Source organism: Halotalea alkalilenta DSM 17697, assembly GCF_000621205.1.
Classification (GTDB): Bacteria; Pseudomonadota; Gammaproteobacteria; order Pseudomonadales; family Halomonadaceae; genus Halotalea; species Halotalea alkalilenta.
Genome location: NZ_KK211229.1, coordinates 19,807 through 76,027, shown reverse-complemented (window position 1 = coordinate 76,027; position 56,221 = coordinate 19,807). Strand labels below are relative to the sequence as shown.

Genomic DNA, 56,221 nt, shown 5'->3' with positions numbered 1-56,221 from the left:
GGCGAACAGGATCGCCGCGCTCTCGGCGTCGTAGAAGCCGGTGTGGTCGGTCGGCCTGAAGCGCATCTGGAAGCTCTTCAGCACCCGCAGGGTCTGATCGTCCATGCGCCCGGTCTGCTCGAGCCGATAGCCATAGCGCGCAAGGCCCTGCTGGAGCGCACGCACGCTGGGAACACGACCGTTGGAGAACTGGTTCAGGTAGCGGGCCACCGTGGCGCGCTCGGGCCAGGCGCCAACGCCCGCCTGGGCGAGGCGCTGCCAGGGGAAGAACGGCCCCGGATCGAGCTTGCGCCCGGGTGAGATATCGGAGTGGGCGACCACATTGGTGGGCTCGATGTCGTAGCGCTGGACGATGTCCTTGGCCAGCGCGATCACCAGTTGGATCTGCGACTCCGAGAACGGCGACCAGCTCAGCCCGCTCGGGGTCTGGGTGAAGCCGGGATTGACGATCTCGATGCCGATCGAGGTGTCGTTGAGCCCTTCCCGGTCCCCCCAGGCGCTGACACCGGCATGCCACGCCCGCATCGACTCGTCAGCGAGCTGCAGCACCACCGGCTGCTGCTGGAACTCGCCGGGCTGGTCGAGCACCAGGTAGTGGGTCCCCACCTGGCTGCCGGTGAGGGCGCGCAGCGCAGCGGCGTCGTCGCCGCCGGTATAGTGGATCACCAGATAGCGAACCCGCTGGTTGACCCCGGCACTGCGCACCGAGTGGTCGACGCGATAGCCGCTGCGTCGTTCGAGAGCACGGCCCTGTTCGGCGGAGTAGCGCCGCGCAGGTGCCCGGTCCTGGATCACCGGGGTCTCGAAATCGGGCACCTCGACCACCGGGGTCGGCGCCTGGGGAGGCGAAGGAGGCGTCGGAGCAGGAGGTGCACCGGCGCAGCCGGCGAGCAGCAGGGCGAATGCGAGGGACAGGAAACGCTTCGGCATGGCGGGACGAATCTCGCAGCAGGTCAAGGAAAAGCACGACACCAGGACACTTCCCCACCGACGGACGACGGAGAGCGTACAGCGGATGTGGGCCAGCGTTCAGGGTGGAGAGCACGGGGCGACAAGTCGATGCCCGTGCTGATCATAGTGCCTGCGCGAAGGGCAGGACAGCGCTGGCGAAGAATGTCTCAGCGTCCTTTCAACGCTGCTCGAGTCCTTCGCCGAGCGCCGGGGGTTTCCTATCCCTCGATTCCGTCATGCAAGCCCCTCGACAAGCTCGGAATGCGCGGAAGCTTGTCGAACCAAGCCCTCGCACGCTCAGCGCGGGCTGATCTTCGCGCCTTGCAGCGAAACGCCGGCCTGGATTCCCGCGTTGTTCATCACGAATCCGATGATCGGCTGCTGCATGGTGTTGGTATTGATGTTGCCACTCGCACCGACGTCGGCCACCGCCACGCTGGCATCGGCCCCGACGGTCCAGCCGTTGCTGCTGGTGAAGTCACGCAGTGCCTGATCGGTCATGAACAGGTAGATGATCGCCCGCGACTGGGCGCCGGCCTGGAACCCGATCGAGCCGGCAGTGGTGGTGTAGTAGCCCGAGGTCTGGTTGCCGATCAGCAAGGCGCCGTCGCCGTGCTCGGCACCGACCACGAAGCTGGCACCGATCACCCCAGGAAACACCAGCACCCCCTTGGCCCTGGAGACCAGCTCGCGAGCCTCGGGCGAGGCCCGATAGAGCCGCTCGAGGGCCTGCTGGACGTCGTTGTCGATCTGTCGCTGCTGGGTCATCGCATCGCTGCGATCCTGGGGCGTGGTGGTGGTGCAACCGGCCAGCGCGCCGCCCGCAAGCAGCGCGGCGAGCGTGAGCGCACCGGTACGACGCAGCCAATGTTCCTTGTTTCGCATCTTTTCTTCTCCCTGAAAATGGACGCTGAGACCTCGCGCCGGTACCGCCTGGGCCGCGCAGCTCTCCGATGCGCGACGAACCAAGAACTTATAGTTCGTTAATCTTTGACCCGCAAAGATCGCCCCTCGGCATTCAGGGCCGCATAGCTTCTCTGCCACATCACCGCACCGGCGGCCACCGCACCGGGCATCACCACCAGGTTCAGCAGCGGAATCCATACCGTCAGGCTCACCGCAGCGCCGAAACCGAGCGTTCGCCACCAGCCCGCAGCCAGCAGCCCGCGCATGCGTGGAAAGCTCACCCCGTGGTTGTCCATCGCATAGTCGAGATACTGGATCGCCATGCACCAGGCCGAGAACAGCATCCAGAGAAACGGCGTGAACAGATTGAGCCCCGGCACGAAGCCGGCGGCGAACAGCAGCGCCATGCGCGGCAGGATGTAGGTGAGCTTGTGCAGTTCTCGCTTGAAGCTGTCGATGGCCTGGCGTCCGAGACTGCGTGAATCCTCGCTGCCGCCGCCGAGCCGCCGCTCCACGGCTTCGGCGAGAAAACCATAGAAGGGCGAGGCGATCAGGTTGACCATCAGGGTGAAGGTGAAAAACGCAGGGATCAGCAGCGCGATCGCGAGCAGCGGGACGATCAACCAGTCGAGCCAGCCGAGCCAGCTGGGCACCAGCGCCATCCATTGATCCATCCACGAGGAGAAACCGCGCACCAGCAAAGTGATGGTGATCGCGTAGAGCACCAGGTTGATGAGCACCGGCACGATCACGTAGCGGCGAAGTCCCGCAGAGAGCACCAGACGGATACCGAGGCGCAGGGCATTCAAGCCTTCGAGCATGGGGCACTCCAAAAAACGACGCGGCGCCGGAAAGGCGCCGCGTCGTCGTCGAGAAGAGAAGTGTTCAACCAATATCGTCGAGATCCTTCTCGTCGAGATCGCGCAGATGAGTGTGGCGCAGGTCGAGGCCCTTGACCAGATAGATCACCGATTCGGCGAGGTTGTCGGCATGGTCGCCGATCCGCTCGAGCGCACGCAGCACCCAGAGCACGTCGAGTACTCCGGAGATCGAGGCCGGGTCCTCCATCATGAAGGTGACCAGCGAACGCAGCGCGCTCTTGTACTCATTGTCGACCTCGGTGTCGGCGCGACGCACTTCGAGCGCGAGCTTGGTATCGAAGCGGGCGAAAGCGGTCAGCGCGTTGCGCACCATGTCCCGCACCATCGCGCCGACCCGGCGGATTTCGACGAAACCGCGGTCATTGTGCTGCCCCCCCATCAACGCCAGGGCGTGGCGAGCGATCTTGTCCGCTTCGTCACCCATTCGCTCGAGGTCGGAGGCGGCACGGATCACCGCCAGCACCAAGCGCAGGTCGGAGGCGGCGGGCTGGCGGCGGGCGAGGATATGGGTGCACTCGTCATCGAGCTGCAGCTGCATCTCGTTGACTTCATGGTCGAAGCGGCGCACGTCCTCGGCGAGCTCGCCATTGCCGTCGAGCAGTGCGGTGAGCGCGTCGAGGATCTGTTTCTCGACCAGGCCGCCCATCGCCATCAGATGGGTCTTGAGTCCCTCGAGCTCCTGGTTGAACTGGCGGGAGATGTGCTGGCTATGTTGTTCGCTGGAAATGTCCATGGGGCTCTCCCGAAACGAATCGAAGGTGTGACGCAGCAGCTCCTCCTACCCAATGGGTCGCGCCGTTGAAGTCGGCTCGGAGCTGGCCACATGCGTCATTCGAGTATGACTGCGTTTGGTGACGGTTCGATGAACCTCATAGCGGCTCGAGCTTGGCGAAGCCGAGCACCAGCCACTTGTCGCCGTGGTCCTCGAAGCCGACCTGGACCCGGGCGCGATCGCCCTGCCCCTCGGCATCGAGGATCACGCCCTCGCCGAACGTCGGATGGCGCACCCGCTGGCCGAGCGAGAGACTCGCACCGCCCCCCTCGACCTGGGACTGGCGCACGAGCCCCCGGGCAGGACGCGGCGGCCGCGATGCGCTGAACCCCGCGCGCTCGGCGAGCGGACGAGAGACCTGGCCGCGCAGGCGAACCTCCTCGACCAGCCCGGCGGGCAGCTCGCGGATGAAACGCGAGGGCCGCTGGTAAGTCTCCTTGCCGTGCAGCCGGCGCATCTCAGCATAGGTCAGATAGAGCTTCGTCATCGCCCGCGTGATACCGACATAGCACAACCTGCGCTCCTCTTCGAGACGCCCCGGCTCCTCGACCGACATCCGATGGGGGAAGAGCCCCTCCTCGACGCCGGCGATGAACACCAGCGGGAACTCGAGCCCCTTGGCCGAGTGCAGCGTCATCATCTGCACCGCATCCTCGAACTCGTCCGCTTCGTGCTCGCCGGCATCGAGCGCGGCATCGGCAAGGAAACGCCCAAGCGTCGCCTCACCGGCCGCCTCGCCTTCCGGCTCGAAGGGGTCGGTGCCGCGAACGCCGCTCTGCCCCTGGGCGAAAGCGCGCGCAGCACTCACCAGCTCCTCGAGGTTCTCGACCCGGGCCTGGCCCTTTTCGCCCTTCTCGGCACGGTGGTAGTCGATCAATCCGGTGGCCTCGATCACGTGATCGATCAGCTCATCGAGCGGCAATCCAGAGGTATCATTGTCGAGCTGGTCGATCAGGTCGGCGAAGGACGACAGCGCACTGGCCGCACGGCCTCCGATCAGCCTGCGCGCCACCGCGTCGTGCAGCGCCTCCCATAGCGACATGCCCTCGTCACGGGCATGCGCGCGCAGCTGCTCGACGCTCTTGGTGCCGATCCCACGGGTCGGCACGTTGATCACTCGCTCGAGCGCCGCGTCATCATCGCGTGTCACCATCAGGCGCAGATAGCCGAGGGCGTTCTTGATCTCGAGTCGTTCGTAGAACCGGTGGCCACCGTAGATCCGATAGGGCATGCCGGCGCGGATCAGCGCCTCCTCGAGCACCCGTGACTGGGCGTTGGAGCGATAGAGGATCGCGATGTCGCGACGCGCATGTCCCTCGCGCACCGCCCGACCGATGGTATCGACGATGAAGCGTGCCTCGTCGAGATCGTTGAACCCGGCGTAGAGCGAGATCTTCTCGCCCTCGCCGACGTCGGTCCAAAGCTCCTTGCCCATCCTCCCGGCGTTGTTCCGGATCAGCGAGTTGGCCGCCTCGAGGATCGCCTCGGTGGAGCGATAGTTGCGCTCGAGGCGTACCACCCTGGTATCGGCGAACTCATCACGAAAACGCGCCAGATTCTCGACCTTGGCCCCGCGCCAGCCGTAGATCGACTGATCGTCGTCGCCGACCACGGTAAGCCGCGCGCGATCGCCGGCAAGCTGCTTGAGCCAAGCGTACTGCAGGGTGTTGGTGTCCTGGAACTCGTCGACCAGGATGTGGCCGAAGCGCTCGCGGTAGTGTTCGAGCAGGTGCGGATTGTCGCGCAACAGCTCGAGCGAACGCAGCAGCAGCTCGCCGAAATCGACCAGGCCCGCGCGCTCGCAAGCGAGCTGATAGAGCTCGTAGAGATCGACCATCTGGCCAAGGTAGGGATCGCCCGCAGCATCGACCTGAGCAGGACGCAGCCCCTCTTCCTTGCAACCGGAGATGAAGTTCGCGACCTGGCGCGGCGGGAAGCGCTCGTCGTCGATGCTGTGATCCTTGAGCAGCCGCTTGACCAGGCGAAGCTGGTCATCGCTGTCGATGATCTGGAAGTGTTCGACCAGCCGGGCGTCGTGCCAGTGGGTGCGCAACAGCCGGTGGGAGATGGAGTGGAAAGTGCCCACCCACATGCCCCGCGGCGGCAGGCTGAGCAGCGCATCCAGCCGGGTGCGCATCTCCCGCGCCGCCTTGTTGGTGAAGGTCACCGCCAGGATGGAGAACGGCGACAGCCCCTCCTCCTCGAGCATCCAGGCAATTCGATGAACCAGCACCCGGGTCTTGCCCGAGCCGGCACCGGCAAGCACCAGCAGGTTGCCCTGCGGTGCGCTCACGGCCTCGCGCTGAGCCTCGTTGAGCGAATCGAGAAGAGGGTGTTGGAGAGTCACGAAGGGCACCCGATACAGGTCTTGAATGGACGGAAAGTCTATCACAGCCCTCGCCACCGCCCCGACCGGCAGCTATCGGAAGAGCGACCGACGAAGGCATCGAAGCGAACGACCAGCCTAGAGCTCGGACAGGGGCAGGATCACAATGTTCCAATATCGTTCCAATCCTGGCCCGACATTTGCTATGTTAATTCCCGAGGGTCGATGCACGCGCTTGGTCATCAGGCTGTCATAGCGCCGACGTATCACCTCACTGGCAGGACTTGGGCTAGGTCCGAATCGTCGCCGAGCGGCTGATGGCAACGGCAAGAGCGTCCAAGCGCGGCATGGGCTTCGCGATGGCGCCCGCTTCGCGATTCCCTCGACGCGAATCCCCCGACACTGGGACGCTTCCAGCGCGGAGTCATCCGGTACGGCACTTTTTGAGGCAGAGTCCAGCACAGCTCTCTTTGCATCAAGGAGTCAGCGAATGCGCCGTAAGTCGTCCAAGAATGTGGTAGAAAATCGTCTGCTCAACACCTTCCTCACCCTCGAGGCGCTCGCTCAGAGCAAGCGTCGTCAACTCGCCGAATATCGATACCGCAACGCCCGCCAGGGCATCGAACGCCACTGGGAGCGAAGACGGCTCGCCCAGGATAGCGACCTCTACTGATCTTCCCACTCGCGAGTCAGTCTTGAGAGCAGGGTCAAAGCGCCGTCCAACCGGCGCTTTGTTCGCCTCAGATGGGTCTGATCGAGAGGGCCGATCGAGAGGCAAACAGCGGATGAAACACTCAGAACAACGCGTTCTGCCGCTCGCCTGGAAAAGCCGCGGGCGCGGGCCACTCCGACGGATTACTGGAAGCATCGAGGATCCGCTGATAGCACTGCCGGGCGAGCCATGGCGCTGCTTTATTGTCGGGTGTATGCACAAATAAAAAAGGTGTTTTCCCCTGATTTATCCACAGGTTCAGACGTTCGACCCAAGGGGTGAAATAGTCCGCGTTGCGCTGCATGTCGGCATGGCCGATGAAGCGCACGATCGGCGCATTCGCCGTGGAGATCACGTGTAATGGACGTTTCGGCTTTTCACTCTGGGCCTTGGCGAGCGATGGCGCGGCATCGGCAGGGGTAGAGAACAGTGCTCTGACATCGAGCATGACGCGATCGGCGCCGTGAGTTATCAACAATTGATTGAACTCTTTTTCCACCTCACCTTTGGCGAACATCGCTGGATCCCGCGGCTCCACCGCACAGCCCACCCCTTTGGGCCAGCGTTCGAGCAAACGGGCGAGCTTGTCGAGTTCGTCACCGCCAAAATTGCGCGGCAACTGCACCATGATGGGGCCTAGACGTTCTCCCAGAGGCGATAGCTGTGCGACGAACGCCTCGAACTCCGACTCGATGCCGTCCAACCGGCGCTCATGGGTGAGCCGCGACGGCAGCTTGAAACAGAAGCGAAACTCCCTCGGTGCAAGCGTCGCCCAAGCGGCCACGGTTTCGGCCTTGGGCGCACCGCTGTAGAAGGTGGTGTTGCCTTCCACCGCGGAAAACGCCGTCGCATAGTCGGCCAGGCTTTCGTTCATTGGCGCATGCGGGCCATAGAGCGTACCGCGCCAGTCCGGATTGGCCCACATCGCGAGCCCCAGGTGCAATCTGCCCTCTTTTTCGTTCACCATCCTCGCTGCCCCGATGCTGTACCGACCGATGACGGGCTTTCGTGCCCCCGTCGCTGTGCACTACTATCTTGGCGGCCCACGCCGCACGCCTTTCGCTACCGGCATGAATTTCCCGAGGTCATGGCCGTTTCGCCACGCGCTTTGGCAAGTAGAGGTCTCTCGTTTCGTGGATAACCTGCTGATGTCCATTCGCCGTCTTCGCACCGGAATGCGCTACCGACTGTCGCTTTCCATACCACTGCGTCGCGCCTGCATTGCGCTGCTCGGCCTGGGAGCGCTCGGCCTGCTCGGTGCCTGCGGCACCACCTCGATACAGCCGGACACACCGGTAGTGATCAGCTCGCCCGGGGCGGCGCCGAGCCTGCCGGTCCCGCCGGACCCCCAGCAGACCCGCCTTGAAGCCTCGGACTGGCATGGACTGCCAGGCTGGTCGCAGGATAACGCGCTTTCGGCGTGGAGCGCATTTCGCTCGAGCTGCCTCGCGCTGGTCAGAAAATCCACCTGGCAGCGGGTCTGCCGGAGCTCCGAGAGCATCGACCCGCTGGATAGCCGTGCGATCCAGCGCTTCTTCGAAACCAACTTCGTTCCCTATGCCGTGGTCAACGACGACGGCTCCACCACCGGTACTATCACGGGCTACTACGAGCCGATCCTGCGCGGCTCCCGCACCCGACACGGCCCTTACCAGGTTCCCTTGCACCGCCTGCCCACCGGGCTCAGCAAGGCGCAGCTCACCCAGCCGCGCGCAACGCTGCTCGGCAGCGGCGTACTCAAAGGCCATGAGCTGGTGTGGGTCGACGACCCGGTGGAGGCGGCCTATCTGCAAATCCAGGGATCGGGACTGATCGAGCTCGACGACGGTACCGTGATGCGTGTTGGCTTCGCCGGTACCAACGAGCGAGCGTTCAATTCGTTCAGCCGCTGGCTGCTCGATCGCCGCCAGATCACCCCCGCCCAGGCGACGATGCCAGGCATCCGTGCCTGGGCCAAGTCGCACCCCCAGCAGGTCGAGCAGATGCTCAACGTCAATCCTCGCTACATCTACTTCCGCGAACTGCCGCCTGAGTATGCCGATCCTCAGCTCGGCCCGATCGGTGCGCTGGGCGTGCCGCTGACCGCGGAGCGCAGCATCGCAGTCGATCCGAGCAAGATCCCGCTGGGCGCGCCGGTGTTCCTCTCCACCACCCGTCCCTATACCAGCGAGCCGCTGCAGCGGCTGATGGTGGCCCAGGACACCGGTAGCGCGATCAAGGGCGCAGTGCGTGCCGACTTCTTCTGGGGACGCGGCGACAGCGCCGGCGAGAGCGCTGGGCGGATGAAACAAAATGGCCAGCTGTGGGTGCTCATGCCCAACGCTCGCTGAGGCTGGCACGGAACTTGCCTAAGTTGATTGCTCAATAGTCGCATGCCTTGGCCCGTCCTCGTGACGAAGCCGGACCCGGAGGCTTCCGGGTCCGGTTCTTTCTCTCGCCGGCCTACGCTTTTTCAATCATGTTTCGGCTATCATTACGTCATTGAGCCCCCGCCAGGCATCGCCTTCGAGCTCGAAACGACGATCCACGCGAACCGACTTCCCCACCCCGGAGCATCGCCACGGAGCGTCATTCGCCGTCCACTGCACCAAAAGTGTCCAGGCCGGCAAGGTTCGCAGCGCCATCCCGCTGCGTGACTTCCATCCCCGACTACCCTTCGGGAGATCACGACCATGTTGAATCCACTTTCGCCCCGCTGGCGATCCTGTTTCACCCTGTTCCAGGGCTGCCTGCTCAGTGCGCTCGGCATCCATCTGCTGCAGTCGGGCGGCATGCTGATGAGCAGCACAGCCGGCCTCGGCCTGCTGCTCGAACGGGTCACCGCGCTCGACTTCGCGCTGCTGTTCTTCATCATCAACCTGCCGTTCTATCTGCTCGGCTGGCGCTCCCTGGGCCGCGCCTTCACCTTGCGCACCCTTGCCTGCGTCACCCTGCTGTCGCTGCTGATCAAGGCATTCAACGATTGGCTGCCGCTCGGTGACATCAGCCTGCCGATCGCGGCCATCGCCGCCGGGCTGCTGCTGGGTGTGGGACTGGCGATGATGTTTCGCGAAAACGCCTCGCTCGGGGGCATCAACATCCTCGCCCTGCATCTAGAACGCAGCCGCGGCTGGCATGCCGCACGCACCACGGCCTGCTGGGATCTCGCCCTGGTCGCCATCGCGATACTGGTCTATAGCCCCTCGGAGATCGTCTTCTCGCTGCTCGCCTTCGCGGTGCTGGCCGTGGTTCTGGCCCATCATCACCGCAAGCAGTCGACCAGCAAGGCACCGGCACGGAGCGAGCAGCAGCGGCTCGAGCGCGCACGCGCCTGATCGCTAAAGGGTGGAAACGGCGTTTTGCTCCAAGCCTGTTAAACTCAGCTCAAGTTGAGTAGCCATCCGGAGTGGACGCCGATGAAGTGGGACAAGGGTCGTCGTAGCGACAACGTCGAGGATCGACGCAGCGCGGGATCGGGCAGGCGCCTGCCGATCGGGGGCAAAGGGCTGAGCCTTGGCGGCGTTGCCATCGTGCTGGTGGTGGGCATGCTGCTTGGACAGGATCCGCTCCAACTGCTGGGCCAATTGGTCGGCCAGGAGGGCTACGAACAGAGCCCGCCGACCCAGCAGCAGGTCGACGATCCCGAACAGACGCAGCAGATCGACTTCGTCAGGGCGATTCTCGGCGATACCGAGGATACCTGGCAGCAGCTCTTCGACGAGCGCGGCGAACGCTACAGCGATCCACGGCTGGTGCTGTTCAACGGCGGCGTCGACTCCGCCTGCGGCTTCGCCTCATCGGCGGTCGGCCCGTTCTACTGCCCGGGCGACGACCAGGTCTATCTCGATCTCTCCTTCTTCGATGAAATGGCCCAGCGCTTCTCCGCCGCCGGCGACTTCGCCCAGGCCTACGTGATCGCCCACGAGGTCGGTCACCACGTCCAGAACCAGCTGGGTATCTCGCAGCGGGTGCAGCAGCTGAGCCAGAGCGGTGCGCCGATGGAAGGCGCCAACGGTCTCTCGGTACGACAGGAGCTACAGGCCGACTGCTTCGCCGGGGTTTGGGCCAACCGCGCCCAGGCTCGCCACGCCTGGCTCGAGAGCGGCGACGTGGAAGAAGCGCTCAACGCCGCCAGCGCGATCGGCGACGACCGCCTACAGCGCGAAACCCAAGGCCAGGTAGTACCCGACGCCTTCACCCACGGCAGCTCCGCCCAGCGCGTCGCCTGGTTCCAGCGCGGCTTCAGCGCCGGCGACATCGACCAGTGCGATACCTTCAGCGCCGACGCGATTTGAATGAGGCCGGCACCGCCGCTCAGCGCCTTGGCGCACGTTTCAACACCGTTAGTGGCAAGCCATGTCCCTCGATCGTTCGTTCCGCACACTCGGGACGAACGGATTTATCGATCCATTCGTGGTGAGCCGGCGAGGAACGAGCCGAGTCGAACCACGGCCCCACCGCCGCCGCTTCATCCCTCGATCGTTCCTCACGCTCGGGACGAACGGATTTATCGATCCGTTCGTGGTGAGCCGGCGAGGAACGAGCCGAGTCGAACCACGGCCTCACCGCCGCCGCTCCATCCCTCGATCGTTCCTCACGCTCGGGACGAACGGGTTTACTCAACCGAGCGAGGCGACCATCACTGCCTTGATCGTGTGCAGCCTGTTCTCCGCCTGGTCGAAGGCGACGTTGGCCGGTGACTCGAACACCGCCTCGGTGACTTCGATGCCATCGGCGAGCTCGGGATAGCGCTCGGCGACCTGCCGGCCGATCGCGGTCTCGGTATTGTGAAAGGCGGGCAGGCAGTGCATGAACTTGACCGCAGGATTGTTGGCCGCGGCCATCATCGCGGTATCGACCCGATAGGGTGAGAGCAGCGCGATGCGCTCGTCCCAGGCCTCGACCGGCTCGCCCATCGAGACCCAGATGTCGGTATGGATGAAATCGACCCCGTCCACCGCCGCCTTCGCCTCCTCGGTGAGCGTGATCCTTGCACCGCTCGACTCGGCAAAGCCACGGCACTGATCGACGAACTCCTCGTCCGGCCAGAGCTCGCGCGGCGCGCCGATGCGTACGTCCATGCCGAGCTTGGCGCCAATCATCAGAAGCGACCTGCCCATGTTGTAGCGCGCGTCACCCAGGTAGGCATAGCTGATCTGCCTAAGCGGCTTGTCGCAGTGCTCGCGCATGGTCATCACATCGGCGAGCATCTGGGTCGGATGGAACTGCGCGGTCAGCCCGTTGAACACCGGCACGCCGGCATAGCGGGCCAGCTCCTCGACGGTCGACTGCTCGGCGCCGCGGTATTCGATCGCATCGAACATCCGCCCGAGCACCCGCGCGGTGTCCTTGATCGACTCCTTGTGCCCGATCTGCGACGAGGAAGGCTCGATGTAGGTGACCCCGGCGCCTTGGTCGCGCGCCGCCACCTCGAAAGCGCAGCGGGTGCGGGTGGAGGTCTTCTCGAAGATCAGCGCGATGTTCTTGCCGATCAGGCGCTGGTTCTCGAGCCCGGCGTACTTGGCGCGCTTGAGATCGATGGACAGGTCGACCAGGAACTCGATCTCACGCCTGTCATGGTGCATGAGACTTAGAAGATGGCGGTTTTTGAGGTTGAAGGCCATGACGCTGTTTCCATGAAAATAGCGAACGATCGCAGCGATTGGCTGCCTCGTTCGTCACCAAGAGAATCCCCGACCATAGCAGGAACCGCGAGCCAAGCGAAGCGCCTGACCCATCGTGCCACGGCAGGCGGGTCAAGGACTCGATACCGCCTGGGTTCCTTACCTCACTCCACCGTAACGCTCTTGGCCAGGTTACGCGGCTGGTCGACGTCCGTGCCGCGCAGCACGGCGACGTGGTAGGCGAGCAGTTGCAGCGGCAGGGTGTAGACGATCGGGGCGAGCAGTTCGTCGACTGCGGGCAGTGCGATCACGGTGACGCCTTCGCTTTCGCGAATCCCTGAGGCTTCGTCGGCGAAGACGAACAGCTGGCCGCCGCGGGTGCGCACCTCCTGGAGGTTCGATTTGAGCTTCTCGAGCAGCTCGTCGTTGGGCGCTACCGCAACCACCGGCATGTCGCCGTCCACCAGCGCCAGCGGGCCGTGCTTGAGCTCGCCGGCGGGATAGGCCTCGGCATGGATGTAGGAGATCTCCTTGAGCTTCAGCGCGCCTTCCAGGGCGATCGGGAACTGCGTGCCGCGGCCTAGGAACAGTGCATGCTGCTTTTCGCCGAAGGCGGAGGCGAGCCGCTCGATGGTGGCGTCGAGCTTAAGCGTACGAGCGATCACCCGGGGCAATCCGCGCAGCGCTTCGACCAGCCCAGCGGCGACCGGGTCGTCGCCCTGGCGAACCCGGCGCAGCGACAGCGCGAGCAGCATGAGGGCGGTAAGCTGGGTGGTGAACGCCTTGGTCGAGGCAACGCCGATCTCGGGGCCGGCGAGGGTCAGAAGCGAAAGCTGCGACTCACGCACCAGCGAACTGCCGGCGACGTTGCAGATCGCAAGGCTGCCCAGATAGTCACCGCGCCCCTGGGCATGGCGCAGCGCGGCGAGGGTGTCGGCGGTCTCACCGGACTGCGACAGGGTGACGAACAGCGTGTTGCGCGGCACCACCACTTCGCGGTAGCGGTATTCGGAGGCGACCTCGACCTGAGTCGGGATGCCGGCGAGCTTCTCGAGCCAGTAGCGGGCGACCATTCCGGCGTGATAGCTGGTGCCGCAGGCCACGATGTGAATCGCCTCTATCCGCTCGAACAGCTCCTCGGCGGTGGCGCCGAAGGCGCGTGACAGCGCATGGTCCGAAGCAAGGCGCCCTTCGAGCGTGGCAGCGATCACCTCCGACTGCTCGAAGATCTCTTTTTGCATGAAGTGGCGAAAGCGTCCCTTGCTCGCCGCGCCATCGCCGTGCTCGTAGGTGACCACCGCGCGCTCGACCGGCTGCCCGGTACGGTCGTGGATCTCGAGCGCACCGCCGCGGCAGAGCTGTACCACATCGCCCTCGTGCAGGTAGATGAAGCGATCGGTGACCTGCAACAGCGCCAGCGGATCGGAGGCGAGGAAGATTTCATCGATGCCGACCCCGACCACCAGCGGGCTGCCCTTGCGCGCGCCGATGATCCGCTCGCCCTGGTCACGGTGCATGACCGCGATCGCATAGGCACCATCGAGCCGCGCGATCACCCGTTCGACCGCGGCGAAAAGATCACCCAGGCGAGAGAATTCGCGATCGATCAGGTGCGCGATCACCTCGGTGTCGGTCTCGGAGGAGAAACGGTAGCCGTCGGCTTCGAGTTCCACGCGCAGCGGCTCGAAGTTCTCGATGATGCCGTTGTGCACCACCGCCAGGCGGCCGTTGGAGAAGTGCGGATGGGCATTCTCCACCGTCGGCCGTCCGTGGGTCGCCCAGCGGGTATGGGCGATCCCGCAGCGTCCGGAGAGCGGTGCCCTGGCGAGCTCGGCTTCCAACGCGGCGACCTTGCCCACCGCCCGCCGGCGTGCAAGCGCGCTTTGGTCATCGAGCGTCGCCATGCCAGCGCTATCGTAGCCGCGATACTCGAGCCGCTTGAGCCCTTCGAGCAGGATACCCTGCACCTGCCGGCAAGCAATCGCTCCAACGATCCCGCACATAGCCCTTCTCCTCGCGCTCGCCCCGGCAATGCAAGGGCGCTTGATGAATCCTGCTTGATCAATGTTCCGAGACGAACTCAGCCCGCCTCGCCAGCTCCTTCGACCACCACCAGTTCGACGCCGCGGGCAGTGATACGCTCGCGCAGCGCTGGTTCGAGCCGGTCATCGGTGATCAGCACGTCGATCGCCTCCCAGTCGAGCTCGAGATTCGGCATTCGCCGCCCGACCTTGTCCGCCTCGGCCATCACCACCACCTCGCGTGCCACCTCGGCCATCACCTGGGAAAGCCGGATCAGCTCGTTGAATGTAGTGGTACCACGCTCGAGATCGATGCCATCGGCGCCGATGAACAGTTGGTCGAAGTCATAGGCGCGCAGCACCTGCTCGGCGATCTGACCCTGGAACGAGTTCGAGCGCTCGTCCCAGGTACCGCCGGTCATCAAAAGCGATGGGTGGCTCGGAAGCTCGCGCAGGGCGTTGGCGACCATCAGCGAATTGGTCATCGCCACCAGCCCGAGCACGTCCTCGAGTTCAGGGATCAGCGCCGCGGTGGTACTGCCGCTGTCGATGATGATCCGGGCGTGATCGCGGATGCGACGGCGCGCCTCGTGGGCGATTCGCTGCTTGATCGGTGAAATCCGCGCGGGCTCGGCCTGTTCACGGGGGATCAGCGCGGCACCGCCATAGCGGCGGATCAACCGACCGGCATCCTCGAGCAGGGCGAGATCCTTGCGGATGGTCACTTCCGAAGTGGCGAAATAGTGGGCCAGCGCCTCGACGCTGATCTCTCCTTGCTCTTCGAGCAGGGAGAGGATCTCTTCACGACGTGCGGGCGTTCTTCTCGACATGGAATACTCTATCGTAGCCGTGAAAAAAACGGCGTTTCCGAAAGATTATATCTTTCGAACACGCCGTTCAATGTTTCAATTCGAAATCAACCCTTCTTGGGTCGCTGCCAGCCGGTCTTCTCGACCTGGCGGCTGCGGGCGACCACCAATCGGTCATGCTCCACCGCCTGGGTCAGCGTCGAGCCAGCGGCGATAGTCACCCGATCGCCGATCGTGATCGGCGCCACCAGCGCCGTATTGGAACCGACGAAGACCTCGTCGCCGATCTCGGTGCGGTGCTTGTTCACCCCATCGTAGTTGCAGGTGATGGTCCCGGCACCGACATTGGTGTCTCGGCCTATCCGCGCATCGCCGATGTAGCTCAGGTGGTTGACCTTGCTGCCGGCACCGATCCGCGCCTGCTTGGTTTCGACGAAGTTGCCGATCCGCACGCCGCGGGCCAGCACGGTACCGGGGCGCAGCCGGGCAAAGGGTCCGATCTGGCTGTCGCCTTCGATCTCGGCGCCGTCGATCACGCTGTGCGCCTCGATCCGGGTGCCGGGCCCGATGTTCGCATCGCGGATCACGCAATAGGGCCCGACGCTCACGTTCTCGCCCAGGCTCACCTCGCCTTCGAACACGCAGCCAACGTCGATCGAGACGTCGAACCCGACTTCGAGCGAGCCACGCAGTTCGAAGCGGGAAGGGTCGCTGAGCGTTGCGCCCTCGGCCATCACCCGCTCGGCCTGTTCACGCTGCAGCAGACGCTCGAGCGCGGCGAGCTGAATCCGGTCATTGACGCCTTCGACCTCCTGGACACGCTCGGGCTGGGTCGCGTCGATCTCGATACCCTCGCACCGCGCCATGGCGACGATATCGGTGAGGTAGTACTCGCCCTGGGCATTGGCCGAGGAGAGCTTCGGCAGCCAGCGCTTCAGCAGCGCTCCAGTGGTGGCGAGAATACCGGTATTGCACTCGCGCACCCGACGCTGCTCCAAGCTTGCGTCCTTGTGCTCGACGATGCTCGTGATCCGCCCACTCCCATCGCGAATGATCCGTCCATAGCCGGAGGGATCGGCGAGTTCGACGGTGAGCAGATTGAGCCGGTCGTGATCGAGCCCTTCGATCAGTCGCTCGAGGGTTTCGCCCCGGATCAGCGGCACATCACCGTAGAGCACCAGCACCGGGCCGTCGCCAAGCGACGCCAGCGCCTGGGCCACCGCGTGACCAGTACCCAGCTGCTCGGACTGCACCACGAAATCCAGGCCCTGGCCTTCGAACGCCGTCTCGATCCGCTTTGCACCGTGTCCGATCACGACGTGCAGGCGCGCATCCCCGAGCGTCCTGGCTGCGTCTACCACCCTCTGCAGCATCGGCCGGCCGGCAAGCGGGTGAAGAACCTTGGGCAGCCTGGAGCGCATCCGGCTGCCTTGGCCGGCGGCGAGGATCACGACATCGAGGGACATGGATACTCCGCGGAAAATCGGTTGAATGGAGACATAGCACAGCGATGCATCGAGCAACGCCGGCCGGGAATGGAGGGATTACACCACAGCGCGGCGACCGGCGGCACGCGTCAAAACGGTTAAAACGCAAACGCCCCGGCCAAGGCCAGGGCGTCTGGAACGACATCAGCGATCAGGACTTGCGGCGCTTGAGCTCGTTGAGGGTGCGAAGCCGTGCGTTGGCCTCGGCGATGTCGGCAAGCGCGCTCGAATAGTCGAGCTGGGCTTTCTTATCGCCGATCGCCCGCTGCGCCTCGTCGCGTACACGCTGCGCGGAAGCCTCGTCGAGGTCGCGCGCCCGCGCGGCCGTATCGGCGAGGATCGACACCATGTCCGGCTGTACCTCGAGGAAGCCACCGGAGACGTAGAACACCTCCTCCTGGCCACCTTCGCGAGTCACTTGCACCGGCCCCGGCGCCAGCAGGGTCAGCAGCGGCTCGTGGCCCGCGCGAATGCCCAGCTCACCTTCGCTGCCGGTGACGACGACCTGCGACACCTTACCGGAAAAGATCGCTGTCTCGACGCTGACGATGTCGCACTGGAAGCTGTTTGCCATCTCTGTCTCCTACCGACGCCGCCCAGGGACGGCGTCGAATGAAGGGATGCTCAGCGCATGCCCTTGGCTTTCTCGATCGCTTCTTCGATGCCGCCGACCATGTAGAACGCCTGTTCGGGCAGATCGTCGTAGTCACCGTCGAGGATCCCGGTGAAGCCTGCGATGGTGTCCTTGAGCGAAACGTACTTGCCCGGTGCACCGGTGAACACTTCGGCGACGAAGAACGGCTGCGACAGGAAGCGCTGGATCTTACGCGCACGGGCAACGGTCGCCTTGTCTTCGTCGGAGAGCTCGTCCATGCCGAGGATCGCGATGATGTCCTTGAGCTCCTTGTAGCGCTGGAGCACGTTCTGGACACGCCGAGCGACATTGTAGTGCTCCTCGCCGACGACCAGCGGATCGAGCTGACGCGAGGTCGAGTCGAGCGGATCGATCGCGGGATAGATGCCGAGCTCGGCGATCTGGCGCGAGAGTACGACGGTGGCATCGAGGTGCGCGAAGGTGGTCGCCGGCGACGGATCGGTCAAGTCGTCCGCGGGGACGTAGACCGCCTGGACCGAGGTGATCGAGCCGGTCTTGGTCGAGGTGATGCGCTCTTGGAGCATGCCCATCTCTTCGGCCAGGGTCGGCTGGTAGCCCACCGCGGAAGGCATGCGTCCAAGCAGTGCGGACACTTCGGTACCGGCCAGGGTGAAGCGGTAGATGTTGTCGATGAACAGCAGCACGTCGCGGCCTTCGTCGCGGAACTTCTCGGCGACGGTAAGGCCGGTCAGCGCAACGCGCAGACGGTTGCCCGGAGGCTCGTTCATCTGGCCGTAGACCAGCGCGACCTTGTCGAGAACGTTCGACTCCTTCATCTCGTGATAGAAGTCGTTACCTTCACGGGTGCGCTCGCCGACGCCGGCGAACACCGAGAAGCCGGAGTGCTCGATCGCGATATTACGGATCAGCTCCATCATGTTGACGGTCTTGCCGACCCCGGCGCCACCGAACAGACCGACCTTGCCGCCCTTGGCGAACGGGCAGACCAGGTCGATGACCTTGATCCCGGTCTCGAGCAGCTCGTTGGAGGCCGCCTGGTCGGCATAGCCCGGCGCGCGGCGGTGGATCGACATCCGCACTTCCTCGCCGATCGGGCCGGCTTCGTCGATCGGTCGACCAAGCACGTCCATGATCCGGCCGAGGGTCTGGGTGCCTACCGGCACCTGGATCGGTGCACCGGTGTTGGAGACCGGCAGGCCGCGCTTCAGCCCTTCGGTGGATCCCATCGCGATCGCGCGCACGACGCAGTCGCCCAGCTGCTGCTGGACCTCGAGCACGGTCTCGGTGTTGTCTACGTTAAGTGCATCGTAGACCTTGGGCACGTCTTCGCGGGGAAACTCCACATCGATGACAGCGCCGATGATTTGTACGATATGTCCGCTCATCTGGTGTCCTCTAAACCTGCAATTCTGTCATGCCGCCAGGCATGTCGAATGATCCATGGGCGGCGTCGCCTTCGGCATCAGACCGCCGCGGCACCGCCAACAATCTCGGAGATCTCTTGGGTGATCGCCGCCTGACGCGCCTTGTTATAGGCCAACTGCAGGTCGCTGATGATTTCACCAGCGTTGTCGGAGGCATTCTTCATCGCGATCATCCGAGCCGCCTGCTCACAAGCGATATTCTCGACCACGGCCTGATAGACCTGTGATTCGACGTAGCGCACCAGCAGTCCATCGAGGATCACTTTCGGATCCTCAGGCTCGAAGAGATAGAACCAGCTCCCCTTGGTCGCCACCGGCGCTTCCTCGGGGTTGGCCTCGAGCGGCAGCAGCTGACGAACGACCGGCTTCTGCGTCATGGTGTTGACGAACTCGTTCGCGACCAGCACCAGCCGATCCAGCTTGCCTTCGTCGAAGGCATCGAGCATCACCTTGATACTGCCGAGCAGGGCACCGACATCGGGGGCATCGCCCAGGCCCGACTTGGAGGCCATCAGCTCGCCGCCGTACTTCTTGAAGAAGCTCGTGCCCTTGCTGCCGATCGCGCAGAAGGCTACCTCGATACCCTGATCGTGATAGCGCTTGGCTTCGCTCAGCGCGGCCTTGAACACGTTGACGTTGAGCCCACCGCACAGCCCACGGTCGGTGGTGACGATGATCAAGCCAACGCGCTTGAGCTCACGCTGCATCAAGTAGGGATGGCGATAATCCAGGTTCGCACCGGCGGTGTGATAGCACACCTCGCGAACCTTGCGCGCATAGGGCTGACTCGCCGCCATACGCTCCTGAGCCCGGCGCATCTTCGACGCAGCGACCATCTCCATCGCACTGGTGATCTTCTGCGTGTTCTTGATGCTGCCGATCTGTTGCTTGATCTCTTTTCCGGCTGCCATGGCGATCTCCTGTACGAACCCGGAAACGTGTTGCTTGAGGCTGGAACCCGCCGCGCCACGTTCGCTGGTGGCGTCCGGAGCGATCCGGCACGCCTCCCTAGAGCATCGGTGGGGCGCACCCGCCCCCACCTAGCCTTGCTTAGTTGCGGGTCGCCTTGAAGCTCTCGACGGCTTCCTTGAGACCTTTCTGGATCTCGTCGTCGTAGCCGCCCTTCTGGTTGATCTTGTCCAGCAGCCCGGCATGCTCGGTGTGCATGTACTCGAGCAGATCGCGTTCGAAGACCAGTACGTCGCTGACCGCCACGTCGTTCAGGTAGCCTTCGTTGGCGGTGTACAGCGATACCGACATTTCAGCGACCGACATCGGCGCGAACTGCTTCTGCTTCATCAGTTCGGTGACGCGCTGGCCGTGCTCGAGCTGCTTGCGGGTGGCTTCGTCGAGGTCGGAGGCGAACTGCGAGAACGCCGCCAGCTCGCGATACTGCGCCAGCGCCAGGCGCACGCCGCCGCCGAGCTTCTTGATCGCCTTGGTCTGCGCCGCGCCACCGACACGGGAGACCGAGAGACCGGCGTTGATCGCCGGGCGCACGCCCGAGTTGAACAGGTTGGTCTCGAGGAAGATCTGACCATCGGTGATCGAGATCACGTTGGTCGGAACGAACGCCGAAACGTCTCCGCCCTGGGTCTCGATGATCGGCAGCGCGGTCAACGAACCGGTCTGGCCTTTCACTTCACCCTTGGTGAACTCTTCGACGTACGCGGCGCTGACGCGCGAGGCGCGCTCGAGCAGACGCGAGTGAAGATAGAAGACGTCGCCGGGATAGGCTTCGCGGCCCGGCGGGCGCTTGAGCAGCAGCGAGATCTGGCGATAGGCCCAGGCCTGCTTGGTCAGATCGTCATAGACGATCAGCGCGTCCTGGCCGCGATCGCGGAAGTACTCGCCCATGGTGCAGCCGGCGTAGGGCGCGAGATACTGCATCGCGGCAGGGTCGGCGGCGCCGGCGGCGACGATGATGGTGTGACCCATCGCGCCGTTGTCTTCGAGCTTGCGCACCATGTTGGCGATGGTCGACTGCTTCTGGCCGATGGCCACGTAGACGCAGACGATGCCCTTGCCTTTCTGGTTGATGATCGCATCGATCGCGATCGCCGACTTGCCGACCTGGCGGTCGCCGATGATCAGCTCGCGCTGACCACGACCGATCGGCACCATCGCGTCGATCGCTTTGAGGCCAGTCTGCACCGGCTGATCGACGCCCTGGCGCCAGATGACGCCGGGTGCGATCTTCTCGATCGCATCACGCTCGGTGGTCTTGATGTCGCCCTTGCCATCGATCGGGTTGCCCAGCGCATCGACCACGCGGCCGATCAGCTCGGGGCCGACCGGCACTTCGAGGATGCGGCCGGTGCACTTGCCGATCATGCCCTCGGTGAGCATCTCGTAGTCGCCGAGCACCACGATGCCTACGCTGTCGCGCTCGAGGTTGAGCACCATGCCGTAGACATCGCCAGGGAACTCGATCATCTCGCCGTACATGGCGTCGGTCAGCCCATGGACGGTGACGATGCCGTCGGCGACGCTGACGATGGTGCCCTCGTTGTGGGCTTCAAGACCGGCATCGAGCTTTTCGATCCGGCTCTTGATGATGTCGCTGATTTCGGAAGGATTCAGTTGCTGCATGCCATGTCCCCTGACCTCAGGCGTTCAGACTGCTCTCGAGCTGCGCCAATCGTCCACGCAGCGACCCGTCGATGACGGTATCGCCTGTATGGATGATGACACCGCCGATCAGCGAGCCGTCCACTGAAGTGGTGATAGAGATTTCACGGTCGAGGCGCTTCTTGAGCGCTCGCACGAGCTTGCCCTGCTGCGCATCGCTCAAGGCAAAGGCGCTGATGATTTCGACCTCGACGCGGCGCTCGTGCTCAGCGCGAGCAGCCTCGAACTGTTCAAATATCTCGGCCAGCGCCGCCAGTCGCCCGTTCTCGGCGAGCAGGGCAACGAAGTTGGCGCCCCGAGCGTCGAGCTGGTCGCCGCAGAGTTCGACGAGGATTTCCGCCGTGCGGCTCGGTGCGTGACGCGGATCTTCGATCACGCTTTCGACGCGAGGATCCAGAACGACGCAGGCGAGAAGCTCGAGCATCTTCGACCAGTTGCTCAGGTCACCCTGTGCAACCGCCGTTTCGAAGGCTGCCTTGGCGTAAGGCCTGGCGACCGTAGCGGGATTCGACTGTGCCATGAAATCCTCCTTCAGAGCTCGGCGGCGAGCTTGTCGAGAAGATCAGCGTGCTTCTTCTCATCGACGGAGGACTCGAGGATCCGTTCAGCACCCTGCACGGCGAGCGACGCGACCTGCGCGCGCAGCGCGAGCTTGGCGCTCTGCACTTCCTGCTCGATCTCGGCACGGGCGCTGTCGATCATTCGCTGACCTTCCACCCGCGCGGTCTCGCGTGCTTCCTCGATCATCTTGTTCGAGCGCGAACGCGCTTGCTCGACGATCTTGGCTGCCTCGTCACGCGTCTCGCGCAGGATCTGCTCGGCTTCGGCCTGGGCGCGGTCGAGTTCCTGCTTGGCACGATCTGCGGCATTGAGACCTTCGGCGATCTTCTTCTCACGCTCTGCGAGCGCACTGGAGATCGGCGGCCACACGTACTTCATGCAGAACCAGACAAAGATCGCGAACGAGATCGCTTGTCCGATGAGTGTCAGGTTGATGTTCACAGGCGAGTACCTTTGACAATTCGTGGTGACCGGAATCGTGAGAGCCGAGCCAGTTGGTTAGAACCCGCCCGGCACTGGCGGATCAACCAGCGACGACGAAGATCAGGTACATCGCGATACCGACACCGATCATCGGCACGGCGTCCAGCAGGCCGGCCATCAGGAAGGTACGGGTCTGGAGCAGGTTGCTCAGCTCGGGCTGGCGAGCGGTGGACTCGAGCAGCTTGCCGCCGAGGATGGCGAAGCCGATACCGGTGCCGAGCGCGCCGAGACCGATCATGATCGAGGCAGCGATGTAAATCATTTCCATGGTGAGACTCCTGTAGATAAACCAAGGTTGGGTCGGTTCAAGGGTAAGTGCAGATGCGTCCAGTCACCGAGGCATCGCGCACGACGTCGATCGATCCAGCGCCCCGGCGCAGAGTGGTCGGCGTCGGCCAGACCGGACTGCGCCACGCGGCGCGAGCTCGATGATTCCTTTTAGTGTTTCTCGTGGGCCTGGCTCAGGTAGACGACAGTCAGCATCATGAAGATGAAGGCCTGCAGCGGGATTATCAGGATATGGAAGATTGCCCACGGCACGTTCAGCGTCCATTGAATCCAGAACGGCAGCAGGGCGATCAGGATGAAGATCACCTCGCCGGCGAACATGTTGCCGAACAGTCGAAGACCCAGAGAGAGCGGTTTGACCAGCAGTCCGATCAGCTCTAGCACCAGGTTGAACGGCACCAGCGCCCAGTGATTGAACGGGGTGAAGGCCAGCTCGCGAGAGAAGCCGCCGACGCCCTTGATCTTGATGCTGTAGTAAAGGATCAGCGCGAAGACGCTCAGCGCCATGCCCATGGTGACATTGGGGTCGGCGGTGGGCACCGGCTTCATGTACTCGACGCCGAGCAGGGCGGCGATGCTCGGGATCAGGTCGACCGGCAGGAACTTGATCGAGTTCATCAACAGGATCCAGACGAAGATCGTCAGGGCCAGCGGGGCGATGAGATTGCTCTTGCCATGGAAGGTGTTGCGTACCAGGTCGCCGACGAAGACCACCGCCATCTCGACGATGTTCTGGGTACGCCCCGGCACACCGGCGGTCATCGACTTGGCGACGCGCCGGAAGAGCCAGAGGAAGGCCACGCCGATCAGGATCGACCAGAACATCGAATCGAGGTGAATGGACCAGAAGCCCATCGCCTCGACGTCAGCGCCGCTGTGGGCCAGTGACCAACCGCGTTCCGGGTGCAGACCGAAGGTCAGATTCTGGAGGTGGTGATTGATGTATGCCGATGATGCTGACGATTCGCTCGCGACCATTGATCTGCCTCAAATCCGGCGGCCGACCAGCCCGCGCAGCAGCCAGGGGGCTAGCCAGTGCGCAAGGGAGGTCGCCACGTAAGCACAAAAGAACGAAGCTGGGTTTGAGGGGGGCACTAGCGCGAACACGATCGCGAAGAGTGCCACCGTCAAACCGAACTTACCCGCTTCCGCACGATAGAGCGTGCCGACGGAACCTTGCGCGGCACGAGCCGAGTAGACACGCGAAAACTGCCAAGCGAAATAGAAGCAGGGAATCACGCTGACCAACGCACCGGAGAACGCGCTGAAGGCGGCCTGTTGGTCGATCGCAAGCAACGCGACCAGTGCCGCCGCCATTCCCACGGCCGACTGAACCGACACGATCTTGAACGGCAAGGTGTCGCGCGGCTTTCTTTGGCGATGTACCGCGGAACTCACTCGCTGCATGATGTCCAAGTACTCGACTGTCTTTCCGGGCGGCGCCTGGCGCTTAGAATGCGCGCAAGCCAAGGTTCGGCTTCAAAATTCCGGCGAATTATAAGGCGCGCACAGATGCGCTTCAATGCAATGTTGGTCGGAAGCCTGCCTCTTGGGCTTGATTTAAGCCCGCTGAGCGCTGATTCCAGTGAATCTGCGGCAAAATGCCGCAGCCCAGGCATCGAACCACCCATCACCTCAGCGGATATGGGCGAGTATTCCGTCCAGCTCGTCGAGGCTCGAGTACTTGATCAGTACCTTGCCCTTGCCGGATGCACCATGATCGATCTTCACCGCGGCGCCGAGCAGCTCGCCGAGACGGTTCTCGAGCTGGGCGACGTCCGCCGTGCTGCGGGACTCCTTCGCCGGCGGCGATAGCAGCCGACGTACCATCGACTCGGTCTGACGCACGGTAAGCCCGCGTGCCACCACGTCACGAGCAGCGTGACGCTGCCGCGCACCCTTCAATGGCAGCAGCGCCCGGGCGTGGCCAACGTCCAGCTCGCCGCGCTCCAGCATGCCCTGCACCTCCGCCTCCAGCGCCAGCAGTCGCAGCAGGTTGGCCACCTGGGCGCGCGACTTGCCGACCGCCTCGGCGACCTGCTGCTGGGTGAGGGCGAACTCGTCGATCAGCCTCTTCAGCGCCAGCGCTTCGTCGATCGCGCTCAAATCCTCGCGCTGGATGTTCTCGATCAGCGCCAGCGCCAGCGCGGACTCGTCGTCCAATTCCCGAACCACTGCTGGAATCACCTCGAGCCCAGCGAGCTGCGCCGCGCGCCAGCGACGCTCGCCAGCGATGATCTCGTAGCGCTGGCGCTCGCCCTTACCGGCGAGCGGACGCACCACGATCGGCTGCATCACGCCACGGTGCTTGATCGAGGCGGCGAGCTCATCGAGCCGTTCGCGATCGAACTCCCTTCGCGGCTGGTAGCGGCCGCGGCTCAGCGCGCCGAGCTCGAGCCGCAGCAGCCGCTCTGCGTGCTCCTCCGCCGAGCGGGGGGAAACATCGGCCGGGGCTTCGGCTGGATCGGCATGCCGCTCGTCGACGCTCACCTCGTCGAGCGGCGTACGGCTGCGGCCCCGCGCGCCGATCAGCGCATCGAGCCCGCGTCCCAGTGCGCGCTTGCGTGTCATGCGAGATTCCCCTCTGCGGATGCCGGCAAGGCAGGCGTGGACGAGACATGGCGTTTCATAGCGAGAGCCTTTTGATCAGCTCCTTGGCCAGCACCCGATAGGCGTGGCTGCCGCGCGAGAGCTTGGCGTACTTGGTCACCGGAAGACCGTGGCTCGGCGCTTCGGCGACGCGCACGTTGCGCGGGATGGCGGTCTTCAGCAGGTCGTCGCCGAAATAGTCGGAGAGCTGCTTGCTGACGTCCCGGGTGAGGCTGATGCGATTGTCGTACATGGTTCGCACGATGCCATGAATGGCCAGGGTCGGATTGATGCTCGCACGCACCTGCTCGACAGTGTCGAGCAGCGCAGAGAGCCCTTCGAGGGCGTAGAACTCGCACTGCAGCGGGATGAGTACCCCGTCCGCTGCGGTCAAAGCGTTGACCGTGAGCATGTTGAGCGACGGTGGGCAATCGATCAGCACCACATCGTAGTCGCCGCTGACCTCGTCGAGCGCCTTGGCCAGGCGCCGTTCACGATGCTCGAAGTCGAGCAGGCTGACCTCGGCGGCAGTGAGGTCGCCATTGCCGGGCAGCAGGTGATAGCCCGCCGTGGGGCAGCGCACGATCGCCTCACGCGCGCTGATCTCGCCGAGCAGCACGTCGAGGGCGCCGCCGTTGGGCAGGTCGTGCTTGTCGACCCCGCTGCCCATGGTGGCATGGCCCTGTGGGTCGAGATCGACCAGCAGCACCTTGCGCTTCAGCGCACCGAGGGCGGCAGCGAGATTGACCGCCGTAGTGGTCTTGCCCACACCGCCTTTCTGGTTGGTCAGCGCGATGATCTGGGTCACGAAGCTGTTCCTTGCTGATCGAGATGATGCTCCGGCGCGAGCCGCAACAGGTGGCGCGCGCCCTCCTCGCCAGGTACCGCGAGGGAGATGCGCTCACGGATCACCACCCCGGCGGGAGCCCGCTCCTCGTCGACCTCGCGTCGGCCTTTCATCGCCAGCCACTCGCCGCCGGCACCGAGCAGCGGACGGCTCAAGGCGATGAAATCGTCGAGCGAGGCAAAGGCGCGGCTGACGATCTGGTCGAATCCGTGCGCGTCGGTGAAGGCTTCGATCCGCTCGTGCACCGGATGCACGTTGGCGAGACCCAGCTCGAGCACCGCCTGGCGCTGGAAGCGCACCTTCTTGCCGTTACTGTCGAGCAGGGTGAGTTCCAGCGAAGGATCGAAGATCGCCAGCACGATCCCGGGCAGCCCGGGGCCTGCGCCGACATCGAGCACTCGAGGACCGCGTACCCACGCTGCGATGCTCAGGCTATCGAGCAGATGGCGTTTGATCATCGCCTCGGGATCTCGCACTGCGGTGAGGTTATAAGCGCCGTTCCACTTGTGCAACAGGGCGATGAAACGCAGCAACCGATCACGGCGATCCGCATCGAGTTCCAATCCGAGCTGGGCGCAGCCCTGGTCGAGCAGCGCACCGAGCCTGGACGCGTCGATCGCTCCCGCCATCAGGCACGCTCCTGGGCGTCGATCGCGAGCGCGCTGCGCTCGCGTTTCTTGAGCTGGATCAGCAGAAGCGATACCGCAGCCGGCGTCACCCCCGAGATCCGCGCGGCCTCGGCGAGCGTGCGCGGCCGGGCGCGATCGAGCTTCTGGCGGATTTCACTGGAGAGTCCGTCGATCCGGGCATAGTCGAGATCGGTCGGCAGCAGGGTCTGCTCGTGGCGCTTGAGCTTGTCGATCTCCTCCTGCTGGCGATCGATGTAGCCCTGGTACTTGGCCTGGATCTGCACCTGCTCGGCGACCGCCGCGTCCGCCACCGGGGCGTCGCCACGCTTGAGCCCGGCGATGTCCTGGTACTCGAGTTCGGGACGTTTGAGCAAATCGAGCAGGCGCTGCTCGCGGGTGAGCTCACCGAGCTTAGTTGCCAACCGCTCGGCCTCCTCGGTGCGCGGATGGATCCAGGTCGAGGCGAGCCAGGCCTGCTCGCGCCCGATCGACTCGCGCTTGGCCTCGAAGGCGCGATAGCGTGCATCGTCGACCAGACCGAGCTCGCGGCCCTTTTCGGTCAGGCGCAGGTCGGCGTTGTCCTCGCGCAGCAGCAGCCGGTACTCGGCGCGCGAGGTGAACATCCGATAGGGCTCTTGGGTACCGAGACGAATCAGGTCGTCGACCATCACCCCGATGTAGGCCTCGTCGCGACGTGGATACCAGCACTCCCGGCCTTGCGCGCGGCGTGCGGCGTTGAGCCCGGCAAGCAGCCCCTGGGCACCGGCCTCTTCGTAGCCGGTGGTGCCGTTGATCTGCCCGGCGAAGAACAAATTCTCGACGAAGCGGGTCTCGAGCGAGTGATGCAGGTCGCGTGGATCGAAGAAGTCGTACTCGATCGCATAGCCGGGACGGGTGATGTGTGCCCGTTCCAGGCCCTCGATCGAGCGCACCAGGGAAAGCTGGACGTCGAACGGCAGCGAGGTCGATATCCCATTGGGATAGAGCTCGTGGGTGGTGAGGCCTTCCGGCTCGATGAATACCTGGTGGCTCTGCTTGTCGGCGAAGCGATGGATCTTGTCCTCGATCGACGGGCAGTAGCGCGGTCCGATGCCCTCGATCACTCCCGAATACATCGGCGAGCGGTCGAGGTTGGCGCGGATGATCTCGTGGGTACGCTCGTTGGTATGGGCGATGAAGCAATCGACCTGGCGCGGCTGCATCGCGCTGGTGCCGATGTAGGACATCACGGGGGTCGGCGTGTCGCCCGGCTGCACCTGCATGCGCGAGAAATCGACGCTCCTGGCGTCGATTCGCGGCGGTGTACCGGTCTTCAACCGCGCCACGTTGAACGGCAGCTCACGCAGCCGCGCCGCCAGCGCGGAGGCGCTGGGGTCGCCTGCGCGGCCACCGCTGTGGTTTTCGAGCCCGATGTGGATCACCCCACCGAGGAAGGTGCCGGTGCACAGCACCACCGTCTCGCCATGAAAGCGAATCCCGGCCTGGGTCACCGCACCGCGTACCTTGCCGTCCTCGACGATCAGATCGCTGACCGCCTGCTGGAAGATCGAAAGGTTCGGCTGGTTCTCCAGCATCTCCCGGATCGCTGCCCTGTACAGCGCTCGGTCTGCCTGGGCGCGCGTCGCACGCACCGCTGGCCCCTTGCGTGAGTTGAGCACACGGAACTGGATCCCGGCGCGATCGGTGGCCAGCGCCATGGCGCCACCCAGCGCATCGATCTCCTTGACCAAGTGGCTCTTGCCGATCCCGCCAATGGCGGGATTGCACGACATCTGGCCAAGGGTCTCGACATTGTGGGTCAGCAGCAGGGTGTCGACGCCCATGCGAGCGGCAGCGAGCGCGGCTTCGGTTCCGGCATGGCCACCGCCGATGACGATGACGTCAAAGCGGTTGGGGTAATCCACGGTAGTACCTCGAAAGACTGTCGGGGCGCTGGAGCATGCCGGAGAGGGTCGATCCTGCCGTTCGCGTAAGGCGGAAGGCATGCGGTGCGCTGGGGATTAGGCCGCGCATTATAGCGCGCCTGTGGGTAACCGTCAGGGGTTTTCCACACCTCGTCTCGAGCTTGGATTCATTTACTAAACAAAAATAAGAAAAAGGATTTATTTAAAGAAGTTTTGTTGTAGTAGTGACTACTGAGCAGCGGTTTTTCTGTGGAAAACCGACTTTTATCCTTTCTCTACATAAACTTAGCCTGTTCGCTACAGTGATGGAAAGTGGCGCACCGGCTGGGTGCGGCCGGTGTGCGGCCTGTGGACAAGATGCATGGTTGTCCACACCCCGAGTTGTGCCCCTGTTTTCAACCGGCGCATACCCTGCTTGTCATCGTTTTCGTTCACGTCCACGTCAAGCTGGTACGCGGCCAGCGCTGCCGTGGGCTGTAGGCCGATATCGGGGGTCGGGGAAAAAAACTTGTCCACAGCCGGATATCCGCGGATTCCGGGCTGCGCTGGATCGAGCCGACGTAAGCCGGGCGTCTTGAGGCGCTGAGTCTTGAGAAGTTAAGAGAGGAAAGACGAGGGTACTCGACGCGGGCATTGCGCCCGCGCGATGGGTAAGAGGGGATCAGACGGTGAAGGAGATCCCGCAGCCGCAGGTGGTGGTGGCGTTGGGGTTCTGGATCAGGAAGCGGGCACCGGCGAGGCCCTCCTCGAAGTCCACCGTGGAGCCGACCAGGTACTGGTAGCTCAACGGATCGACCAGCAGCGAGACGCCGCCGTTTTCGATCACGGTGTCGTCTTCCTGGACCTCGTCGCTGAAGTCGAAGCCGTACTGGAAACCGGAGCAGCCGCCTCCGGTGACGTATACGCGCAGCTTGAGCGCGGGGTTGTGCTCTGCTTGCGCCAGCTGGCGCACCCGCGCCGCGGCGCGATCGGTGAGGATCAGCGGAGTCGGGATGAAGGTTTCGGCGCCACTCATGCGTAGCCTCCTGGACAGGTGGTGCGATGGCGCTGGGCGGACGTCGCTGCGGCCTCATCCATCGCAGAATGGGAGATAGTGTAGCATTTCGCTGCGCCGGCTGGCGTCATCGTGGCCGCCGGGCAGGTCGCTTTCCGTTATGATGACGAGGCGCGCAGCCCGTTCATCGTCGGCCGTGTTCCCAGGTCGAGCGCGGGCGCGGCAAGCGCGTTGGATTTCGATAAGACCGGCGGTACGCCGGCGTCACCGACCGTTGGTGCTGGACCGATACTGGATTGGGAGTCCGAATGACCGCTTGGCTTTTGGCATTGCACATCCTGGCGCTGATTCTCTGGTTCGCGGCATTGTTCTACCTGCCGCGTCTTTTCATCTACCACGCCTACGCGCTGCGCCAGCAAGACGAGCAGGGCGCCCATCGCTTCGAGGTGATGGAGCGCAAGCTCTACCGGCTGGCGATGAACCCGGCGATGATCGTCACCCTGTTGCTCGGGATTTCGCTTGCGTTGACCAATCCCGGCTACTTCCTCGGCTCGGCGTGGTTCTACGTCAAGCTGGTACTGGTGGTGCTGCTGATCGGCTATCACCATATGTGCCTCGGGCTGATGCGCCGGCTGCGTAGCAATCAAGGTAGAAAGCCCATGTTCTACAAGATCTTCGCCCTGGTGCCGGTGGTGATCACCGTAGCGGTGGTGATCCTCAGCGTGGTGCAGCCGTTCTGAGCCGCTCGTTCGACAGCCGCGCGCGGCCGCCGGCGGTGCTGGTGTTCGCTGGGCTCGATCCGAGCAACGGAGCCGGGCTCGGCGCCGACCTCGAGGCGATCCGCGCGGGCGGCGGCTGGGCGCTGAGCGTGCCCACCGCGCTGACCGTGCAGGATACCCACGACGTCGCGCGAGTCGTGCCGGTCGACCCTGGCTACCTGCTCGAGGCGGCGCTGCGGATCAGTGCCGACGTACCCGTCGCGGCGGTCAAGGTCGGGCTGCTCTCGAGTCTCGGCACCCTCGAGGCGCTTTTATCGTTTCTCGATCTCCATCCCGGTCTGCCGCTGGTGGTCGACCCGGTATTCAAGGCTGGAGGTGGCAGTGAGCTGTCGGGGCAGGCGCTGGTCGCCGCCTGCCGGCGCAGGCTGCTGCCACGGGCGACGATCACCACGCCCAACCGTTGCGAACTCGCCCGTCTGGCCGCTGAATACGACGACGATGCCTCCCGCGCGATGGCGCTCTGCACCGAGGGGCCGGCCGTGCTGGTCACCGGTACGGACCCGCTGCCGGGAGAAACCGCCGGCGACACGATCGAGCACGTGCTCCATCGCGCCGGCTCCTCGCCACTTCGATGGCAGTGGCCCCGGCTGCCGGGCCGCTACCACGGCTCCGGCTGTACTTTGGCCTCTCGGCTGGCGGTGGCGCTGGCGGCGGGAGAGTCGCTCGAACGCGCTTGCGAGATCGCCCAGCGCTTCACTTGGGATGCGCTGGCCGCGAGCCACGCCCTTGGCCGCGGCCAGCGGCTGCCGGAGCGTTGGCCAGCGAGGAGGGCGCCTTGAATCCAGAGAATGGCAAGCAGTATCGAAATTGGCGCCGCGGCGTCTACGCGATCACCGACAGCGGGCTGACCCCCGACGACGAACGACTCTTCGCCGCGGTCGAGGCTGCGCTCGAAGGCGGCTTGGCGCTGCTTCAGTACCGCGACAAGTCGAACGACCAAGTCCGGCGTGAACGCCAGGCACGCGGGCTCGCGGCGCGCTGCGCCGCCCATGGGGTCGCGCTGATCATCAATGACGATCTGGCGCTCGCGGCGCGGCTGGGCGTCGGCGTTCACCTCGGCCAGCAGGATGGCTCCATCGCTGCCGCCCGCGCGCTGCTCGGCGAGCAGGCGATCATCGGTGCGACCTGCCATGCGAGCCTCGAACTCGCCCGTCGCGCTCGCGAAGAGGGCGCAAGCTATCTCGCCTTCGGCCGCTTCTTCGCTTCACGCACCAAGCCAGAGGCACCGCCGGCCTCGCTCGAGCTGCTCGGCGAAGCGCGAGCGCTGGGGCTGCCCTGCGTTGCGATCGGCGGTATCGACCATAGCAACGCCGCCATTGTGCGCCGCGCCGGCGCGGATCTGATCGCTGTGGTGCACGCGGTGTTCGCCGCCGAGGATCCGGCCCGCGCGGTGGTCGGTCTGCGCGAAGCCCGCTAGGGCGGTTTTTCGCCCTCCGCACTCTGTGCGAGACTGGCCGACAGTATGGCGTACTCGCTCTGGTCTCCCGGTGGTTTTGCGCCGCCGCTTCATTCTCCAGCCCAACATTTGCAGGAATCGACGATGACCACCTCCCAGCAGCTCTTCGATCTCGCCCAGCGCCACATTCCTGGAGGGGTCAATTCGCCGGTGCGCGCTTTCAAGGGGCTCGATCGGGCGCCGGTGTTCATCGAGCGTGCCAAGGGCGCCTATCTCTATGACGTCGAGGGCAAGCGCTACATCGACTACGTCGGCTCCTGGGGACCGATGATCACCGGCCATGCCGACGCCGACGTGCTCGCCGCAGTGCGCGAGCGTCTCGATGACGGCCTCTCCTTCGGTACCCCGACCGCGATCGAGACCACCATGGCGGATCTGATCTGCGAGATCATGCCGTCGGTCGAGATGGTACGGATGGTCAACTCCGGCACCGAGGCGACGATGTCGGCGATCCGCCTCGCCCGCGGCTTCACCGGCCGGGACGCGATCGTCAAGTTCGAAGGCTGCTACCACGGCCACGCCGATTCGCTGCTGGTCAAGGCCGGCTCCGGCGCCTTGACCCACGGCGAGCCGAGCTCCCCTGGCGTGCCCGCTTCGCTGGCCGAGCACACCCTGACGCTCAGCTACAACGATATCGACGCGGTGCGCGAGCTGTTCGCTGCGCGCGGAGAGGAGATCGCCTGCATCATCGTAGAACCCGTGGCCGGCAACATGAACTGCATCCCGCCGCTGACAGGCTTCCTCGAGACCCTGCGTGAGGTCTGCGACGCAAGCGGCGCGGTGCTGATCTTCGATGAGGTGATGACCGGCTTTCGCGTCGCGCTCGGTGGTGCCCAGGCGCACTACGGCATCACTCCCGACCTGACCTGCCTCGGCAAGATCGTCGGCGGCGGCATGCCGGTCGGCGCCTTCGGCGGCAAGCGCGAGATCATGAGCAGAATCTCGCCGCTCGGCCCGGTCTACCAGGCCGGCACGCTGTCGGGTAATCCGCTCGCGATGGCTGCGGGGATCACCCTGCTCGGCAAGGTGCGCGCCGAGGGGTTCCATGCGGCGCTTTCCGCTCGAGCGGCCGAGCTCTGCGAGGGTCTCGAGCGGCTTGCGCGGGAAGCAGGGATAGCTCTGCTGACCCACCAGGTCGGCGGCATGTTCGGGCTGTTCTTCACCGACCAGCCGGCGGTCGACGACTTCGCCGCCGCCACCGCCTGCGATACCGAGCGCTTCCGGCGCTTCTTCTCGCTGATGCTCGACCAGGGGGTCTACCTGGCGCCGTCCAACTACGAAGCAGGGTTCATCTCCAGCGCCCATGGTGATGCCGAGATCAGCGCGACCCTTCAAGCGGCGGCGAAGGCTTTCGCCGTGCTCTGATCCCAGGGCGCTGAAAGTGGCGTTGGTCGAAAAGGTGGTTTGGAAGCGATGGCAAGGAGGGAGTCGCAGACGCGCTTTTTCGATAGACTTGAGCCAATCGACGCGTTGCGTCTTGAACCTTCATCTCGACAGTCAAAGGCCGCCAGGGGCCTATCCCAGCCAGGAGCTAGAACTTGACTCAGCCTTCGCGCCAGCCTTTGTTCGAGGCTCTCCACCGTCACGGCGTACTCGATGCCGAGTGCCTCACCGAGGCCGATCGGCTCGATTGCGACCAGCTGATCGAACTGTGCCACCAGATCGCCGAACGCATGCTCGCCCAGCGCGACCGGCCCAAGGCCGTGGCCGAACCGCCCTACCAACGTCTCGACCAGGCGATGCTCGCCTCGCTCGAGCGCCTCTGCGCGCATCCCGCCACCGGTGCCTACGCGGAAGAACTCGAGCAGCTCGGCTACTGGGCGGTCGAGGCCTTCGCGCGGATGCACGGTGCGCTCGAGAAGCGCCGCCAGCTCGGCCTGAGCGTGCCGGTCGGCGAAGTGGTCGAAGGCGACGTCTGCCTCGAGCTCGTCGCGGTCTGCTGCGACATTCTCACCCTCGATGGCCTGCCGCTGGCCAACGAAGTGGTCGATCGCTATCTCGAGGGCTGCGGTGACTTCGAGATGATGCGGCTGTTCGACTACGCCGCGGTCTACTATGCGCTGCGTCGCGCCGAAGAGGTGATCGACCAGCCGCTGGCGCTGCGTCGCTACATCGAGACGACCATTTACATCGCCGAGTTCCGGGTGCCCTACCTGCTGCTCGGGGTGGGGGTGATCGGCAGCGGCAAGAGCCGTTTCACTCAGGCAGCGATGCGCGAGCTCGCCGGTATCCGGGTGCGCTCCAACGTCGAGCGCCAGCGGTTGCTCGACGAGCGCGCCGCTGCCGGCTTACCTGTGCTCGGCGAGTACGACCCGGAGATCACCGCTGAAACCTATGCGCGGTTGGCGAAGATCACCGGCGCCCTGCTGGAGGCGAGCTACCCGGTCTACATCGACGCCACCTGCCTCAAGCGCGAGCAGCGTGACCTGCTGCGCAACGAGGCGCAGTCGCGCGGACTGGCGACGCTGATGGTCAATTTCCAGGCCGACCGCGCGACGCTCGAGGCGCGGATTTCCCGCCGCTCGAACCGTCGCCAGGAGCGCCCGGAGCTAGCTTTCAAGGTGCTCGACGAGCAGCTTGCCCAGTTCGAGCCGTTCGAAGAGGACGAACGGATCCACCTGATCCAGCTCGACACCACCGCGCGCGATGCCAACGTCACCCTGGTCGCGCTGATCCGAGAGCACCTGCGGCTGAGCTGATCCCGCTGATTTTTCCTTCGTTTTCCGTCACTTTCGACGCGTCGAGCTCCGCTAATGAGGAAATGTCCCAGGCACTTTGGGACATTTCCTCAGTAGAGTTATTAACGGCGTGTGTCGGTAGGTTTCAATATTTATACCGGCCCTTTCTTGTGGTTTTATTACTTAATGGTTTTTCCTTTGTAATCATGGTGTTGTGCGTAATTTAAGTTTGAATGAAAACTAGCGTTACAAAAAGGTCGACTCCCCTTTATGACAGTGATGAAAACGCTAATCACGCCTTAATTTCTCTGCGACCAAGGTCGTACTAGCATGATTCCTCCATAGGTTGTTGGACGAAAGCAGCGCTTCCCAACCACGTTGCCAACGGCGAATTCGTGCGACCCAGAGATCGGGCCTGCACTACCGGATTTCATCGCGAACGTCGGACCGACCCTATTTCCAAGGAGAGCCGAGTCATGGACTTCATCGATCGATTGCTGCTTGAGAACCGTGCTTGGGCGCAGGAGAACCGCGCCTATGACCCCGAGCTGTTCGAACGGCTCAGCGCCGGTCAGTCACCCCGGGTGCTATGGATCGGCTGCGCCGACAGCCGAGTGCCGGCAGAGCAGATCTGCAACGCCGAGCCGGGCGAACTGTTCGTCCATCGCAACATTGCCAACGTCGTCGCCGAAGGAGACAGCAGCCGCAGCGTGCTGGAGTACGCGATCGAGGTGCTTCAGGTCGAGCACATCGTGGTCTGTGGCCACCATCGCTGCGGCGGTATCCAGGCCGCCCTGAGTCCGCAGCAGACCGGGCTGCCTCACGTCGATCGCCACCTCGAGCCGATCCGGCAGCTGCGCGATGCCCATGTCGACACGCTCCACCCCCTCGCCGAGCGAGACCGCGTGACCATGCTCTCCGAGCTCAACGTCCGGGCCCAGATCGAACTGCTGGCTCGGTTGCCACTGATCAAGAAGGCGCACGAGGAGCAGCGTGGCCCGACCCTGCACGGCATGATGTACGCGTTGGAAAGCGGCCAGCTGCGCGAACTGGTGCGCTGGCCGCCGGGCTCCGCGCACAGCTTCATGGCTTCTTCGGCCATGGCGCTCAGCGAATGAACGTCGTCTCGTCCTATCGTCCGTTCATGGCCGCGCGACAAGGAGTCTTTCGATGAGTGATACCCAAGTGTCGCCCGATCACCCATTGCGCAACCTGAAATACGATCTTCCCGCTGGGATCGTGGTGTTCCTGGTCGCCATTCCGCTGTGTCTCGGCATCGCTATGGCCTCTGGCGCACCGCCACTCGCCGGGCTGCTCGCCGGCATCGTCGGTGGCCTGGTGGTCACGCTGGCCAGCGGTTCCGCACTGAGCGTCAGTGGCCCGGCCGCGGGGCTGGTGGTGATCGTGATCGCCGCGATAGAAAACCTCGGCTTCGATGGCCTGCTGATGGCTACGGTGATCGCCGGGGTATTGCAGATCGTCTTCGGCTACCTGCGCCTTGGCCGAATCGGTGCCTTCGTGCCCAGCTCGGTGATCAAGGGCATGCTCGCAGCGATCGGTCTCATCCTGATCATCAACCAGCTGCCGCTGATGGCCGGCATCGCCCAGGACGCCGAAGTCGGTCTGTTCGATACCGCGCTGTTCGAGCAGGGCTCTGGCCTCGCGCTGACCATCGCGCTGGTCTCACTGGCGATCCTGCTGCTGTGGGAGCGTCCCTCGATCAAGGGCTCGGTGCTCGGGCGCCTGCCCGCGCCGCTGGTCGCGGTCGTGGTCGCGGTGCTGATCGACCGACTGATGCCGGCGAGCCTGATGGCCCCGCTGGGCGATGCCCAGCGTATCGGCCTGCCGATCGACGCGATGGGTTTCGCCGGAGCGAGCGAGTTCCTCGGCCAGCTGCAGATGCCCGCGTTGGACCGGCTGCTCGACCCCGAGGTCTACATGGTGGCGGTGACGCTGGCGCTGATCGCCAGTCTCGAAAGCCTCCTGAGCCTCGAGGCGGTCGACAAGATCGACCCGCAGCGGCGTCATTCACCGCCGCACCGCGAGCTCAAGGCCCAGGGCGTGGGCAACCTGCTCAGCGGCCTGATCGGCGGGCTGCCGGTCACCGCGGTGATCGTGCGCAGCTCCGCCAACGTCCAGGCCGGTGGGCGCACGCGCATGGCGAGCCTGGTGCACGGCCTGCTGCTGCTGGCGAGCGTCGCCCTGCTGGCGCCGATGCTCGAACTGATGCCGCTGGCCTGTCTCGCCGCGATCCTGGTCCACACCGGCTACAAGCTGGCCAAGCCGGAGATGCTGGTCGAGCAGTACCGCAAGGGCTTCAATCGCGTAGTGCCGTTCGTCGCCACGGTAGTCGGGGTGATGGCGATGGACCTGCTCAAGGGTGTGCTGGTCGGCATACTCTGCGGGCTGTTCTTCATGATCCGCGCCAACTATCGCCGGGCGGTCTCGTTCACCCAGGAAGGGCATCATGCGCTGTTGCGCTTTCGCACCGACATCTCGTTTCTCAACCGCGAAGAGGTGCGTAGCCGGCTGGAGCAGGTGGCGGCAGGCACTTATCTGATCATCGACGCACGCCAGGCCAACCACGTCGATCCCGACATTCGCGAAGACATCGAGGCATTCGCGCGCAACGCCCCCGCGCGCGGGATCAGCGTCGAGCTGCGCGATGTCGGCGGTCTCTCCGCGACCTTCCCCGCCGATCCCGACGTGCTGCGCGAGCTCGAAGATCCCTCTTCGGAAGCCTCGACCTCCCCCCAGCGCGCCTTCGGTTGAACCTTGCCCCCGCCCTGCTGGGCGGGGGCAACTCCTTGGTGTTCACCCTGTCGAGGCGTCGTCTGCCCCCCTTCCCGCTGGTCCGAACGACCAAGGTCTACTTCTTGAGACACTCACCGCAGTGCAAAGCTCGCTGGCTGAACGGCGCAATCGAGACGCCGCAGACATTGAGGAGAGGCCTGCGTGGACGAGCGTGCGATCGGTGTGGTGGGCGCGGGACTGATGGGGGTGGGTATCGCGGTGCAGTTGGCTCGCCATGGCCATGCAGTGATTCTGGTCGAGAACGACGCGCCCTCGCGCGAGCGGGTCGCCGCGCGCGCCGGGGAGATCCTCGACGAACTCGCCGCCGCCGGGCGGCTGGTGGACGAGGAGCGCACCTGCGTTTTGGCAAGGATCGAAACCGTCGCTGAGCTCGAGCCGCTGGCGCCGGTCGGCTTGGTGATCGAGGCGATCCCCGAGCGCTTGGCGCTCAAGCATGCGCTCTATCGACGGCTCGAGGAGATCCTTGCCGACGATGCGGTGATCGCCAGCAACACCAGCGGTTTCACTCCCGAGTCGCTGGCCGAAGGAATGCGCCACCCCGAGCGGCTGCTGATCGCCCACTTCTGGAATCCTCCTCACTTCATCACCCTGGTCGAGCTGGTGCCGGGTGAAGCGACGCGTCGCGAGTACCTGGCTGATGTCGAGCGGCTGCTCGCCGGGGCCGGGCTCGAACCCGTGGCATTGAGCAAGGCGATTCCCGGATTCGTCGGCAATCGATTGCAGTTCGCGGTGCTGCGCGAGGCGCTGGCGATCGTCGCTGCGGGCGCAGCCAGCCCGGAGCAGGTCGACCAGGTGATGAAGTCATCGCTCGGACGACGCTATGCCATGCTCGGGCCGTTCGAGGCCGCCGACCAGGGCGGGCTCGACACCTTCCTCGATATCTCCCGCCACTTGATGCCCTGCCTGGCCTGCGACCAGGCCGCGCTGACTCTGCTCGAAGCCAGGGTCGAACGAGGCGAACTCGGTGCGCGCCTGGGCCAGGGTTTCTATCGCTGGGATCAGCATCGACGTGATGCCTTGACCCGCGCGCGCCAGGCGGCGCTGGCGCGAGATGGGGTGGCATCGGGGATGAAGGAGCGCACGGAGGAGGGCGAGCGGAGATGAGGCGACAGGATCTCAATGACTACCTGCGGGTCCGCGGGCGGGCGATCCAGAGTCTGTTCGATACCATCGAGGCGAACAGTGAGGGCACGGTGATCGTCGATCGCAACCTGCGCATCGTGTGGATGAATGAGCGCTACGCCAAGCGTTTCGGACTGGACAGCGGCGAACAGGCGATCGGCCGGGTATGCGAGGAGGTGATCCCCGGGAGCCTTTTGCGCCGCGTGGTCAATAGCGGCGAGCCGATCCTGCTCGATCTGCTCGACACCCCTCAGGGCCCCATGGTGGTGATGCGCTTGCCGATCCACGGCGACGGTGGCGAGGTGATCGGTGCGATCGGCTTCGCACTGCTCGACGAGCTAAACGGATTGGCTCCGCTGGTGACCCGCTTTTCACGGATGCAGAACGCGCTGGATAGTGCGCGGCGCTCGCTCGAGCATGCACGCCGAGCGAAGTACGGCTTCTCCCACTACGTCGGCAACGGTCCTGCCAGTCTCGAGGTCAAGCGGCGCGCCCGCCGCGCTGCCGGCGTCGAGGCGGCGGTGCTTTTGCTCGGCGAGACCGGTACCGGTAAGGAGCTGCTGGCGCATGCCATTCATGGCGCTTCCAGCCGCGCCGGCGGTCCCTTCGTCAGCGTCAACGCCGCGGCGATACCCGCTTCGCTGCTCGAGGCCGAGTTCTTCGGTGCGGTGGCCGGTGCCTATACCGGTGCCGAGCGCAAAGGGCGCTGCGGCAAGCTCAAGCTCGCCGAGGGCGGCACGCTGTTTCTCGATGAGATCGGCGACATGCCGCTCGAGCTCCAGGCCAAGCTGCTGAGGGTATTGCAGGAGAAGGAGTTCGAACCGCTCGGTTCCAACCAGGTGATCCGTTGCGACATCAGGATCATCGCGGCGACCTCCCGGGATCTCGAAGCGGCGGTGGCCAATGGCGAATTCCGTGCCGACCTCTACTACCGGCTCAACGTGCTGCCGATCACTCTGCCGCCGCTGCGCGAACGGCTCGAGGATTTGCCCGCGCTGTGCGAGTCGATTCTCGAGCGTCTGCAGCAGGAGGGAGCCCCAGCGGTCGAGATCGACCAGGGCGCGCTTGCGTGTCTCGCTGCCCACCGCTGGCCCGGCAACGTGCGTGAACTTGGCAACATCCTCGAGCGCGCGGTGCTGCTGAGCGACGCCGCCGTGCTCGACTACCGGGCGGTGGCGGAGGCGATGGGCCAGCGGGTCGCCAAGTCAACGCAGCCGGCCCGGATGCACGCGCGGCGGATCGCGGTCGAGCCGCTTGCGGTGGCGCGCGAGCGTTTCGAGCGCGATCACATCAAGGAGGCGCTGAACCAGTGCGACGGGCGAGTCGAGCAGGCCGCGCGGCGCCTCGGTATCGGGCGTTCGACCCTGTACAAGAAAATCCTGCGGGGAGAATCGCCGGGTTGAGAGCCGAATCCTCAACACAGCTTCGGGCGTCTCGAAAAATGGACGCTGTCTCTATGTGGAGACGGCACTTCGAGACTTAGGTCAGGCAACGATGGCGATTTCGTCCACGAGACGATAATTTCCTCCTGTGGTTTTTCGAACCCCAAAAATTCACCTTTAAAATCAATTGATTGCTGGTTGGCATGGTTATCGCTAAGCAGGTGGGAGAGCCGTCTCATCCGCTAGGAGTCGCCATGTCCATCCTTATCGCGCTCGCCTCGCTCGCGATCCTGATGATCGCCGCCTATCGCGGCTACAGCGTGATCCTGTTCGCGCCGATCGCGGCACTGTTCGCCGTGCTGCTCACTGACCCCGCCGCGGTGGCGCCGGTGTTCTCCGGGATATTCCTGCCGAGGATGGTCGACTTCGTCCGGCTTTACTTTCCGGTCTTCCTGCTCGGTGCAGTGTTCGGCAAGCTGGTCGAACTATCTGGCTACTCGCGCTCGATCGTCGCCGCCGCGATCGGTTTGCTCGGCCGCCGGCGGGCGATCCCAGTGATCGTGCTGGTCTGTGCGCTGTTGACCTACGGCGGGGTGTCGCTGTTCGTGGTGGTGTTCGCGGTCTATCCCTTCGCCGCCGAGATGTTCCGCCAGAGCGGTATTCCCAAGCGGCTGATTCCCGCCACCATCGCGCTCGGCGCCTTCACCTTCACCATGACGGCGCTGCCTGGCACGCCGCAGATCCAGAACATCATTCCGACCACTTTCTTCGGCACTACCTCCTGGGCAGCGCCTTGGCTCGGGCTGATCGGTGCGCTGATCATCGTCGGCGGCGGCCTGGTTTATCTCGAGCGGGCCAAGCATCGCGCCCTCGCCGCGGGTGAAGGCTATGGCGAGCGGTTGCGCAACGAGCCGGAAACCCCTGACGACGTTGCGTTGCCGCACCCGCTGCTGGCACTCGCTCCGCTGGTGCTGGTGGGCGTGCTCAACCTGCTGTTCACCCACTGGGTACCGCGCTGGTTCGATCCTGTCACGGTGATCGACCTGCCCGGGCTCGCGACACCCGTCGAACTCGATATCTCCAACCTCACTGCGCTGTGGGCGGTCCAGGGAGCGCTGCTTGCCGGCATCCTGTTCGTGCTGGTCTGTGCCTTCACCCGGGTTCGCCGGCGGCTTGCCGAGGGCAGCACCACCGCAGTGGGCGGTGCTTTGCTGGCGGTGATGAACACTGCCTCCGAGTATGGCTTCGGCGCGGTGATCGCGGCGCTGCCTGGTTTCGTGCTGTTCGCCTCGGCACTGCAAGCGGTGCCTGATCCGCTGCTCAATTCAGCGGTCAGCATCAATCTGCTGGCGGGGATCACCGGCTCCGCCTCCGGTGGCATGAGCATCGCCCTGGCGGCGATGTCCGATAGCTTCATCGACGCCGCCAATGCCGCCGGTATCCCGCTCGAAGTGCTGCACCGGGTCGCTGCGATGGCGAGCGGCGGGATGGATACCCTGCCGCACAACGGCGCGGTGATCACCCTGCTGGCGGTCACCGGGCTTACGCATCGCGAAGCCTACGGCGGGGTGTTCAAGATCACCCTGATCGCCACCGCCGCCTCGCTGCTGGTGATCGGCGTTTATTACCTCACGGGCATCGTCTGATGCCCGTGGCGATCGACTCAATACCCGATCGTTCGACTCTGGTTCAGCCCAGTCAACCGATCCACGGGAGAACATGGATGAAAGGCAAGATCGCATTGGTCACCGGGTCCACCAGCGGGATCGGCCTCGGCATCGCCGAGGCCCTGGCCCGCGCGGGATGCGAGGTGATCCTCAATGGTTTCGGCGAGGTCGAAGCAGCGCGCGAGCGGATCGAGCGCTACGGTGTGCGGGCCGGCTACCACGATGCGGATCTCGCCGATCCTGCTCGTATCGAGGCGCTGCTCGAGTATGCCGAGAGCGAGTTCGGCGGAGTGGACGTGCTGGTCAACAACGCTGGTATCCAGCACGTCGCGCCGATCGACGAATTTCCTCCCGAACGCTGGGACGCGATTATCGCGATCAACCTGTCGGCTGCGTTTCACACCATGCGCCTGGTGCTGCCGGGAATGAAACGGCGTGGTTGGGGCCGGATCATCAACCTCGCCTCGACCCACGGGCTGGCCGGTTCGGCGGGGAAATCCGCCTACGTCGCGGCCAAGCACGGGATGGTCGGATTGACCAAGGCGGTCGCGCTGGAGACCGCGCTCACCCCGGTCACCTGCAACGCGATCTGCCCGGGCTGGGTGCTGACCCCGCTGGTCGAGCGGCAGATCGAGGCGCGCGCCGTCGATGGCGATCTCAGCGGTGCGCGTGAGGCGCTGCTCGGCGAGAAGCAGCCTTCGCTCGAGTTCGTCACCCCGGCGCAGCTCGGCGAACTGGCGCTGTTCCTCTGTTCGCCGGCCGCCGATCAGGTCCGGGGCGCGGCGTGGAACATGGACGGTGGATGGCTGGCGCAATGAGGGGCGTGCGACAGCGTGCCTCGCGGATGGCACGCCGTGTTTTCCCGGTGGTGAAGAGGAGACCGCTATGTTCAAGGGGCTGACCCAGTTCTCCGTGCGGCTGGTCGAACGCTACCTGCCGGATTCCTACGTCTTCGTGCTGATTCTCTCGCTGATCGCTTTCGTCTGCGCGGTGGTCATCGAGGGGCGATCTCCGCTCACCGTGGTGCGCTACTGGGGCGACGGTTTCTGGGGGCTGCTGGGCTTCGCCATGCAGATGCTGCTGGTGCTGATCTCAGGCTTCATGCTGGCCCAGAGCCCACCGGTGAAGCGGCTGCTGAGGCGGCTTGCCGGGCTGGCCACTACGCCGGGAAGCGCGATCCTGTGGGTGAGCTTCGTCTCCTTCCTGGCCAGCTGGCTCAATTGGGGCTTCGGCCTGGTGGTCGGCGCGCTGTTCGCCAAGGAATTGGCGCGCCAGGTCCGGGTGGATTACCGGCTGCTGGTCGCCAGTGCCTATACCGGGTTCGTGGCCTGGCACGGAGGCCTGTCCGGTTCGATTCCGCTGACCATCGCCACGCCCGGCCATTTCGCCGAGGAGCAGATGGGGCTGGTTTCGACTAGCGATACGCTGTTCGCGTTCTTCAACCTTGCCTTGCTGCTGGCGATGCTGATCGTCATCCCGCTGGTCAACCGGCTGATGCTGCCCGACGCCCGGCACAGCGTCTACGTCGACCCAGCGCTGCTCAAGGACGATCCCGCGCCCAGCGACGCCAGCCATAGCCCTGCCGATCGGCTCGAGAACAGCGTCTGGTTATCGACCCTGGCCGGCTTGGCCGGCCTGGTCTACATCGGCGACCAGCTGCTCTCCGGCCGCGGGCTCAACCTGAACCTGGTGATTTTCCTGTTCCTTTCGCTGGCGATTCTTCTCCATCGCACTCCAAGACGATTGCTGGTGAGTCTCAACGAAGCGATCAAGGGAGGCGCGGGGATCGTCATCCAGTTCCCGTTCTATGCCGGGATCATGGGCATCATTTCCCATTCCGGGCTGGCCGAGACCCTGGCCCAGCTGTTCATCGGTATCTCCACCGCCGAGACCCTGCCGTTCTGGACCTTCATCAGTGCCGGGATCATCAACCTGTTCGTACCCTCCGGAGGCGGGCAGTGGGTGGTGCAGGCACCGGTGATGCTGCCGGCGGTCGAGGCGCTGGGCGCGGATCTCGCCCGGATCGCCATGGCGGTGGCCTGGGGAGACGTCTGGACCAACCTGCTGCAACCCTTCTGGGCCTTGCCGGTCCTGGCGATCGCCGGGCTGCGGGCGAAGGACATCATGGGGTTCTGCCTGGTCCAGCTGTTCGTCACCGGCGTGATCATCTCGCTCGGTCTCACTTTCCTTTGACCCATCGAGGCCCGCTGGCGATGCCGGTGAGGCGCTCTTCACACGAGAGGCAAGCCAATGGACAAGCTCTATCCCAGCGCTCGAACGGCGCTCGAAGACCTGATCGCCGATGGCCAGACGCTGGCGGTCGGGGGCTTCGGTCTGTGCGGGATTCCCGAGCAGCTGATCATGGCGCTGCGCGACAGCGGCAAGCGAGATCTCACCGTGATCAGCAATAACGCAGGCGTCGACGGCTTCGGCCTGGGCCTGCTGCTCGAAAGCCGCCAGATCCGCAAGATGGTGTCGTCCTACGTCGGCGAGAACAAGGAGTTCGAGCGTCAGTACCTCGCCGGTGAGCTCGAGCTCGAGTTCACTCCCCAGGGCACTTTGGCCGAGAAGCTGCGCGCGGCGGGTGCGGGTATCCCCGCCTTCTTCACCAAGACCGGCTACGGCACCCTGGTCGCCGAGGGCAAGGAGGTACGGGTGTTCGACGGCGAGCACTACGTGCTCGAGCGTTCGCTGCCGGCGGATCTCGCCCTGGTCAAGGCGCAGGTCGCCGATCGCGCCGGCAACCTGCGTTTCAACAAGACCGCGCGCAACTTCAATCCGCTCGCCGCGATGGCGGCGAAGGTGTGCGTCGTCGAGGTCGAGCAGGTGGTCGAGAACGGCGAACTCGAGCCCGACGATATCCACCTGCCGGGTATTTTCGTAAAGCGTCTGGTGCTCCACCCCGCACCGGAGAAACGCATCGAGAAACTGACATTGAGCGAGGAGTGAACCATGGCCTGGACGAGAGAACAGATGGCGCGCCGCGCTGCGCTGGAGCTCGAGGACGGCTTCTACGTCAACCTCGGCATCGGCTTGCCGACCCTGGTCGCCAACCACATTCCCGAGGGCATGGAGGTCTGGCTGCAGTCGGAGAACGGGCTGCTCGGCATCGGTCCGTTCCCTACCGAGGCGACCGTCGACCCGGACCTGATCAACGCCGGCAAGCAGACCGTCACCGCGCTGCCAGGCAGCAGCTACTTCGACAGTGCCCTGAGTTTCGCCATGATCCGCGGCGGCCACGTGAATCTTGCGATCCTCGGCGCAATGCAGGTCTCGCGCCGGGGAGATCTCGCCAACTGGATGATCCCCGGCAAGATGATCAAGGGCATGGGCGGGGCGATGGATCTGGTCGCGGGCGTCGAAAGGGTAGTGGTGCTGATGGAGCACGTAGCCAAGAATGGTGAGCACAAGATCCTCGACGACTGCACTCTGCCGCTGACCGGGGTCGGGGTGGTCGACACCATCATCACCGATCTAGCGGTGCTGGCCGCGGGCGAGGCGGGGCTGGAGCTGGTCGAGCTGGCGCCCGGCGTCAGCGAGGCGCAGCTGCGCGCTGCCACCGGCTGCGAAATCCTGACTTAGAGGAGCGAGAGATGAACGATGTGGTGATCGTTGCCGCGACGCGTACCCCGATCGGCGCCTTCCAGGGCGCGCTCGCCGGGGTATCGGCGATCGAGCTGGGCACTACCGTGGTCCGCTCGCTGATCGAGCGCAGCGGCATTGCGCCGGAGCAAGTCGAGGAGGTGATCCTCGGCCAGGTGCTGCGTGCGGGCGTGGGCCAGAACCCGGCCCGCCAGGTCGCGATCGGTGCGGGCCTGGCCGAGACGGTGCCGGCGCTGACCGTCGACAAGGTATGCGGCTCCGGGCTCAAGGCGATCCAACTCGCGGTCCAGGCGATCCGTCTCGGCGACGCCGAGTGCGTGATCGCGGGTGGCATGGAGAGCATGAGCCGTGCGCCCTACGTGCTGCCCAAGGCGCGCCAAGGGCTGCGGATGGGGCATGGCGAGCTGCTCGACAGCATGATCAGCGATGGACTGTGGGACGCCTTCGGCGATTACCACATGGGGATCACCGCCGAGCATCTCGCCAGCCGCTATGGCATCGGTCGCGAGGCGCAGGATACCTTCGCGCTGGAATCCCAGCGCCGTGCCCAGGCGGCGATCGAAGCCGGACGCTTCGAGGCCGAGATCACGCCGGTGGAGATCCCCCAGCGGCGCGGTGAGTCGCACTGGGTGACGCGCGATGAACAGCCGCGCGCGGACATCGACGCCCATGTCCTCGCTCGATTGCGCCCGGCGTTCGATCCCAACGGCTCGGTGACCGCCGGCAACGCCTCCTCGCTCAACGACGGCGCCGCCGCGGTGGTGCTGATGAGCGAGGCGCGCGCCCGCGCGGCTGGCCTGGCGGTGCTCGCCCGAGTGCATAGCTACGCCTCGACCGGGGTAGACCCGGCGGTGATGGGGATCGGCCCGGTGTCGGCCACCCGCCGCTGCCTGGAGAAGGCGGGCTGGACGCTCGATCAGCTCGAACTGATCGAGGCCAACGAAGCCTTCGCCGTCCAGTCGCTGGCCGTGGCCCAAGAGCTCGGCTGGGACCTCGGGCGGGTCAACGTCAACGGCGGCGCGATCGCCCTCGGCCACCCGATCGGCGCCTCCGGTGCCCGGGTGCTGGTCACCTTGCTCCATGAGATGGCGCGCCGCGGCGTTCATCGTGGCCTCGCCACCCTGTGCATCGGTGGCGGCCAGGGGATCGCGATCGCCGTGGAGCGCTGAGCTAGATCCGCGCCAGCGCGGCGATGTCCCGTCGCAGCAGTGCGGCGAAGGCGGTGAGTGCACCGCCGCTTGGGCGTGGGCGTTTCCACAGCACGCCGAGCGGTCGCGCGCAGTCTTCCACCTTACGAATCGAAACGTCATCACCAAGGTTGAACACATCGACGCTCGACGCCGGCAGCAGGGTGAAACCGAGCCCCTGGCGAACCATGGCGATCGCGCTGCTCATGTGCGAGAGCGTCCATCTCGGCACTACGGCGATGCCGGCCCGGGTCAGCGCGCGATCGGCCAGCGGCCGGACGCTGGTGATATCGTGCATGGCGACGTAGGCCAGGCCCCGAGTCTGCTCGGCCAGCGGTGCGGTGCGCGGCGGCGTGGTGGGACGACCATGGCTTGGGATGATCAACACCAGATGGTCATCGAACAGCGGCTCGAACTCGATTTTCGTTTCATCCAGCGGACGTGCGCCGAGCGCGAGGCCGACTTCTCCGGCCTCGAGCCAGTCGCTGAGGTTGCCGGCCAGCCCATCGCGCAGCTCGAGATCGATTTCGGGGTGTGCCTCGCGCATGCGTGCGATGCAGCGCGGCAGTAACGACGAAGCCAACGATGGCAAGCCGGCGATGGTGATTCTCTCTCTTCCCGACAGAGCCATCTTGCGGACCTCGCTGATCGCCAGTTCCATCTCGGCAAGGATTTGCCGGGCGTGGACCAGGAAACGTTCGCCGGCCGCGGTCAGCGTCACGCTGCGCGTATTGCGCGAAAACAGCACCAACCCGACGATCTCCTCCAATTTCCTGATCGAGGCGGAAAGCGCCGGCTGGGAGAGATGAATGCGCTCCGCCGCACGGGTGAAGCTACCGAGTTCGGCGGCGGTGACGAAGGCGAGTAGTTGTCGTTGCGCGAACATCTGTGTGCCATAACCGGTTTGGATGAGGGGATAAAATAATCCAGCTTGTCCGCTGGGGTTGACTCAACCATGGTCATACTCCTTCCGTCAGGCCATAGGAGTTCCGTCCATGTCCGCACTCGACAAGGCGTACATCGGCTACGGTGCCGGCTTCGCTGGTGACCGACCTGAAGCCGCGGTCTCTTTGGCGCGCGATCTCGCCGCGCGCCGAGGGCGGCGCTATCTGATCTTCGAACTGCTCGCCGAGCGCACCCTGGCCGAAGCACAGCTGCGTCGCCGCTCGGACCCCGAACAGGGCTATGCTTCTCGGTTGTTCCGCTTCATCGAGCCTGTGCTTGGCATTTGCCTCGCCGCTGGTATCCCGATCATCACCAACGGCGGTGCGGCCAATCCCGTTGCTGCGGCGAAGGAGCTGCGGCGGATCCTCGATGCCCGGGGGGGGCAGGAAGCTCGTATCGCCTGTGTGCTCGGCGACGATCTGCTCGACGCTTGGCATGCGGGTCTGGTTTCCGCGCGAGCGCGATTCCCGCAGTTGGACGGTGAAGTCATCTCTTGCAACGTCTACAGCGGAGCCGAGAGCGTGACCCAAGCGCTGCAAGAGGGTGCCGATGTAGTGATCTGCGGACGTACCGCCGATCCGTCGTTGGCGGTGGGCGCGCTATGCCACGCTTTTCGCTGGCACGCCGATGACTGTGCGCGGATAGCGGTTGCCACCGTTGCTGGTCACCTGCTCGAGTGCTGCACCCAGGTCAGCGGTGGGTACTTCGCGGATCCTGGGCGCAAGGACGTACCCGATCCAGCGCATCCCGGTTGTCCCATCGCCGAAGTGGATGCACAGGGAGGCTTGGTGATCACCAAGACCGCGGGCAGCGGAGGGATCGTCGATCGTCGTACGGTCAAGGAACAGCTGCTCTACGAAATGCATGATCCCCATGCTTACCTGACCCCGGACGTGGTGCTCGACATTGGCTGCGTGCGCTTGACCTCGCTCGGCCCCGACCGGGTCGGGATCGAAGGCGTGGCGGGGCGCCCTCGTCCGGCATCGCTCAAGGGCATCATCGGGATCGGTGGACGCTGGTTCGGCGAGGCGGAGATCTCCTATGCGGGCCCCGGAGCAGTGGAGAGGGCTGCGCTGGCTCGCGAGATCCTGCTCGAGCGCGCCAGCGAGCTGCAGGCCGGTCTCGTGCCGAGGATCGATCTCCTCGGCGTTGCCGGGGTGTTCAACGATGACCGTGGCGAGTGGTTGCGGCATTGCCTGGCGCGGTCTTCTACGGTCGATGATGTGCGGCTGCGCTTGGCGATCGTCGATGCTGACCGCCAGTTGATCGAATGGCTGCTCGACGAGGTCGAGGCGCTCTACACCAATGGGCCGGCGGGTGGAGGTGGGGTCAGGCGCTCGCTGGTTCCTGCGCTGCGCACTGAGTCGTTCACCCTGCCGCGCGAGGACCTGGCGATGTCATTGGCGTGGCACTGAGATAGGGAGCCGGAGATGAACGAAGCTAAATGTGAGGTACTGCTCGCAGAACTCGCCCATGCGCGAGCGGGCGACAAGGGAGACATACTCAACATAGGGGTGTTCGTGTTCGACCCGGCGGACTTCGACTGGCTGTCGCGCGAGCTCAGCGAGGAGCGCTTGCGTCGGCACTTCGCCCATCGGCGGCCAACCCGCATCGAGCGTTATCCGATGCCGACGCTGGGTGGGATCAACTTGGTCCTGCACGGCGTGCTCGAGGGAGGGGTCAATGCCAGTGCGGGACTCGATCGGCACGGAAAGACCCTCTCCTATCACCTGCTGTCGATGCGACTTCCCGCTCCACTACCAAGGTAGGAGCACCGCTCGATCGCCCGGCGAGACCCGCCACGAGCGGCCTATAAGCCATTTGGATCGGCCGATAGAATAATCCGGCTTGTCGCCCGCCCGAGGGCTGAATGATCGTCGAGCCTCCAGTCGATGACAGGACGTGCCCATGATCACTGCCCTCGGTTTTGCGATGATGTTCTCGATCATCGCACTGATTTTGCTGCGCAAGCTGAGCCCCATCGTGGCCTTTTCCACCTTACCGATCGCGGCTGCCCTGCTCGCTGGCTTCTCTCCCCAGGAGTTGGGGGAGTTCGTCGGCAGTGGCCTTTCGATGGTGACTCCCACCGCTGCGCTGTTCGTATTCGCGATCCTCTATTTCGGCATCATGCGTGAACGCGGGCTTTTCGACCCCTTGGTCGCTGCGCTGCTGCGTCGCATTCATGGTGATCCCCTGCGCCTGACCGTGATCACCGTGCTGATGACGGCACTGGTGCATCTGGATGGAATAGGCGCCGCGACCTTCCTGCTGACGATTCCCGCGCTGCTACCGATCTACCAGCGATTGCGGATCAGCCCGTTGGTGATGCTGTGCCTGATAGGGTTGAGCGCCGGGGTGATGAACATGGTGCCCTGGGGGGGCACGACGACGCGCGCCGCTGCCACTTCGGGTATCGATGCCACGGCCTTGTGGCTACCGCTGATTCCCGTACAGGGTTTCGGGCTTGGGCTTTTGATCTGCTTCGCCGTGTTCTTCGGTCTGCGCGGACGACGCGCGCTGAGTGGACTCGACGTCGCTGGCGAGCGGGCTGGGTTGACCCAGCTGCCAGAACGCGAAGAGGCGGTGTCGCCACGGCATTGGTGCTACTGGGCCAACGTCGTGCTCACCGTCCTGGTACTGGCGGCGCTATTCGCCGGACTGTTCCCGCTCTATCTCTGCTTCATGATCGGCTTGGCGCTCGCGCTACTGATCAACTATCCCGATCTCGCTGCCCAAGGCCGCCAACTCGCGCGGCACGCACCCGATGCATTGCAAATGGCGTTGGTGATGTTCGCCGCCGGCGTCTTGCTCGGTGTGATCTCCGGTTCCGCGATGTCCGACGGCATGGCAGACGCGTTGATCGCCCTGTTGCCGGATGGGTCTGCGCGCTACCTCCATTTGGTGGTGGGGATCTTCGGCGTGCCGCTGCAAATGATCTTCTCACCGGATGCCTACTTCTTCGCCTTGATGCCGCTGGTCCGTGACATCGCCAGCGCCACCGGCGTCCCTGCCGAGGCGGTGGCGCGGGCGATGCTGATCGGGGAGAACACCGGTTTCTCGATCAGTCCGGTGGTGCCCAGCGTCTACCTGGCCATCGGTCTGGCCGGCGTCGAACTGCGTCAGCACATCAAGCACACTTTCCTTTGGGCTTGGGGACTGAGCGTTGCGCTATTGATCTTCGCGGTGCTGATCGGGGTCGTGCAGTTGTGATGACCTCGCCTCGCCGGGGGGGCGCCGATAGGAAGATCGCAACGCGCTGGATCACGCCGAGCCGCCCGAAGACACGGCGGCTGGGCCGATGAAGGCGCTGATCCGTGGGTCGATTTCGCCGCTGCGGATTTTCATTGGCGGTGCGTCGAGGTGAATCTCGCCGTCTTCCATGAACAGGATGCGATCGGAGATCGACATCGCGAAGGCCATTTCGTGGGTGACGATCACCATCGTCATGCCTTCCTCGGCCAGCGCGCGGATCACTTCGAGCACCTCGCTGACCCGCTCGGGGTCGAGCGCCGAGGTGGGCTCGTCGAACAGCATGATCTTGGGCGCCATCGCTAAGGCCCGTGCGATCGCCACGCGCTGCTGCTGGCCGCCGGAGAGCTGGTGCGGGTACTTCTCGGCGTGGGCGAGCATGCCGACCTTGTCGAGCAGCGCCAGCGCCTGCTGGCGGCGCTGGGTGGCGTCCAGGCGGCCGTGGTAGCGCGGTGCCAGGGTCAGGTTGTCGACCACGCTCAGGTGGGCGAACAGGTTGAAGCTCTGGAACACCATGCCGATCTCGAGGATGCCCTGCTGGAAGCGCCCAGCGTGGCGCTCACCGGCGGTGATGAACGGCTCACCGAACAGCACCACTTCGCCGGCATCGATCGGCTCCAACCCGTTGAGCGCGCGAATCAGCGTGGTCTTGCCCGAGCCGGAGGGGCCGATCACCGAGATCACCTCGCCCGTCGCTACCTTGAGATCGATGCCCTTGAGCACCTCGTGGCTACCGTAGCGCTTGCGCACCTGATTGAGCCGCAGCGCATCCGGCTGGCCGGCGCGAGGTGTCGCGCTGCTTACCGCGGGAGGACGCGGGAGCGAGGCTCTGAGCGCGGCGAGCCGAGGTTCGTCGAGCGTCCCGGGGGTGCGGGTACCGACTTCCAAGCGTCTCTCGAGCCTTTCGAGCAGGCCGCCGAACACGGTGACGATGCCGACGTAGTAGATCGCCACCGCCGCCAGGGTCTCCATGATCATGAAGTTCTGGGTGTAGAGCCGCTGGCCGACCATCAGCAGCTCAGTGAGCGAGATCACCGAGATGATCGAGGTCAGCTTGACCACGGTGATGTACTCATTGATCAGCGTCGGCGCCGACACCCGCAGCGCCTGGGGCAGTACGATCAGCCGCTGGATGCCGAGATAGCGCAGCCCCAGCGCGTGGGCCGCCTCCCGCTGGCCCTTGGGCACCGCGAGCAGGCCGCCGCGATGGATCTCGGTCATGTAGGCGGCCTCGGTGACCACCAGGGCGACCAGGCCTGCGTAGAAGGGACTTGAAAGCACCACCCCGGTGGCTGGGAAGATCTGCGGCAGGTTGTAGACGAACACCACCAGCACCAGCAGCGGCACGCTGCGGAAGAACCAGACGTAGAGCCCGATCGGTGCGCGCAAAAGCCTGTGGCTGGACATCTTGCCGAGCGCCAGCGGCAGGCCGATCGCGAGGCCGAGCGCCCAGGAGAGCGCGCTCAGCTCGATCACGGTGAGACTTGCCCGCCAGAAGGCGGGCATCGAGAACAGCGAAACGAAATAGCCCCAATCGAACAGCATCGCGAACTCCCGGACGCGTCATGAGAAGGCGCCCGCAGAGCGGGGCGCCACGGACAGGCACACGGCGGTGGGCGTGCGCCCCGCGTCGATGCTCAGCTCCCGGTGGGCGGTTCGATGCCGTATTGCTCGAGCAAGGCCTGGTAATCGCCGCTGGCCTTGAGTTCGTCGAGGGCGGCGACGATGGCGTCATGCAGTGCTTGGTCATCCTTGCGCAGGAAGATGCCGATGGTCTGTGGATAGACCAGCTCGGTGGTGCTGACCTCCACCCGATCCCGGGTGCGCTCGGCGATCATCAGCGCGGCGCCGCGAATCTCCATCTGCGCCTGGATGTTGTTCGAGAGCATCGCCTGGGTCGCCTCGGGGGCGCTGGCGAACTCCTGGATGTTGATCGGGCCGTGGCCGTTGGGCTCGCAGTACTGCTCCGACAGCTCGCCGAGCTGGGCGACCCAGGTGGTGCCCTGCTGCAGGCCTACGCTCATGCCGCAGAGATCCTCCGGTCTGGTCGGCGGGTTCTCGGTCCCCGCGCGGACCAGGATCGCCGCACCGGTGCGGCCATAGGGGATCGCCTGGGCCTGCTCGAGCCGCTCGGGAACGATGTACATCCCCGACATCACGGTGTCGAAACGCCGCGCGCCGAGGCCCAGCACCAGCCCGGCGAAGCGGGTGTCGATGAATTCGACTTCGGTGCCGAGCTTCTGCGCCAGCAGCCGGGCGAGGTCCGGGTCGAGGCCGACCACCTCATCGCCATCGTAGGACTCGAAGGGAGGGTAGGTGATGTCCATGCCGACCTTGAGCGTGCCGGGTTCGAGCGTTGGCGCTTCGGCCTGGGCCGGCGACAGGGTCAGCGAAGCGGCCAAGCCAAGGCTCAAGGCCGCGCAAAGCTTGCGTATCTGGCGAAACGGGATTGGGGACATCTCTTCACCTTGTTGTGATTGGGTTTGGTGATGACGGCTTGGTGGTCGTTCGTGCGGTGCGGTCGAAGAACTTCAGTCGTTCATCGATTGCTGCTTGAGATGGCCGAAGCTCGATGGCTTGCGCGAGCGCTGCGGCAGGCTCAGCTCGCCTGCCTCGACCTTGCGCTTGAGGTACTGGTAGGTCTGCAGCGCCTGGGCGTACATGTGCTCACCGATCGCCATCGTCTCGTAGCGGCGCTCGCCATCGTCGAACTGCGCCAGCGGTTCGATCCGGGTGTGATAGTCGCAAGCATAGAACAATGGGAAGGAGTAGCGCTCCTGGCTCACCTTGCGCACCCGGTGGGCGGTGGCGACGAAGGCACCGTTGGTCATCACCTCGAGCATGTCGCCGATATTGACCACGAAGGCGCCTTCGATCGGCGGCACGTCGATCCAGCTCCCCTCGGCATTGAGCACCTCGAGCCCTGGGCTGTCGGCGAGCAGGATGGTGAAGCACTCGTAGTCGGTGTGCGCGCCGATCCCCGGTGCGTCCTCGGCATTGGCGTCGAACGGATAGTGGATCAGCCGCAGCTTCGACGGCGGCGCTTTCGCCATCTCGTCGAAGTAGTGCTCATCGAGGCCGAGGGCCAGGGCGAAGCCCTGGAACAGCTTGTGCCCGAGGGCGAAGACCTCGTCGTAGTAGCGGCTCGCCGCCTCGCGGAATCCGTCGAGCAGCGGCCACTCGTTGGGGCCGAGCAGCGGCGTGCCGCCGAGCACCAGTGGATGATCGGCGGGCACTTCGAAGCCGATGTCGAAGGCCTCCTTGAGATCCGGCACACCCTTGCCGTAGACCTCTTCACCGCGCGGCACGAAGCCTTTGTGGGTCTTCGAGGTACCGATGTAGTCGCGCATCTTGGTCTCGAGCGGCTGGGCGAAATACGCCTTCGCCGCCTTGCGCAGCCCCTCGATCGTGGCCTGTGCCACTGGATGGCCGACGACGTAGAGAAAGCCAATATCGCGAGCGGCGCTGCCGAGCGCCTCGGCGACCTGCAAGCGATCCTCCAGCCGGTCGCTGTAGAGCCCAGAGATATCGATCACCGGGACTCGATCGAAGGCGGTGACGGTGGATGTCGAACTCATGTGGGTGTCCTCCTGGTCGCGTGGTCAGGATGAAAAGGCGTGAGCGAAGTGCTCGCGCTCGCAGCGGGCCATGGCCGCATTGAGCTGGTCGAGATCGGCGATCGGCGCGTCGGTGAACGGCAGATGGTGGAGATAGCCGTCGGGGCCGAACTCCGGGGTCAGCGTGGTGCGGGTGAAACCGCGCGCGCGCTGGGCCTGCCATACCGCTTCCCAGTGGCGCTGGTGGAACGCGAGGAAGCGAGCGTACTCCGGCGCCAGCGGATGCGGCACTTGTGGTCCCTGGTCGTAGCCGACCCGTGCCTGGATGTGGTCGACCCGTTCGACGAAGGCGCTGAGATCGTCGAGTGGATCGTCGAGCAGCCGCTCGCAGCACACCACCCAATGGCTGATGTCGCTGGTGAAGCGCAGCCCCGGCAGCTGGCGGATGAGCTCGAGGGTCAGCCACGGCGTGGCAAGCGAGCGCGCGCGATGGGTCTCGAAGCCGAAGGCGATGGGCTGGCCGGCGAGCAGCTCGAGCGCCCGGCCGAAGAACTCCACCTGGACACCGAGCGGCCAGCGATCGTTGCCGACCAGCAGGTTGAGAAAACTTGGCGCGAGCGGTGTCGCGATCTCGATCCTGGCTTCGAGGTCAGCGAGGTGGCGCGCCGGGGTGTCCGCCTGACGGGGCACGATGTCGTCGGAGGTGAACAGCACCGCGATGTAGTCGAGCCCTTCCTCCTCGAGCAGCCTGCGTGCCTCGCGGCGCGCGTCGGGCGACGAGGGTGGGCGGGCTTCGAACCCCCCGAAACCTCCGGCGCGCAGCCCCGGCAGCGCCTGGGACCAAGCGCCCCGGTGACCCCAGAGGGATTTGAACAAGCTCAGCTGCATACAGGGCTCCCGGCGCGGCGCTGGTGATCGAATAGCGCAATAGATAGCGTCAGGAGCGGGCTGGGTTCAAAGCAAAAGATTTGGCCTGATTAGTTGAGTTTTTCTCAAATGTTCGATGTCTGTGCCGTGCTGAACCGCTTGCGGGTGCGCGCCAGCCGCGACTCGAGCCAATCGACGAATACGCGTGCGCGGGGATTGTCGAAGCTGCCCGCCCGGCCGACCAGGTAGTAGCCGTACTGGGCGCGTACCGCAGTGTCGAACAAGCGCACCAGGCGGCCACTGCTCAGGGCGTCCTCGCAGACGAAGACGTCTCCCAGCGCGATGCCGGCGCCCGAGGTCGCGGCTTCGAGCGCCATCGAGGCACTGCCGAGGCGATAGCCACGCTCGAGATGGGTAAGACGAGCGCCGGCCGCCGCGAGCCAGCGTTTCCAGTGGCCGCCCTGGTCCTCGTGCAGGAGCCATCCCCCCTCGACCTCGTCGATCCGGGTCGGCAAGGAGCGGCCGCGAAAGAAGCCGGGGCTGCACACCGGGAACATCTCGAAATGGGTCAGCAGTTGGACCTCCAACCCCTCCCACTCGCCGGCGCCATAGACGATCGCGAGCTCATACTCGTCATCGACCGCCTGCGCGCGGTCCAGATTCAGCGGCGTCAGCTCGAGGCTGATTTCACCGAACACCTTGCGCAGGTCGTGCAACTGGTGGGTCAGCCAATGGTTCGCCAGGGCCGGCGCGCAGGCGATCTTCAGCCGTCCCTCGACCGACGGCAGGCCGAGCTTGAGGGTGCTCTCGGTGAGCAGCTGGAACGCCTCGCGAACCTGGCGGGCGTAGACGATACCGCTTTGGCTCAGCTTCAGCGCACGCCGGTCACGTTCGAACAGCGCCACCCCGAGACGCTCCTCGAGCTGGCGAATCTGATGGCTGATCGCCCCCGGCGTGACGCAGAGCTCGGTGGCAGCCGCGCCGACGCTGCCCAAGCGGGCCAGCGCATCGAAGGCGCGCAGCGAATTGAGCGGAGGCAGGGCTCGACGCATCGGGACTCCTCGCAGGGAAAGACTCGATCCTGACGCTTGCGGCGGTATTTGTCAGTTATGGTCGACATGGATCCATGTCTGGCTGGCCGATGCCAAGTGCCGGCGAGGAACGAGCCGGGGCGAACCACGGCCTCATCGCCGCCGCGCGATCCCTCGACTGGCGCCCCTGATTGCCGAGTTGGGGCTCGACCTTGGCGCGTATGGTCACCGCTCGGGACGAACGGGTTGGAAGTTGGCGCGAAGGCCCAGCATCCCCGGCCGTTCTTGGAAAGCGCCCGGGGCCCCTTCGACTCGCTTCGCTGCCGAGTTGGGGCTCTATCTTGGCGAACATAGGCGCCGCTCGGCATGAACGGGGAGAAGGAGTGGCGCCGACCTGTGGCCCAACCCCATCCGTTCGTGGTGAGCCGGGCCTTCGCCGACTTGAGCCAT

52 protein-coding genes (1 of these 52 cut by a window edge) are annotated in these 56,221 nt (G+C 64.9%); 22 read left to right on the top strand and 30 right to left on the bottom strand.

What is annotated here, in order from left to right; genetic code table 11:
* The 5 genes from Q376_RS0114745 to uvrD all read right to left on the bottom strand — a co-directional run.
* Window positions 1–930: the 5' portion of an N-acetylmuramoyl-L-alanine amidase gene (locus Q376_RS0114745; RefSeq protein WP_027350949.1), read on the bottom strand. It extends 57 nt beyond the left edge of the window; the window shows 930 of its 987 coding nt (coding positions 1–930); it begins with the start codon at window positions 928–930; the stop codon falls past the left edge of the window.
* 318 nt (window positions 931–1,248) lie between these two features.
* Window positions 1,249–1,836 (bottom strand): BPSL1445 family SYLF domain-containing lipoprotein, encoded by a 588-nt coding sequence (locus Q376_RS0114740; RefSeq protein WP_027350948.1) that lies wholly within the window; start codon window positions 1,834–1,836, stop codon window positions 1,249–1,251.
* A 98-nt stretch (window positions 1,837–1,934) separates the two neighbouring features.
* Entirely contained in the window at window positions 1,935–2,678 is a 744-nt protein-coding gene (cysZ, locus tag Q376_RS22880) for a sulfate transporter CysZ (protein WP_043448097.1), read from the bottom strand.
* A 64-nt stretch (window positions 2,679–2,742) separates the two neighbouring features.
* Window positions 2,743–3,471, bottom strand: coding sequence for a phosphate signaling complex protein PhoU (gene phoU, locus Q376_RS0114730; protein WP_027350947.1), 729 nt, complete (start codon window positions 3,469–3,471; stop codon window positions 2,743–2,745).
* Between the two features lie 136 nt (window positions 3,472–3,607).
* Window positions 3,608–5,857, bottom strand: a complete 2,250-nt coding sequence (gene uvrD / locus Q376_RS0114725; protein ID WP_043448164.1) for a DNA helicase II — start codon at window positions 5,855–5,857, stop codon at window positions 3,608–3,610.
* 469 nt (window positions 5,858–6,326) lie between these two features.
* Here uvrD and Q376_RS0114720 point away from each other — a divergent pair, with 469 nt between their 5' ends.
* Window positions 6,327–6,509: a hypothetical protein gene (locus Q376_RS0114720; protein ID WP_027350945.1), complete on the top strand. Its 183-nt coding sequence runs from the start codon at window positions 6,327–6,329 to the stop codon at window positions 6,507–6,509.
* A 121-nt stretch (window positions 6,510–6,630) separates the two neighbouring features.
* On the opposite strand, the gene Q376_RS0114715 is transcribed toward Q376_RS0114720, so the two are convergent.
* Window positions 6,631–7,515, bottom strand: coding sequence for a DUF72 domain-containing protein (locus Q376_RS0114715; RefSeq protein ID WP_027350944.1), 885 nt, complete (start codon window positions 7,513–7,515; stop codon window positions 6,631–6,633).
* 181 nt (window positions 7,516–7,696) lie between these two features.
* Here Q376_RS0114715 and mltA point away from each other — a divergent pair, with 181 nt between their 5' ends.
* The 3 genes from mltA to ypfJ all read left to right on the top strand — a co-directional run bounded on the left by mltA (window position 7,697) and on the right by ypfJ (window position 10,822).
* Window positions 7,697–8,878, top strand: coding sequence for a murein transglycosylase A (gene mltA, locus Q376_RS22875; RefSeq protein WP_245598970.1), 1,182 nt, complete (start codon window positions 7,697–7,699; stop codon window positions 8,876–8,878).
* 342 nt (window positions 8,879–9,220) lie between these two features.
* Entirely contained in the window at window positions 9,221–9,862 is a 642-nt protein-coding gene (locus Q376_RS22870; protein ID WP_052365340.1) for a YitT family protein, read from the top strand.
* 81 nt (window positions 9,863–9,943) lie between these two features.
* Window positions 9,944–10,822, top strand: a complete 879-nt coding sequence (ypfJ, locus tag Q376_RS0114700) for a KPN_02809 family neutral zinc metallopeptidase (protein ID WP_027350943.1) — start codon at window positions 9,944–9,946, stop codon at window positions 10,820–10,822.
* 324 nt (window positions 10,823–11,146) lie between these two features.
* Here the strand turns inward: ypfJ and Q376_RS0114695 are convergent, their stop codons facing one another.
* From Q376_RS0114695 to erpA, 18 genes are all read right to left on the bottom strand, one after another.
* Window positions 11,147–12,151, bottom strand: a complete 1,005-nt coding sequence (locus Q376_RS0114695) for an ornithine carbamoyltransferase (RefSeq protein WP_027350942.1) — start codon at window positions 12,149–12,151, stop codon at window positions 11,147–11,149.
* Window positions 12,152–12,315: 164 nt separating this feature from the next.
* Window positions 12,316–14,154: a glutamine--fructose-6-phosphate transaminase (isomerizing) gene (glmS, locus tag Q376_RS0114690; protein ID WP_027350941.1), complete on the bottom strand. Its 1,839-nt coding sequence runs from the start codon at window positions 14,152–14,154 to the stop codon at window positions 12,316–12,318.
* Window positions 14,155–14,231: 77 nt separating this feature from the next.
* On the bottom strand, window positions 14,232–15,002 hold the full coding sequence (locus Q376_RS0114685) for a DeoR/GlpR family DNA-binding transcription regulator (protein WP_027350940.1): 771 nt from the start codon (window positions 15,000–15,002) through the stop codon (window positions 14,232–14,234).
* 86 nt (window positions 15,003–15,088) lie between these two features.
* Window positions 15,089–16,447: a bifunctional UDP-N-acetylglucosamine diphosphorylase/glucosamine-1-phosphate N-acetyltransferase GlmU gene (gene glmU, locus Q376_RS0114680; protein WP_027350939.1), complete on the bottom strand. Its 1,359-nt coding sequence runs from the start codon at window positions 16,445–16,447 to the stop codon at window positions 15,089–15,091.
* A 172-nt stretch (window positions 16,448–16,619) separates the two neighbouring features.
* On the bottom strand, window positions 16,620–17,042 hold the full coding sequence (locus Q376_RS0114675; RefSeq protein ID WP_027350938.1) for a F0F1 ATP synthase subunit epsilon: 423 nt from the start codon (window positions 17,040–17,042) through the stop codon (window positions 16,620–16,622).
* A gap of 50 nt (window positions 17,043–17,092) precedes the next feature.
* Window positions 17,093–18,469 (bottom strand): F0F1 ATP synthase subunit beta, encoded by a 1,377-nt coding sequence (atpD, locus tag Q376_RS0114670; protein WP_027350937.1) that lies wholly within the window; start codon window positions 18,467–18,469, stop codon window positions 17,093–17,095.
* A gap of 77 nt (window positions 18,470–18,546) precedes the next feature.
* Window positions 18,547–19,419 carry a F0F1 ATP synthase subunit gamma gene (atpG, locus tag Q376_RS0114665; RefSeq protein ID WP_027350936.1) on the bottom strand — a complete coding sequence of 291 codons (873 nt, stop codon included), beginning with the start codon at window positions 19,417–19,419 and terminating at the stop codon, window positions 18,547–18,549.
* A 139-nt stretch (window positions 19,420–19,558) separates the two neighbouring features.
* Window positions 19,559–21,100, bottom strand: coding sequence for a F0F1 ATP synthase subunit alpha (gene atpA / locus Q376_RS0114660; protein WP_027350935.1), 1,542 nt, complete (start codon window positions 21,098–21,100; stop codon window positions 19,559–19,561).
* A 16-nt stretch (window positions 21,101–21,116) separates the two neighbouring features.
* Window positions 21,117–21,659, bottom strand: a complete 543-nt coding sequence (locus Q376_RS0114655; protein WP_027350934.1) for a F0F1 ATP synthase subunit delta — start codon at window positions 21,657–21,659, stop codon at window positions 21,117–21,119.
* 11 nt (window positions 21,660–21,670) lie between these two features.
* On the bottom strand, window positions 21,671–22,141 hold the full coding sequence (locus tag Q376_RS0114650; protein WP_027350933.1) for a F0F1 ATP synthase subunit B: 471 nt from the start codon (window positions 22,139–22,141) through the stop codon (window positions 21,671–21,673).
* An 82-nt stretch (window positions 22,142–22,223) separates the two neighbouring features.
* Entirely contained in the window at window positions 22,224–22,451 is a 228-nt protein-coding gene (gene atpE / locus Q376_RS0114645) for a F0F1 ATP synthase subunit C (protein WP_027350932.1), read from the bottom strand.
* A gap of 170 nt (window positions 22,452–22,621) precedes the next feature.
* On the bottom strand, window positions 22,622–23,449 hold the full coding sequence (gene atpB / locus Q376_RS0114640) for a F0F1 ATP synthase subunit A (protein WP_027350931.1): 828 nt from the start codon (window positions 23,447–23,449) through the stop codon (window positions 22,622–22,624).
* Between the two features lie 9 nt (window positions 23,450–23,458).
* Complete coding sequence (locus tag Q376_RS0114635) at window positions 23,459–23,878, bottom strand: ATP synthase subunit I (protein ID WP_081803582.1); 420 nt, start codon at window positions 23,876–23,878, stop codon at window positions 23,459–23,461.
* 228 nt (window positions 23,879–24,106) lie between these two features.
* Window positions 24,107–25,042 (bottom strand): ParB/RepB/Spo0J family partition protein, encoded by a 936-nt coding sequence (locus Q376_RS0114630; protein ID WP_027350929.1) that lies wholly within the window; start codon window positions 25,040–25,042, stop codon window positions 24,107–24,109.
* Window positions 25,043–25,097: 55 nt separating this feature from the next.
* Window positions 25,098–25,868 carry a ParA family protein gene (locus Q376_RS0114625; RefSeq protein ID WP_027350928.1) on the bottom strand — a complete coding sequence of 257 codons (771 nt, stop codon included), beginning with the start codon at window positions 25,866–25,868 and terminating at the stop codon, window positions 25,098–25,100.
* On the bottom strand, window positions 25,865–26,536 hold the full coding sequence (gene rsmG / locus Q376_RS0114620) for a 16S rRNA (guanine(527)-N(7))-methyltransferase RsmG (protein ID WP_043448093.1): 672 nt from the start codon (window positions 26,534–26,536) through the stop codon (window positions 25,865–25,867). The genes Q376_RS0114625 and rsmG overlap by 4 nt, the downstream gene beginning before the upstream one ends.
* Window positions 26,536–28,440: a tRNA uridine-5-carboxymethylaminomethyl(34) synthesis enzyme MnmG gene (gene mnmG, locus Q376_RS0114615; protein WP_027350926.1), complete on the bottom strand. Its 1,905-nt coding sequence runs from the start codon at window positions 28,438–28,440 to the stop codon at window positions 26,536–26,538. Before mnmG ends, rsmG begins: the two co-directional genes overlap by 1 nt.
* Before the next feature lie 661 nt (window positions 28,441–29,101).
* Entirely contained in the window at window positions 29,102–29,455 is a 354-nt protein-coding gene (erpA, locus tag Q376_RS0114605) for an iron-sulfur cluster insertion protein ErpA (RefSeq protein ID WP_027350924.1), read from the bottom strand.
* Window positions 29,456–29,742: 287 nt separating this feature from the next.
* On the opposite strand from erpA, the gene Q376_RS0114600 reads away from it, so the two are divergent.
* The 15 genes from Q376_RS0114600 (at window position 29,743) to Q376_RS0114525 (ending at window position 46,104) form a co-directional block, all read left to right on the top strand.
* The gene (locus Q376_RS0114600; protein ID WP_027350923.1) at window positions 29,743–30,174 is read left to right on the top strand and encodes a CopD family protein; all 432 of its coding nucleotides are present in this window, start codon (window positions 29,743–29,745) and stop codon (window positions 30,172–30,174) included.
* 41 nt (window positions 30,175–30,215) lie between these two features.
* Window positions 30,216–30,992 carry a bifunctional hydroxymethylpyrimidine kinase/phosphomethylpyrimidine kinase gene (gene thiD / locus Q376_RS0114595; RefSeq protein WP_245598969.1) on the top strand — a complete coding sequence of 259 codons (777 nt, stop codon included), beginning with the start codon at window positions 30,216–30,218 and terminating at the stop codon, window positions 30,990–30,992.
* The gene (thiE, locus tag Q376_RS22865; protein WP_052365339.1) at window positions 30,989–31,630 is read left to right on the top strand and encodes a thiamine phosphate synthase; all 642 of its coding nucleotides are present in this window, start codon (window positions 30,989–30,991) and stop codon (window positions 31,628–31,630) included. The genes thiD and thiE overlap by 4 nt, the downstream gene beginning before the upstream one ends.
* A gap of 123 nt (window positions 31,631–31,753) precedes the next feature.
* A complete protein-coding gene (gene hemL / locus Q376_RS0114580) occupies window positions 31,754–33,034 on the top strand; it encodes a glutamate-1-semialdehyde 2,1-aminomutase (protein WP_027350921.1) in 1,281 nt (426 codons plus the stop codon).
* A gap of 173 nt (window positions 33,035–33,207) precedes the next feature.
* On the top strand, window positions 33,208–34,368 hold the full coding sequence (locus Q376_RS24085) for a P-loop nucleotide/nucleoside kinase family protein (protein WP_052365337.1): 1,161 nt from the start codon (window positions 33,208–33,210) through the stop codon (window positions 34,366–34,368).
* 455 nt (window positions 34,369–34,823) lie between these two features.
* The gene (locus Q376_RS0114570) at window positions 34,824–35,465 is read left to right on the top strand and encodes a carbonic anhydrase (RefSeq protein WP_027350920.1); all 642 of its coding nucleotides are present in this window, start codon (window positions 34,824–34,826) and stop codon (window positions 35,463–35,465) included.
* Window positions 35,466–35,517: 52 nt separating this feature from the next.
* On the top strand, window positions 35,518–37,119 hold the full coding sequence (locus Q376_RS22855; protein ID WP_052365335.1) for a SulP family inorganic anion transporter: 1,602 nt from the start codon (window positions 35,518–35,520) through the stop codon (window positions 37,117–37,119).
* A gap of 183 nt (window positions 37,120–37,302) precedes the next feature.
* Window positions 37,303–38,265, top strand: coding sequence for a 3-hydroxyacyl-CoA dehydrogenase family protein (locus tag Q376_RS22850; protein ID WP_155834370.1), 963 nt, complete (start codon window positions 37,303–37,305; stop codon window positions 38,263–38,265).
* Window positions 38,262–39,686: a sigma-54 interaction domain-containing protein gene (locus Q376_RS0114555; protein ID WP_027350919.1), complete on the top strand. Its 1,425-nt coding sequence runs from the start codon at window positions 38,262–38,264 to the stop codon at window positions 39,684–39,686. Before Q376_RS22850 ends, Q376_RS0114555 begins: the two co-directional genes overlap by 4 nt.
* A gap of 233 nt (window positions 39,687–39,919) precedes the next feature.
* Window positions 39,920–41,311 (top strand): GntP family permease, encoded by a 1,392-nt coding sequence (locus Q376_RS0114550; protein ID WP_027350918.1) that lies wholly within the window; start codon window positions 39,920–39,922, stop codon window positions 41,309–41,311.
* A gap of 77 nt (window positions 41,312–41,388) precedes the next feature.
* Complete coding sequence (locus tag Q376_RS0114545; RefSeq protein ID WP_043448091.1) at window positions 41,389–42,150, top strand: 3-hydroxybutyrate dehydrogenase; 762 nt, start codon at window positions 41,389–41,391, stop codon at window positions 42,148–42,150.
* Window positions 42,151–42,217: 67 nt separating this feature from the next.
* Window positions 42,218–43,525, top strand: coding sequence for a short-chain fatty acid transporter (locus Q376_RS0114540; RefSeq protein WP_027350916.1), 1,308 nt, complete (start codon window positions 42,218–42,220; stop codon window positions 43,523–43,525).
* A 57-nt stretch (window positions 43,526–43,582) separates the two neighbouring features.
* Window positions 43,583–44,281 (top strand): CoA transferase subunit A, encoded by a 699-nt coding sequence (locus tag Q376_RS0114535; RefSeq protein WP_027350915.1) that lies wholly within the window; start codon window positions 43,583–43,585, stop codon window positions 44,279–44,281.
* 3 nt (window positions 44,282–44,284) lie between these two features.
* Complete coding sequence (locus tag Q376_RS0114530) at window positions 44,285–44,914, top strand: 3-oxoacid CoA-transferase subunit B (protein ID WP_027350914.1); 630 nt, start codon at window positions 44,285–44,287, stop codon at window positions 44,912–44,914.
* Window positions 44,915–44,925: 11 nt separating this feature from the next.
* Window positions 44,926–46,104, top strand: coding sequence for an acetyl-CoA C-acetyltransferase (locus Q376_RS0114525; protein WP_027350913.1), 1,179 nt, complete (start codon window positions 44,926–44,928; stop codon window positions 46,102–46,104).
* 1 nt (window position 46,105) lies between these two features.
* Here the strand turns inward: Q376_RS0114525 and Q376_RS0114520 are convergent, their stop codons facing one another.
* A complete protein-coding gene (locus tag Q376_RS0114520) occupies window positions 46,106–47,008 on the bottom strand; it encodes a LysR family transcriptional regulator (RefSeq protein WP_043448087.1) in 903 nt (300 codons plus the stop codon).
* 109 nt (window positions 47,009–47,117) lie between these two features.
* Between Q376_RS0114520 and Q376_RS0114515 the strand changes: the two genes are divergently transcribed.
* From Q376_RS0114515 to Q376_RS0114505, 3 genes are all read left to right on the top strand, one after another.
* Window positions 47,118–48,482 (top strand): acyclic terpene utilization AtuA family protein, encoded by a 1,365-nt coding sequence (locus Q376_RS0114515; RefSeq protein WP_027350911.1) that lies wholly within the window; start codon window positions 47,118–47,120, stop codon window positions 48,480–48,482.
* Window positions 48,483–48,497: 15 nt separating this feature from the next.
* Window positions 48,498–48,836 (top strand): AtuA-related protein, encoded by a 339-nt coding sequence (locus Q376_RS0114510; RefSeq protein ID WP_027350910.1) that lies wholly within the window; start codon window positions 48,498–48,500, stop codon window positions 48,834–48,836.
* Between the two features lie 139 nt (window positions 48,837–48,975).
* Window positions 48,976–50,277 carry a CitMHS family transporter gene (locus Q376_RS0114505; RefSeq protein ID WP_027350909.1) on the top strand — a complete coding sequence of 434 codons (1,302 nt, stop codon included), beginning with the start codon at window positions 48,976–48,978 and terminating at the stop codon, window positions 50,275–50,277.
* Between the two features lie 51 nt (window positions 50,278–50,328).
* Here the strand turns inward: Q376_RS0114505 and Q376_RS0114500 are convergent, their stop codons facing one another.
* From Q376_RS0114500 to Q376_RS22845, 5 genes are all read right to left on the bottom strand, one after another.
* Window positions 50,329–51,861: an amino acid ABC transporter permease/ATP-binding protein gene (locus tag Q376_RS0114500; protein ID WP_027350908.1), complete on the bottom strand. Its 1,533-nt coding sequence runs from the start codon at window positions 51,859–51,861 to the stop codon at window positions 50,329–50,331.
* A gap of 92 nt (window positions 51,862–51,953) precedes the next feature.
* On the bottom strand, window positions 51,954–52,775 hold the full coding sequence (locus Q376_RS0114495; RefSeq protein WP_052365333.1) for an ABC transporter substrate-binding protein: 822 nt from the start codon (window positions 52,773–52,775) through the stop codon (window positions 51,954–51,956).
* A 72-nt stretch (window positions 52,776–52,847) separates the two neighbouring features.
* Window positions 52,848–53,894 carry an isopenicillin N synthase family dioxygenase gene (locus Q376_RS0114490; protein ID WP_027350906.1) on the bottom strand — a complete coding sequence of 349 codons (1,047 nt, stop codon included), beginning with the start codon at window positions 53,892–53,894 and terminating at the stop codon, window positions 52,848–52,850.
* A gap of 24 nt (window positions 53,895–53,918) precedes the next feature.
* Window positions 53,919–54,761, bottom strand: coding sequence for a sugar phosphate isomerase/epimerase family protein (locus Q376_RS0114485; RefSeq protein ID WP_027350905.1), 843 nt, complete (start codon window positions 54,759–54,761; stop codon window positions 53,919–53,921).
* A 104-nt stretch (window positions 54,762–54,865) separates the two neighbouring features.
* Window positions 54,866–55,792 (bottom strand): LysR substrate-binding domain-containing protein, encoded by a 927-nt coding sequence (locus tag Q376_RS22845; RefSeq protein ID WP_052365331.1) that lies wholly within the window; start codon window positions 55,790–55,792, stop codon window positions 54,866–54,868.
* Between the last annotated feature and the right edge of the window lie 429 nt (window positions 55,793–56,221).

Excerpts from the sequence above, each read along its gene's own strand:
- Q376_RS0114740 (WP_027350948.1), bottom strand. The coding sequence starts at position 1,836 with ATGCGAAACAAGGAACATTGGCTGCGTCGTACCGGTGCGCTCACGCTC.
- cysZ (WP_043448097.1), bottom strand. The coding sequence starts at position 2,678 with ATGCTCGAAGGCTTGAATGCCCTGCGCCTCGGTATCCGTCTGGTGCTC.
- phoU (WP_027350947.1), bottom strand. The coding sequence starts at position 3,471 with ATGGACATTTCCAGCGAACAACATAGCCAGCACATCTCCCGCCAGTTC.
- Q376_RS0114720 (WP_027350945.1), top strand. The coding sequence starts at position 6,327 with ATGCGCCGTAAGTCGTCCAAGAATGTGGTAGAAAATCGTCTGCTCAAC.
- Q376_RS0114715 (WP_027350944.1), bottom strand. The coding sequence starts at position 7,515 with ATGGTGAACGAAAAAGAGGGCAGATTGCACCTGGGGCTCGCGATGTGG.
- mltA (WP_245598970.1), top strand. The coding sequence starts at position 7,697 with ATGTCCATTCGCCGTCTTCGCACCGGAATGCGCTACCGACTGTCGCTT.
- Q376_RS22870 (WP_052365340.1), top strand. The coding sequence starts at position 9,221 with ATGTTGAATCCACTTTCGCCCCGCTGGCGATCCTGTTTCACCCTGTTC.
- ypfJ (WP_027350943.1), top strand. The coding sequence starts at position 9,944 with ATGAAGTGGGACAAGGGTCGTCGTAGCGACAACGTCGAGGATCGACGC.
- Q376_RS0114695 (WP_027350942.1), bottom strand. The coding sequence starts at position 12,151 with ATGGCCTTCAACCTCAAAAACCGCCATCTTCTAAGTCTCATGCACCAT.
- glmS (WP_027350941.1), bottom strand. The coding sequence starts at position 14,154 with ATGTGCGGGATCGTTGGAGCGATTGCTTGCCGGCAGGTGCAGGGTATC.
- Q376_RS0114685 (WP_027350940.1), bottom strand. The coding sequence starts at position 15,002 with ATGTCGAGAAGAACGCCCGCACGTCGTGAAGAGATCCTCTCCCTGCTC.
- glmU (WP_027350939.1), bottom strand. The coding sequence starts at position 16,447 with ATGTCCCTCGATGTCGTGATCCTCGCCGCCGGCCAAGGCAGCCGGATG.
- Q376_RS0114675 (WP_027350938.1), bottom strand. The coding sequence starts at position 17,042 with ATGGCAAACAGCTTCCAGTGCGACATCGTCAGCGTCGAGACAGCGATC.
- atpD (WP_027350937.1), bottom strand. The coding sequence starts at position 18,469 with ATGAGCGGACATATCGTACAAATCATCGGCGCTGTCATCGATGTGGAG.
- atpG (WP_027350936.1), bottom strand. The coding sequence starts at position 19,419 with ATGGCAGCCGGAAAAGAGATCAAGCAACAGATCGGCAGCATCAAGAAC.
- atpA (WP_027350935.1), bottom strand. The coding sequence starts at position 21,100 with ATGCAGCAACTGAATCCTTCCGAAATCAGCGACATCATCAAGAGCCGG.
- Q376_RS0114655 (WP_027350934.1), bottom strand. The coding sequence starts at position 21,659 with ATGGCACAGTCGAATCCCGCTACGGTCGCCAGGCCTTACGCCAAGGCA.
- atpE (WP_027350932.1), bottom strand. The coding sequence starts at position 22,451 with ATGGAAATGATTTACATCGCTGCCTCGATCATGATCGGTCTCGGCGCG.
- atpB (WP_027350931.1), bottom strand. The coding sequence starts at position 23,449 with ATGGTCGCGAGCGAATCGTCAGCATCATCGGCATACATCAATCACCAC.
- Q376_RS0114635 (WP_081803582.1), bottom strand. The coding sequence starts at position 23,878 with ATGCAGCGAGTGAGTTCCGCGGTACATCGCCAAAGAAAGCCGCGCGAC.
- Q376_RS0114630 (WP_027350929.1), bottom strand. The coding sequence starts at position 25,042 with ATGACACGCAAGCGCGCACTGGGACGCGGGCTCGATGCGCTGATCGGC.
- rsmG (WP_043448093.1), bottom strand. The coding sequence starts at position 26,536 with ATGGCGGGAGCGATCGACGCGTCCAGGCTCGGTGCGCTGCTCGACCAG.
- erpA (WP_027350924.1), bottom strand. The coding sequence starts at position 29,455 with ATGAGTGGCGCCGAAACCTTCATCCCGACTCCGCTGATCCTCACCGAT.
- Q376_RS0114600 (WP_027350923.1), top strand. The coding sequence starts at position 29,743 with ATGACCGCTTGGCTTTTGGCATTGCACATCCTGGCGCTGATTCTCTGG.
- hemL (WP_027350921.1), top strand. The coding sequence starts at position 31,754 with ATGACCACCTCCCAGCAGCTCTTCGATCTCGCCCAGCGCCACATTCCT.
- Q376_RS0114570 (WP_027350920.1), top strand. The coding sequence starts at position 34,824 with ATGGACTTCATCGATCGATTGCTGCTTGAGAACCGTGCTTGGGCGCAG.
- Q376_RS22855 (WP_052365335.1), top strand. The coding sequence starts at position 35,518 with ATGAGTGATACCCAAGTGTCGCCCGATCACCCATTGCGCAACCTGAAA.
- Q376_RS0114555 (WP_027350919.1), top strand. The coding sequence starts at position 38,262 with ATGAGGCGACAGGATCTCAATGACTACCTGCGGGTCCGCGGGCGGGCG.
- Q376_RS0114550 (WP_027350918.1), top strand. The coding sequence starts at position 39,920 with ATGTCCATCCTTATCGCGCTCGCCTCGCTCGCGATCCTGATGATCGCC.
- Q376_RS0114545 (WP_043448091.1), top strand. The coding sequence starts at position 41,389 with ATGAAAGGCAAGATCGCATTGGTCACCGGGTCCACCAGCGGGATCGGC.
- Q376_RS0114540 (WP_027350916.1), top strand. The coding sequence starts at position 42,218 with ATGTTCAAGGGGCTGACCCAGTTCTCCGTGCGGCTGGTCGAACGCTAC.
- Q376_RS0114535 (WP_027350915.1), top strand. The coding sequence starts at position 43,583 with ATGGACAAGCTCTATCCCAGCGCTCGAACGGCGCTCGAAGACCTGATC.
- Q376_RS0114530 (WP_027350914.1), top strand. The coding sequence starts at position 44,285 with ATGGCCTGGACGAGAGAACAGATGGCGCGCCGCGCTGCGCTGGAGCTC.
- Q376_RS0114525 (WP_027350913.1), top strand. The coding sequence starts at position 44,926 with ATGAACGATGTGGTGATCGTTGCCGCGACGCGTACCCCGATCGGCGCC.
- Q376_RS0114520 (WP_043448087.1), bottom strand. The coding sequence starts at position 47,008 with ATGTTCGCGCAACGACAACTACTCGCCTTCGTCACCGCCGCCGAACTC.
- Q376_RS0114515 (WP_027350911.1), top strand. The coding sequence starts at position 47,118 with ATGTCCGCACTCGACAAGGCGTACATCGGCTACGGTGCCGGCTTCGCT.
- Q376_RS0114510 (WP_027350910.1), top strand. The coding sequence starts at position 48,498 with ATGAACGAAGCTAAATGTGAGGTACTGCTCGCAGAACTCGCCCATGCG.
- Q376_RS0114505 (WP_027350909.1), top strand. The coding sequence starts at position 48,976 with ATGATCACTGCCCTCGGTTTTGCGATGATGTTCTCGATCATCGCACTG.
- Q376_RS0114500 (WP_027350908.1), bottom strand. The coding sequence starts at position 51,861 with ATGCTGTTCGATTGGGGCTATTTCGTTTCGCTGTTCTCGATGCCCGCC.
- Q376_RS0114495 (WP_052365333.1), bottom strand. The coding sequence starts at position 52,775 with ATGTCCCCAATCCCGTTTCGCCAGATACGCAAGCTTTGCGCGGCCTTG.
- Q376_RS0114490 (WP_027350906.1), bottom strand. The coding sequence starts at position 53,894 with ATGAGTTCGACATCCACCGTCACCGCCTTCGATCGAGTCCCGGTGATC.
- Q376_RS0114485 (WP_027350905.1), bottom strand. The coding sequence starts at position 54,761 with ATGCAGCTGAGCTTGTTCAAATCCCTCTGGGGTCACCGGGGCGCTTGG.
- Q376_RS22845 (WP_052365331.1), bottom strand. The coding sequence starts at position 55,792 with ATGCGTCGAGCCCTGCCTCCGCTCAATTCGCTGCGCGCCTTCGATGCG.